Annotated in this window: 53 protein-coding genes (2 of these 53 cut by a window edge); 19 read left to right on the forward strand and 34 right to left on the reverse strand. The window is 69.1% G+C overall.

What is annotated here, in order from left to right:
• The 3 genes in view from BLV57_RS32355 to BLV57_RS32365 are tightly spaced (at most 6 nt apart) and all read right to left on the reverse strand, a layout consistent with a single transcriptional unit that may run on beyond the window.
• Positions 1-1152, reverse strand: the 5' portion of a protein-coding gene (locus BLV57_RS32355) for a transglutaminase TgpA family protein (protein ID WP_091295457.1). It extends 1041 nt beyond the left edge of the window; 1152 of the gene's 2193 nt are visible here — the first part of the coding sequence; it begins with the start codon at positions 1150-1152; the stop codon falls past the left edge of the window.
• A complete protein-coding gene (locus BLV57_RS32360) occupies positions 1149-2294 on the reverse strand; it encodes a DUF58 domain-containing protein (RefSeq protein WP_091295460.1) in 1146 nt (381 codons plus the stop codon). The genes BLV57_RS32355 and BLV57_RS32360 overlap by 4 nt, the downstream gene beginning before the upstream one ends.
• A 6-nt stretch (positions 2295-2300) precedes the next feature.
• Positions 2301-3278: an AAA family ATPase gene (locus BLV57_RS32365; RefSeq protein ID WP_245757614.1), complete on the reverse strand. Its 978-nt coding sequence runs from the start codon at positions 3276-3278 to the stop codon at positions 2301-2303.
• Positions 3279-3741: 463 nt separating this feature from the next.
• Here BLV57_RS32365 and BLV57_RS32370 point away from each other — a divergent pair, with 463 nt between their 5' ends.
• Positions 3742-6462 carry an nSTAND1 domain-containing NTPase gene (locus BLV57_RS32370; protein WP_143047197.1) on the forward strand — a complete coding sequence of 907 codons (2721 nt, stop codon included), beginning with the start codon at positions 3742-3744 and terminating at the stop codon, positions 6460-6462.
• Between the two features lie 210 nt (positions 6463-6672).
• Here the strand turns inward: BLV57_RS32370 and BLV57_RS32375 are convergent, their stop codons facing one another.
• The 7 genes from BLV57_RS32375 to BLV57_RS32405 form a co-directional block, all read right to left on the reverse strand.
• Positions 6673-8115, reverse strand: a complete 1443-nt coding sequence (locus BLV57_RS32375; RefSeq protein ID WP_091295464.1) for a glycoside hydrolase family 3 protein — start codon at positions 8113-8115, stop codon at positions 6673-6675.
• A gap of 3 nt (positions 8116-8118) precedes the next feature.
• Positions 8119-8949, reverse strand: coding sequence for a carbohydrate ABC transporter permease (locus tag BLV57_RS32380; RefSeq protein WP_091295466.1), 831 nt, complete (start codon positions 8947-8949; stop codon positions 8119-8121).
• Positions 8946-9932, reverse strand: a complete 987-nt coding sequence (locus BLV57_RS32385) for a carbohydrate ABC transporter permease (protein ID WP_091295469.1) — start codon at positions 9930-9932, stop codon at positions 8946-8948. The genes BLV57_RS32380 and BLV57_RS32385 overlap by 4 nt, the downstream gene beginning before the upstream one ends.
• A complete protein-coding gene (locus tag BLV57_RS32390; protein ID WP_091295472.1) occupies positions 9929-11224 on the reverse strand; it encodes a sugar ABC transporter substrate-binding protein in 1296 nt (431 codons plus the stop codon). Before BLV57_RS32390 ends, BLV57_RS32385 begins: the two co-directional genes overlap by 4 nt.
• A 313-nt stretch (positions 11225-11537) precedes the next feature.
• Positions 11538-13058 carry an amidohydrolase family protein gene (locus BLV57_RS32395; protein ID WP_218134924.1) on the reverse strand — a complete coding sequence of 507 codons (1521 nt, stop codon included), beginning with the start codon at positions 13056-13058 and terminating at the stop codon, positions 11538-11540.
• Positions 13059-13099: 41 nt separating this feature from the next.
• A complete protein-coding gene (locus BLV57_RS32400) occupies positions 13100-14992 on the reverse strand; it encodes a hypothetical protein (RefSeq protein ID WP_218134925.1) in 1893 nt (630 codons plus the stop codon).
• A gap of 149 nt (positions 14993-15141) precedes the next feature.
• The gene (locus BLV57_RS32405; RefSeq protein ID WP_091295479.1) at positions 15142-15924 is read right to left on the reverse strand and encodes a hypothetical protein; all 783 of its coding nucleotides are present in this window, start codon (positions 15922-15924) and stop codon (positions 15142-15144) included.
• 143 nt (positions 15925-16067) lie between these two features.
• Between BLV57_RS32405 and BLV57_RS32410 the strand changes: the two genes are divergently transcribed.
• The 3 genes from BLV57_RS32410 to BLV57_RS32420 all read left to right on the forward strand — a co-directional run bounded on the left by BLV57_RS32410 (position 16068) and on the right by BLV57_RS32420 (position 18075).
• The gene (locus BLV57_RS32410; protein WP_091295482.1) at positions 16068-16457 is read left to right on the forward strand and encodes a hypothetical protein; all 390 of its coding nucleotides are present in this window, start codon (positions 16068-16070) and stop codon (positions 16455-16457) included.
• A gap of 62 nt (positions 16458-16519) precedes the next feature.
• Complete coding sequence (locus BLV57_RS32415; protein WP_091295484.1) at positions 16520-17599, forward strand: NAD(P)H-dependent amine dehydrogenase family protein; 1080 nt, start codon at positions 16520-16522, stop codon at positions 17597-17599.
• Positions 17596-18075, forward strand: a complete 480-nt coding sequence (locus BLV57_RS32420; RefSeq protein WP_091295487.1) for a carboxymuconolactone decarboxylase family protein — start codon at positions 17596-17598, stop codon at positions 18073-18075. Before BLV57_RS32415 ends, BLV57_RS32420 begins: the two co-directional genes overlap by 4 nt.
• Before the next feature lie 678 nt (positions 18076-18753).
• Here the strand turns inward: BLV57_RS32420 and BLV57_RS32425 are convergent.
• Entirely contained in the window at positions 18754-20295 is a 1542-nt protein-coding gene (locus BLV57_RS32425; RefSeq protein WP_091295489.1) for a GMC oxidoreductase, read from the reverse strand.
• Positions 20296-20560: 265 nt separating this feature from the next.
• Here BLV57_RS32425 and BLV57_RS32430 point away from each other — a divergent pair, with 265 nt between their 5' ends.
• Positions 20561-20980 carry a VOC family protein gene (locus BLV57_RS32430; protein ID WP_091295491.1) on the forward strand — a complete coding sequence of 140 codons (420 nt, stop codon included), beginning with the start codon at positions 20561-20563 and terminating at the stop codon, positions 20978-20980.
• A 49-nt stretch (positions 20981-21029) separates the two neighbouring features.
• Here BLV57_RS32430 and msrA read toward each other — a convergent pair whose 3' ends face one another.
• Positions 21030-21551, reverse strand: coding sequence for a peptide-methionine (S)-S-oxide reductase MsrA (msrA, locus tag BLV57_RS32435; protein ID WP_091295493.1), 522 nt, complete (start codon positions 21549-21551; stop codon positions 21030-21032).
• A 158-nt stretch (positions 21552-21709) separates the two neighbouring features.
• Between msrA and BLV57_RS32440 the strand changes: the two genes are divergently transcribed.
• Positions 21710-22063, forward strand: a complete 354-nt coding sequence (locus BLV57_RS32440; protein WP_143047198.1) for a hypothetical protein — start codon at positions 21710-21712, stop codon at positions 22061-22063.
• On the opposite strand, the gene BLV57_RS32445 is transcribed toward BLV57_RS32440, so the two are convergent.
• Complete coding sequence (locus BLV57_RS32445) at positions 22053-23489, reverse strand: hypothetical protein (RefSeq protein ID WP_091295498.1); 1437 nt, start codon at positions 23487-23489, stop codon at positions 22053-22055. The two genes, BLV57_RS32440 and BLV57_RS32445, sit on opposite strands and share 11 nt — an antisense overlap.
• 44 nt (positions 23490-23533) lie before the next feature.
• The gene (locus BLV57_RS32450) at positions 23534-25798 is read right to left on the reverse strand and encodes a helix-turn-helix domain-containing protein (RefSeq protein ID WP_091295501.1); all 2265 of its coding nucleotides are present in this window, start codon (positions 25796-25798) and stop codon (positions 23534-23536) included.
• 163 nt (positions 25799-25961) lie between these two features.
• On the opposite strand from BLV57_RS32450, the gene BLV57_RS32455 reads away from it, so the two are divergent.
• A complete protein-coding gene (locus BLV57_RS32455) occupies positions 25962-27050 on the forward strand; it encodes an alpha/beta hydrolase (protein ID WP_091295503.1) in 1089 nt (362 codons plus the stop codon).
• Positions 27051-27119: 69 nt separating this feature from the next.
• Here BLV57_RS32455 and BLV57_RS32460 read toward each other — a convergent pair whose 3' ends face one another.
• From BLV57_RS32460 to BLV57_RS32475, 4 genes are read right to left on the reverse strand one after another with little or no spacing between them, the layout of a single operon-like run.
• Positions 27120-28343: a glycosyltransferase 87 family protein gene (locus BLV57_RS32460; RefSeq protein WP_091295506.1), complete on the reverse strand. Its 1224-nt coding sequence runs from the start codon at positions 28341-28343 to the stop codon at positions 27120-27122.
• A 57-nt stretch (positions 28344-28400) separates the two neighbouring features.
• Positions 28401-29825: a sensor histidine kinase gene (locus BLV57_RS32465; protein ID WP_091295509.1), complete on the reverse strand. Its 1425-nt coding sequence runs from the start codon at positions 29823-29825 to the stop codon at positions 28401-28403.
• Positions 29815-30492 (reverse strand): response regulator transcription factor, encoded by a 678-nt coding sequence (locus BLV57_RS32470; protein ID WP_091295512.1) that lies wholly within the window; start codon positions 30490-30492, stop codon positions 29815-29817. The genes BLV57_RS32465 and BLV57_RS32470 overlap by 11 nt, the downstream gene beginning before the upstream one ends.
• A gap of 50 nt (positions 30493-30542) precedes the next feature.
• Complete coding sequence (locus tag BLV57_RS32475) at positions 30543-31103, reverse strand: TetR/AcrR family transcriptional regulator (protein ID WP_091295514.1); 561 nt, start codon at positions 31101-31103, stop codon at positions 30543-30545.
• A 128-nt stretch (positions 31104-31231) separates the two neighbouring features.
• Here BLV57_RS32475 and BLV57_RS32480 point away from each other — a divergent pair, with 128 nt between their 5' ends.
• Positions 31232-31942: an alpha/beta fold hydrolase gene (locus BLV57_RS32480; protein WP_091295517.1), complete on the forward strand. Its 711-nt coding sequence runs from the start codon at positions 31232-31234 to the stop codon at positions 31940-31942.
• 52 nt (positions 31943-31994) lie between these two features.
• Here the strand turns inward: BLV57_RS32480 and BLV57_RS32485 are convergent, their stop codons facing one another.
• The 4 genes from BLV57_RS32485 to BLV57_RS32500 all read right to left on the reverse strand — a co-directional run bounded on the left by BLV57_RS32485 (position 31995) and on the right by BLV57_RS32500 (position 35258).
• A complete protein-coding gene (locus BLV57_RS32485) occupies positions 31995-32645 on the reverse strand; it encodes a cutinase family protein (protein WP_091295520.1) in 651 nt (216 codons plus the stop codon).
• A 47-nt stretch (positions 32646-32692) separates the two neighbouring features.
• Positions 32693-33064, reverse strand: a complete 372-nt coding sequence (locus tag BLV57_RS32490) for a VOC family protein (protein WP_091295523.1) — start codon at positions 33062-33064, stop codon at positions 32693-32695.
• 10 nt (positions 33065-33074) lie between these two features.
• Entirely contained in the window at positions 33075-33533 is a 459-nt protein-coding gene (locus BLV57_RS32495; protein ID WP_143047199.1) for a hypothetical protein, read from the reverse strand.
• A gap of 309 nt (positions 33534-33842) precedes the next feature.
• A complete protein-coding gene (locus BLV57_RS32500; protein WP_245757615.1) occupies positions 33843-35258 on the reverse strand; it encodes a carboxylesterase/lipase family protein in 1416 nt (471 codons plus the stop codon).
• 159 nt (positions 35259-35417) lie between these two features.
• On the opposite strand from BLV57_RS32500, the gene BLV57_RS32505 reads away from it, so the two are divergent.
• The gene (locus BLV57_RS32505; protein ID WP_091295530.1) at positions 35418-35699 is read left to right on the forward strand and encodes a hypothetical protein; all 282 of its coding nucleotides are present in this window, start codon (positions 35418-35420) and stop codon (positions 35697-35699) included.
• 51 nt (positions 35700-35750) lie between these two features.
• Here BLV57_RS32505 and BLV57_RS32510 read toward each other — a convergent pair whose 3' ends face one another.
• The 4 genes from BLV57_RS32510 to BLV57_RS32525 are packed head-to-tail and all read right to left on the reverse strand — an operon-like array spanning position 35751 to position 39684.
• Complete coding sequence (locus tag BLV57_RS32510; protein ID WP_091295533.1) at positions 35751-36560, reverse strand: chitosanase; 810 nt, start codon at positions 36558-36560, stop codon at positions 35751-35753.
• Between the two features lie 17 nt (positions 36561-36577).
• The gene (locus tag BLV57_RS32515; protein ID WP_091295534.1) at positions 36578-37555 is read right to left on the reverse strand and encodes a TolB family protein; all 978 of its coding nucleotides are present in this window, start codon (positions 37553-37555) and stop codon (positions 36578-36580) included.
• The gene (locus BLV57_RS32520; RefSeq protein ID WP_091295537.1) at positions 37552-38814 is read right to left on the reverse strand and encodes an MFS transporter; all 1263 of its coding nucleotides are present in this window, start codon (positions 38812-38814) and stop codon (positions 37552-37554) included. The genes BLV57_RS32515 and BLV57_RS32520 overlap by 4 nt, the downstream gene beginning before the upstream one ends.
• Positions 38815-38817: 3 nt before the next feature.
• Entirely contained in the window at positions 38818-39684 is an 867-nt protein-coding gene (locus tag BLV57_RS32525) for an alkaline phosphatase family protein (protein ID WP_091295539.1), read from the reverse strand.
• 294 nt (positions 39685-39978) lie between these two features.
• Between BLV57_RS32525 and BLV57_RS32530 the strand changes: the two genes are divergently transcribed.
• Complete coding sequence (locus BLV57_RS32530; RefSeq protein WP_091295542.1) at positions 39979-40482, forward strand: MerR family transcriptional regulator; 504 nt, start codon at positions 39979-39981, stop codon at positions 40480-40482.
• Between the two features lie 60 nt (positions 40483-40542).
• Here BLV57_RS32530 and BLV57_RS32535 read toward each other — a convergent pair whose 3' ends face one another.
• Complete coding sequence (locus tag BLV57_RS32535; RefSeq protein ID WP_091295543.1) at positions 40543-41280, reverse strand: SDR family oxidoreductase; 738 nt, start codon at positions 41278-41280, stop codon at positions 40543-40545.
• Positions 41281-41533: 253 nt separating this feature from the next.
• Here BLV57_RS32535 and BLV57_RS32540 point away from each other — a divergent pair, with 253 nt between their 5' ends.
• Complete coding sequence (locus BLV57_RS32540; RefSeq protein ID WP_218134926.1) at positions 41534-41977, forward strand: hypothetical protein; 444 nt, start codon at positions 41534-41536, stop codon at positions 41975-41977.
• Positions 41978-42025: 48 nt separating this feature from the next.
• Positions 42026-42829 (forward strand): sensor histidine kinase, encoded by an 804-nt coding sequence (locus BLV57_RS32545; protein WP_091295546.1) that lies wholly within the window; start codon positions 42026-42028, stop codon positions 42827-42829.
• Here BLV57_RS32545 and BLV57_RS32550 read toward each other — a convergent pair.
• On the reverse strand, positions 42804-43997 hold the full coding sequence (locus tag BLV57_RS32550; protein ID WP_091295548.1) for a serine hydrolase domain-containing protein: 1194 nt from the start codon (positions 43995-43997) through the stop codon (positions 42804-42806). The genes BLV57_RS32545 and BLV57_RS32550 overlap by 26 nt on opposite strands.
• 341 nt (positions 43998-44338) lie before the next feature.
• Between BLV57_RS32550 and BLV57_RS32555 the strand changes: the two genes are divergently transcribed.
• Positions 44339-44764, forward strand: a complete 426-nt coding sequence (locus BLV57_RS32555; RefSeq protein ID WP_091295550.1) for an RlpA-like double-psi beta-barrel domain-containing protein — start codon at positions 44339-44341, stop codon at positions 44762-44764.
• A gap of 69 nt (positions 44765-44833) precedes the next feature.
• Here BLV57_RS32555 and BLV57_RS32560 read toward each other — a convergent pair whose 3' ends face one another.
• The gene (locus BLV57_RS32560; protein ID WP_091296039.1) at positions 44834-45493 is read right to left on the reverse strand and encodes a 4'-phosphopantetheinyl transferase family protein; all 660 of its coding nucleotides are present in this window, start codon (positions 45491-45493) and stop codon (positions 44834-44836) included.
• 46 nt (positions 45494-45539) lie between these two features.
• Here BLV57_RS32560 and BLV57_RS32565 point away from each other — a divergent pair, with 46 nt between their 5' ends.
• A complete protein-coding gene (locus BLV57_RS32565) occupies positions 45540-46505 on the forward strand; it encodes an acyltransferase domain-containing protein (protein WP_176968905.1) in 966 nt (321 codons plus the stop codon).
• Here the strand turns inward: BLV57_RS32565 and BLV57_RS32570 are convergent.
• Positions 46502-46936, reverse strand: a complete 435-nt coding sequence (locus BLV57_RS32570) for an SCP2 sterol-binding domain-containing protein (protein ID WP_091295556.1) — start codon at positions 46934-46936, stop codon at positions 46502-46504. The two genes, BLV57_RS32565 and BLV57_RS32570, sit on opposite strands and share 4 nt — an antisense overlap.
• Complete coding sequence (locus tag BLV57_RS32575; RefSeq protein WP_176968906.1) at positions 46933-47898, reverse strand: TIGR03564 family F420-dependent LLM class oxidoreductase; 966 nt, start codon at positions 47896-47898, stop codon at positions 46933-46935. The genes BLV57_RS32570 and BLV57_RS32575 overlap by 4 nt, the downstream gene beginning before the upstream one ends.
• Positions 47899-48080: 182 nt before the next feature.
• Here BLV57_RS32575 and BLV57_RS32580 point away from each other — a divergent pair, with 182 nt between their 5' ends.
• Genes BLV57_RS32580 through BLV57_RS32595 form a run of 4 tightly spaced genes read left to right on the forward strand, consistent with a single transcriptional unit; the run spans position 48081 to position 51707 of the window.
• A complete protein-coding gene (locus tag BLV57_RS32580; protein WP_091295561.1) occupies positions 48081-49235 on the forward strand; it encodes a beta-ketoacyl-[acyl-carrier-protein] synthase family protein in 1155 nt (384 codons plus the stop codon).
• Positions 49232-49885 (forward strand): hypothetical protein, encoded by a 654-nt coding sequence (locus tag BLV57_RS32585; protein WP_091295564.1) that lies wholly within the window; start codon positions 49232-49234, stop codon positions 49883-49885. The genes BLV57_RS32580 and BLV57_RS32585 overlap by 4 nt, the downstream gene beginning before the upstream one ends.
• Positions 49882-50583, forward strand: coding sequence for a maleylpyruvate isomerase family mycothiol-dependent enzyme (locus tag BLV57_RS32590; protein WP_091295566.1), 702 nt, complete (start codon positions 49882-49884; stop codon positions 50581-50583). The genes BLV57_RS32585 and BLV57_RS32590 overlap by 4 nt, the downstream gene beginning before the upstream one ends.
• Positions 50580-51707, forward strand: coding sequence for a flavin-containing monooxygenase (locus BLV57_RS32595; protein ID WP_091295568.1), 1128 nt, complete (start codon positions 50580-50582; stop codon positions 51705-51707). The genes BLV57_RS32590 and BLV57_RS32595 overlap by 4 nt, the downstream gene beginning before the upstream one ends.
• 402 nt (positions 51708-52109) lie before the next feature.
• Here the strand turns inward: BLV57_RS32595 and BLV57_RS32600 are convergent, their stop codons facing one another.
• Genes BLV57_RS32600 through BLV57_RS32610 form a run of 3 tightly spaced genes read right to left on the reverse strand, consistent with a single transcriptional unit; the run spans position 52110 to position 55644 of the window.
• Positions 52110-52694, reverse strand: coding sequence for a hypothetical protein (locus BLV57_RS32600; protein ID WP_091295570.1), 585 nt, complete (start codon positions 52692-52694; stop codon positions 52110-52112).
• Between the two features lie 15 nt (positions 52695-52709).
• Positions 52710-54830: a pyruvate, phosphate dikinase gene (locus BLV57_RS32605; RefSeq protein WP_091295572.1), complete on the reverse strand. Its 2121-nt coding sequence runs from the start codon at positions 54828-54830 to the stop codon at positions 52710-52712.
• Position 54831: 1 nt separating this feature from the next.
• Positions 54832-55644 carry a MaoC family dehydratase gene (locus BLV57_RS32610; RefSeq protein WP_176968907.1) on the reverse strand — a complete coding sequence of 271 codons (813 nt, stop codon included), beginning with the start codon at positions 55642-55644 and terminating at the stop codon, positions 54832-54834.
• A gap of 252 nt (positions 55645-55896) precedes the next feature.
• On the opposite strand from BLV57_RS32610, the gene BLV57_RS32615 reads away from it, so the two are divergent.
• A protein-coding gene (locus BLV57_RS32615; RefSeq protein ID WP_091295578.1) for a phosphopantetheine-binding protein crosses the window boundary here: on the forward strand, positions 55897-56038 show its 5' end (the start). It continues 200 nt past the right edge of the window; the window shows 142 of its 342 coding nt (coding positions 1-142); it begins with the start codon at positions 55897-55899; its stop codon lies off the right edge, out of view.

A 56038-nucleotide genomic window follows, 5' to 3' on the forward strand; every position in this document is an offset into this window, starting at 1 on the left:
GTCGTCGCGGACGGGGAGCTTGCCGGTGACGTCGTAGGAGGCGCCGCGCAGGGGCATCGCCGTCGCCAGCACCCCCGAGGCGGTCGAGAAACCGATCGGGTTCCGGGTGTCCTGCGCCAGGCCGAGCCTGGTCGGCCAGCCGGGCTCCGGCAGGAACGGCCCGGGCAGCGCATCGATCGTGATGTGTGCGCTGACCTCCTCCGACCTGGTCTGCGCCGGGTCGGCGGCGAGCTGCTTGCCCGCGACCAGGAAGCGGTCGCTGGACGTCCAGAGCACGCCGTCGAAGGTGTCGAGCGCGGCGACCCTGATCCGGTCGAGGCGCGGGCCCGCCGTCTGCCGCACGGTGAACAGCTTGCGCGGGGGTTCTTCGCGGAGCTGGCCCTTGAGCTTGGCCAGCGGGGTGATGGAGTCGGCGATCCGGACCGGGGCCTGGCGCAGGTCGCGCGGGTCGAAGCGGTCCGCGCCGGTGGCCAGCGGCGACGACTGTCCACTGAGGACGGCCAGGGCCGCGATCGCCGCGATGGCCGGCAAGCCGAAGGCGAGCCTGCTCGTCATGGCCTGCTTGTGGCCGGACGTGTCGACGCCGGTCCAGTCGGCGCGCAGCAGCGTCAGCAGGAGCACGGCCGCCAGCAGCAACACCGTGGGCAGCAGCTGGAAACCGGGCTGTTTACCCGCGAGGACGAGCGCGGCGGCGAAGGCGACGACCGGCGGCGCGCCCGGCGCGAGCACCACGCGGGTGCGCAGCGCGAGCGAGGTCGCGAGGAACGCGGCGAGCCAGGTGAGCAGTACCGGCGTGCCGAGCAGGTCGCCGCGGACGTCGGCGGGCGGCGCGACGGTGAGCAGCCTGGCCCAGCCGCCGAAGACGCCTTGCAGCACGGCGGTCGCGGTGCCGCGGGTCGGGAGTCCACTTTGGAGTGTGCTGCCGAAAACACCGTAGACGGCCAGCAGCACGAAACTGCCCGCCGCGGCCACCACGGTCCAGCCAGCGCGCCAGTGCAGCAGCGCGGCGGTCGCGGCGACCACCACGCCGACCACGGTCGCCGCGCCGAGCGGGGCCAGGTAGCCCGCGGTGGCGAAGAGCCCGCCGTAGACCAGGCCGCTCGCGATCACGGCGGCGGCGCACAGGAACGCCTCGATGAGCCGCCGGTTCATAGCGGGATCAGCTGGTTCCACTTGGCCGCGAAATCGGCGCTGGTGCGCGCGTCGATCGCGAGCACGCCGTGCGCGGCGGCCAGCTCGCCCGGCTGGCCGAGCTGGATGAGGTTGACGGTCAAGAACCACCGCCGCAGCGCGGTGAGCGCGTCCAGATGCGTCGCGTCGGCGCGGCCGGTGACCACGCTGAGCGCCACCCCTTCGTCGGCGCTGACCAGGTCGGTCACCAGATCGGTGAGCGCGAGCAGGCCGCGGTCCCCGTCGCCCCGCTCGATCCCGGCGAGCCGGTCGAGCGCGCCGGTCACCCCGTCGTCCAGCCCCTCGGTGATCGGGTGCCCGGTGGTGCGCAGATCGAGCGTGTACCCGGCCTCGCCCGCCGCCTCGCACAGCGACGCGGCCACCCGGACGGCGTCCTCGAACGACTCGTCGGTGTAGGGCCCCTCGCTGGTGTCGAGCACGACCAGGTGGCGCGGCTCGTCGGGAATCACGTTGCGCCGCACCATGAGCGTGCCGGTGCGCGCCGAGGACGCCCAGTGGATGGCGCGCCAGTCGTCGTCGGGCTGGTAGTCGCGCAGGCTGTGGAACGAGACGCCGCCCTGCGGGGAGTTGCTCGACGTCGGGCCTTCGACGTCACGCGGGCCGCCCAGCGGCAGCGGGGCGATGACATGGGACCTCGGGTGCACGACGAGCGCCGTCGCCGGGCCCCGGCCGCGGCTGAGATGCAGCAGCCGCAACGGGTCCGCGTGCCCGACGCGCAGCGGCGGGATCTCGTGACGGCCGCGGCGCGCGGTCGGCACCGGGTACCTGGTCTCGAAGAACGCACCGGCCGCCAGGCTCGGCAGCGGCACCGAAACCCGGCTGCCCGCGATGTTCTCCGTGACCAGCAAGGGAAGGCTGCGGCGATGGGCGACGTTGGTCACCCGCAGCACGGCGACCGCCGGGTCACCCTCCCGCACCCGCGCGGGGCTGATCTGGCGCGTGGCGTCGAGCCGCGGCCTGGCCAGCATCCACAGCGCGGCGAGCAGCAGCGCCGCGAACCCGGCGGCGCCGAGCACCACCAGCTCCGGATAGTCGGCGGCCGTGCCCGCCGCCGTCAGCACCACGGCCGCACCGGCGACCGCGCCCCCCGTCCTCGTGATCACCCCGGGTCACCGAGGTTCCGGGGCACGGGGAACCGGCGTGCCGTCGAGAATCTCCTCCACGATGGACTTCGCGGTCCGCTTGGCGATCCGCGCCTCGGAGGTCAGCAGCAGCCGGTGGGTCAGCACCGGCACCGCGACGGCCTTGACGTCGTCGTCGGTGACGAACTCGCGGCCCATCGACGCGGCGTAGGACTGCGCGGCCGTGGCCAGCGCGATGCTGCCGCGCGGGCTGGCGCCGAGCTGGACGTCCGGGTGCTCGCGGGTGGCACGGGCGATCAGCGCGATGTAGTCCTGCAGCTGGGCGGAGACGTGCAGCTGCCGGACGGTCTTGATCATCGTGCGCAGGTCGTCCAGGTCCAGCACCGGGTCCAGCTGCTCCGGGCGCCGCCTGGCGATGCCGTCGGCGATGATGCTGACCTCCTCGGCCACCTCGTCCGGGTAGCCGATGGCGATGCGCATCAGGAACCGGTCGAGCTGGGCCTCGGGCAGCACGTAGGTGCCCTGGTGCTCGACCGGGTTCTGGGTCGCGATGCAGAGGAACGGCTCCGGCACCGGGCGCGGCTCGCCGTCGACCGTGACCTGGTGCTCGGCCATCACCTCGAGCAGCGCCGACTGCGTCTTCGGCGAGGCGCGGTTGATCTCGTCGCCGAGCAGGATGTTCGCGAAGACCGGGCCCTGGCGGAACTCGAACCCGCCCCTGGCCTGGTCGTAGATCTGCACCCCGGTCACGTCGGCCGGGAGCAGGTCGGGGGTGAACTGGACCCGTTTGACCGTCGCACCGGCGATGGACCGCGCGATCGCCTTCGCCAGGGAGGTCTTGGCCACCCCTGGCACGTCTTCGATCAGCAAGTGGCCCTCGGCGAAGAGACAGACGAGAGCGAGCCGGACCACGTCCGACTTGCCACGGATGAAGGTTTCGACGTTCGCGGCCAGTGCGTGGAAGTGTTTTTGGAACATGGCCGTGTCGGGCGCTGAGTCGGGCAAGTGCGTCCCTCCAGAACTCCGCCGCCGCTGCGTGGTGCAGACCGGCCGGCGCCAAGGATTCTGGATCGTAGCCTCTCACTCACTGCGACAGCGGCCGGTGAGGTCAGGGGCATGATCCCCAGTCTCGTCCCGCCATCGGGTGCGCACCAGGCGTCGCCCGTCTCCCCTGGCCTCGGGCGACGGGAGACGCGCGCCACAGCGAAGGAAAACCCCGTCACGGACATTCTTCGGCGCCGAATGCCCATATTACCGCCGGGGCGGGCCGGGGATCTGGGGTCCACCGGCCCGCCTTGGGGTTTTCCGTTCGTATAGGGCCTCCAGTGAAAAGGGCTTACATTCCCCAGGCGGCAGGCTGGGGGCTTGCCGCTGTCCCCTTTTGTAGCCTTCGCCCGTTGTCCGATGTCGCTCACTGGACAGCGGACATCAACTTCCGGACAATCGGGCGCCCTGGGGAAGGGGAATCGTGCCGAGGACGGAACAGCCACTGGTGCCCGATGGCACCAAACTCACCGAATTCGCCGCTGACCTGCGGAAACTGCGCGAGCAGGCGGGCCGCCCACCGTATCGGGAGCTGGCCAGGCTGGCGCATTACTCGTCGACGACGTTGTCCGACGCGGCCGCCGGGCGGAAACTGCCAAGCCTCGACGTGACGCTGGCCTTCGTGCGCGCGTGCGAAGGGGACGAGGAGGAATGGACCGAACGGTGGAATGCGGTCACCGCCGAGATGAACGCCCGTTCCGAGCCCGCGCGGATCGAAACGGGGCAACCGCCCTATGCCGGTTTGGCGCCATTCGGGCCGGATGATTCCGGCCGGTTCTTCGGCCGCGAACGCGTGATCGACCAGGTGTTGTCCCGGCTCGCGGAAAAACGTTTCATCGGCGTTTTCGGCGCGTCCGGCGCCGGGAAGTCGTCGGTGCTGCGCGCCGGGGTGGTGCCGAGGCTCGGGCAGGGCCCGGTGCTCGTGGTGACCCCCGGTTCGCTCCCGGCGGGCGGGCTCACCGAGCTCGTCGAGCGGGACCGGGCCGAGGTCGTCGTGGTCGACCAGTTCGAGGAGATCTTCACCGTCCGGCAGGACGAGCACGCGTTCATCGCGGAGCTGATCGGCCTCTCGCGGGACCGCTGCCGGATCGTCGCCGGGGTGCGCGCCGACTTCTTCGCGCACTGCAGCGCGCACGCCGACCTGGTCGAGGCGTGGCGCGACGCCCAGATCACCGTCGGCCCGATGACCGCGGCCGAGCTGCGCGCGGCCATCACCCGCCCGGCGATCGACGCGGGCTGCGTCGTCGAGGGCGCGCTGGTGACCCACCTGGTGATGAACGCGCACGGCCGCGCCGGCGTGCTGCCGCTGCTCTCGCACGTGCTGCTCGAAACCTGGCGCCGCCGTCACGGCAAGACGCTGACGCTGGCCGCCTTCCACGCGGCGGGCGGCATCGACGGCGCGCTCGCCAAGACGGCCGAGTCGCTGTTCACCACCTTCGACTCCCGCCAGCGCGAAGCCACGAAACAGCTGTTCCGCCGCCTGATAGCACCGGGTGAGGGCACCGAAGACACCAAACGCCGCGTCCCGCGCCACGAGTTGCCGCCCAGCATGGACGTGCTCGGCCCGCTCGCCGAAGCCAGGCTTGTCACGGTCGACGGCGACGGCGTCGAAATCACCCACGAAGCCCTCATCCGGGCGTGGCCGCGCCTGCGCGACTGGCTCGCCGAGGACCGCGACGGCCTGCGCCTGCACCGCAGGCTCAGCCTCGCCGCCGCGGACTGGGAGTCGCTCGACCGCGACCCCGGCGCCCTCTACCGGGGCGCGGGCCTCGAACTGGCCCGCGGCCTCTCCACGGCCACCCTGGCGCCACGCGAACGCGAGTTCCTCGACGCCAGCCTGGCCGCGGAGGCGGTCGAACGCGCGGCGGCGGAACGCGGCGCCCGCCGTCGCCGCCAGCTCATCGCGGTGCTCACCGTCCTTTTGGTACTGACCGCGGGCACGACCTTCTACGCGGTGCGCGCGGAGAACGAGATCAGCGGCCAGCGCAACGTCGCGCTCGCGGAGAAGGTCGCCGCCAACGCCGTAGCGCTCCGCCAGACGAACCCCGCGCTGGCCGCCCAGCTCAGCGTCGCGGCCTACCGCCTTTCACCGACCCGCGAGACCCGCGACGGACTCCTCGCCACGATGGCCGTCCCGCTGGAAGGCCATACCCAGGTCGTCGGGTCGGTCGCGTTCAGCCCGGACGGGCGCGTGCTCGCGACGGGCAGTTTCGACCACACGGCGGCGTTGTGGGACATCTCCGACAGCGCGCACCCACGCAAGCTCTCGGACCTCACCGGCCACGCGGACCTCGTCACGACGGTCGCCTTCAGCGCGGACGGGCGGTCGGTGGCGACCTCGGGCCGCGACAACACCATCCGGCTCTGGGATGTGAGCGACCCGCGGAAGCCCGCGCTGCTGAACGTCTTCAAAGGACACACCGACACCGTCTACATGGTGAAATTCAGCCCTGACGGCCGTTTCCTCGCGACCGGCAGCTACGACAAGACCGCGCGCCTGTGGGACGTCAAGGATCCGGCTCGCTCGACGGTCCTCACCGGACACACGCTGAGCGTCAAACCGGTCGCCTTCAGCCCGGACGGCCACGTGCTGGCGACCGGCAGCGACGACCGCACGATCCGACTGTGGGACGTGAGCGATCCGCTCCGGCCATCCTCGCTCACCGTCCTCAAAGGGCATACGGACTTGGTGGCATCGCTCGTCTTCAGCCCAGACGGCCGCACGCTCGCCACCGGCGCGAACGACCACACGGCGCGGCTGTGGGACGTGCGCGATCCCCGGCAGCCGCTGGAGCTGGCGACGCTGAGCGGGCACTCCGACATCGTGTCGTCGGTGGCGTTCAGCAACGACGGGCGACGGCTGTCGACGGCGAGTTTCGACCACACGGCGCGGATCTGGGACGTGAGCGACCTTCGCCACCCGGTCGACCTGACGACGCTGACCGGGCACGCGGGCGCGGTCAACTCGACGGCGTTCAGCCCGGACGGGCGGCTGGTCGCGACCGCCAGTGACGACCACACGGCGCAGCTGTGGGACACCGACCTGGCGCGGGTCGAAGCGAAGGCCTGCGCGACGCCGCCGATCAGCCGGGCGGACTGGGACCACCACCTGCCCGGCCTCACCTACAACCCACCCTGCGACTAGGGGGGTCACGCTGGCCCCGGTGACAAGGGCGGCCCTTGTCACCCAGAGCGTTGCAAGGGCGGCCCTTGTCACGTGCCCAGGGTGGATGAGTCCGAGCGAGTGGAAGGATTTCTGCACCCAACGGAGCAAACCTTCCACTCGCGCCGAGACTCGGGCGGTAGGTAGCCAGGTACCGGTCCGTTAGAACCGGCCGCAACACTCACGACCCCATTAGGCCAGGTACTCCGCGGCCGCGCGCAGGCTCACGTGGGAGCCGCTGAAGGTGTCGATGCGGGCGCCCGGGGTCGCCGGGCCGGGCACGCCGGTTTCGACGTGGATCAGGCCGGGCACGGAGGTGCGGAACACCTCGAGCATCGAGCGCACCGCGGGGTGCCGGTGCGCTTCGCGGGTCACCACGACCACGCTGGAAAACCCAGCCGCGGCGGCGAGCACCGAGTCGACGTCCCCGGGTGACACGGTCAGCGCCCGCGTCCCCGGCACCAGCGAGGTCAGCAAAGCGCCGAGCCCCCAAGGCATCGGCCCGGCGGCGATGTTCGGCTCCGTCTGGACGTCCACGACCAGCGGCGCACCATCCAGCCGGGGTGAGCCTTGGACTCGCAACGCCTTGCGCGCCGCCTCCAGGCCCAGCCGGTAGTCGACCGGGGTGATCTCCGCGGGAGAAGGCGCCGAGGACAACGCCGCCGTCCGCGCGGAAGCCTCCTCGAGTCGCTCCAAGGGAAGCACGCCCGAGGACACCGCGGCCACGATCGTCGCCGTGATCCGGTCCAGCACCTCGGCGTCGAAGGCCGCGCCGCCGATGCACAGCGCGTCGGCGCCCGCGGCCAGTGAGCGCACCGCGGCCTGGCCGAGGCCGTCCTGCCGCCCGTACTCCCCCGACACCGCGCCCATCTCCAGCGCGTCCGTGATGACCGCGCCGGTGAAGCCCAGCTCCTCCTTCAGCACCGAGGTCAGCGCGCGGGGGTTCAGGGTCGCCGGGAGGTCGCCCCACGCGGGGACGACCAGGTGGCCGGTCATGATCGACCGGACCCCGGCCCGGATGGCCGCGCGGAACGGGACCAGCTCGATCTCGCGCAATTCCTCCTCGGCGCGCGGGAGCACCGGCAGCGCCACGTGAGAGTCCTCGGTGGCCGCGCCGTGGCCGGGGAAGTGCTTGGCGCAGGCCGCGACGCCGTACTTCTGCAGCCCGGTCACGTACGCCGCGACGTGCACCGAGGCGCGTACCGGGTCCGAGCCGAAGGCGCGGACGCCGATGACCGGGTCCTCGGCCGCGAGGGTCAGGTCCGCGCAGGGCGCGAGGTTGACCGTCACGCCGCACGCGGCCAGGCGCTCGCCGAGCGCGGCCGCTACCGAGGTGGTCAGCTCGGGGTCGTCCGCGGCGCCGAGCGCGAGCGGGCCCGGCACGAACGAGCCGGTGGCGACGTCGAGCCTGGTGACGTCGCCGCCCTCCTCGTCGATGCCGATGACCACGTCGGGGCGCTCCGAGCGCAGGCCCGCGGTGAGCGCGGCGACCTGCTCGTCGTCGACCACGTTGCGGCCGAACAGGATCACCCCGCCGAGTCCCTCGCCGAGGCGGCGGCGGAGCCAGTCCGGGGCCGTGGTGCCCGCGAAACCGGGCAGCAGAACGGATTCAGCGAGCTTCTCTGGTGACGACAACCGCTATCCCTTCACCGCGCCGGCGGTCATGCCGGACACCAGCTTGCGTTGCACGATCAGGAAGAAGATCAGCGCGGGCACCGCGTAGATGGCCGACGCGGCCATGATGCCGCCCCAGTCAACGGAGAACGCGGTCTTGAACGACGAGAGCCACACCGGCAGCGTCTGCTTGTTCTTGTCCCGCATGAACACCAGCGCGAACAGGAACTCGTTCCACGCGGTGATGAAGCTGAACACCGACGTCGTGACGAGCCCGGGCCCGAGCAGCGGCAGCGTGACCCGGCGGAACGCGCCCGCCTGGCTGCAGCCGTCGATCATCGCGGCCTCTTCGAGGTCGTACGGGATGCCGTTGACGAAGCCGTACAGCATCCAGATGGTGAACGGCAGCGTGGTCACGAAGTAGATCAGCAGCAGCGACGGCAGCGTGTTGAGCAGCCCGGCGTCCCGCATCAGCAGGTACATCGGGATGAACAGCGCCTCGACCGGCGCCAGCTGCGCGACCAGCACCAGCAGCAGGAAACCCTTGCGGCCGCGGAACCGGAACCGCGACAGCGGCACCGCGGCGAGCACACCGGCGACCAGCGCGCAGAGCACCGCGCCGACCGTGACGATCAGGCTGTTGGTCAGGTACGTCAGGAAACCCGGCTTGGTCAGCGCCGACGTGAAGTTCTCGAGCGTCGCGGAAAACGGGATCAGGTCGTACTTCGGCGACAGGACCTCGCCGGGCGTCTTCAGCGACGTGGTGAACATCCAGTACGTCGGGAAGAAGAACAACAAAGCCACGAGCAGGCCTACGACGGACAGCCCGATCCGGGCCGGGAGTGACTTTTTCACGAGATGTCGCCCTCCTTCGTGCGCACCAGCAGCTGGATGTACCGGGCGGTCAGCGCGACCAGCACCAGCAGCATCAGCACGGCGATCGCCGCGGCGGCGCCGAAGTGGCTGCCCGCGACGCCCTTGAGGTACAGGTAGACCGGCAGCGTGGTGCTCCCGCCGTCGGGGCCGCCCTGGCGGATGGCCCACACCTGGGCGAACACCTTGAAGTCCCAGAGGACCGAGAGGAAGGTGACCATGGTCAGGATCGGCCGGATCGCGGGCCAGGTGACCGCCCAGAAGGCCTGCCACGGGCTCGCGCCGTCCATCGACGCCGCCTCGTACTGCTCCTGCGGCACCCCGATCAGGCCCGCGTAGAGCGTGAACGCCACGAACGGCACCGCCTGCCAGAGGATCAGCAGGCCGATCACCGTCAGCGTGCTCGGCCCGGTCGAGAACCACGAGTAGCCGATGAAGTCGTGGAACCCGAGCTTGTCGAGCGTCTTGTTGAGAATCCCGTACTGCTGGTCGAAGATCCACTGGAAGACCGTGGTCGTCGCGATCACCGGCACCGCCCAGGCGAGCACGAGCGTCACCTGCAGGATGATCCGCACGACCGGCCCGAGGTGACGCATCAGCAGCGCCACGAACAAGGCGGCCAGGATGGTGGCGATCACCAGCGCGGCGGTGAACACCAGCGTCCGGACGGTGACCTCCCAGAACTCGGGGTCGGCCAGCGTGGTGGCGAAGTTCTCGAAGCCGATCCAGATCATCTGGCCGCGGACCAGCTCGCCCAGGTCGAGCTTGCGCAGGCTGATGGCGAACAGCTGGATCGTCGGCCAGCCCAGCAGCACCACGATGGCGATCAGCGCGGGCAGGATCAGCAGGTACGGCACGGTCTTCGGCGCGAAACGACCCTTGCGCGACGACACCGGGCGCTCGGCACGCGCCGGTGCCGGCGGGGTCGCCCCCGCCGGCACCGGCACTTCCTTGGTCGAGGTCATCCGCCGATGATCTTGTCGAGTGCGGCGTTCGCGTCAGCGGTGGCCTGGTCCAGCGTCTTCTTGCCGGTCAGGTACGCGGTCAGCATGTCCTTCAGCGGGTTCTGGCCGGACTCGACCTCGCCCCACTTCGGGCTGGCGGGCACGGCGCGGCCGTTCTTCGAGGCCTTGGCCATCACGGCGGCCAGCGGGTCGGAGTCGAGGCCGCTGGTGTCGGTGGAGGCGCCGGGCACGTAACCGGCCTTGACGAGCTCACCCTGGTACTTCGCGGAGCACATGAGCTTGATGTAGTCCTTGGCCAGCTGCTGGTTCTTGCTGTTCAGCGGGATCATCAGGTTCGAGCCACCGAGGAACACCGGCGCGGTCTGGCCCGCGGTCTTGCTCGGGATCGGGAACGCGCCCGACTTCTCCTTCAGGCTCGGGTCGGTCTTGGCGGCCGTGGCGACCTCGTAGGGCGCGCCGATGAACATCGCGACCTTGCCCGCGCCGTAAATGGTGGCCTGCTGCGGGGTGGCCTCGTCGTTGTCCTTGGGCGCCTTGGTGCCGGAGGCCTCGACGAGCTGCTTGTAGAACTCGATGCCCGCCTTGGAGCCGGCGCTGTCCAGCGTCGACTTGAACTTCTTGCCGTCGGCCTTGGCGACGTCACCGCCGTCGTCCCACAGGAACGAGAGCAGCGCGTACCAGTACTGGCCGGGCAGGTACAGCGGCTGGAAGTCGGGGTCGCTGCCGAACTTGGCCTTGAGCTTGGTGATGGCGTCGAGCCACTCCGCGCGCGAGGCCGGCGGCGTGGTGATGCCCGCCTGCTCGAACAGGTCCTTGCGGTAGATCACCTCACGGTTGGCGGCGTAGAACGGCACACCGTAGGTCTTGCCGTCGTACTCGCCGGAGGCCTTGAGGCCCGCGAGCCACTGGGCGCCGTTGAAGTCCGCGACGGAGCCGGAGAGATCCGCCGCCACGCCCTGCGCGGCGAAGAACGGCGTCTGGGTGTTGCCGACCTCGATCACGTCGGGCGGGCTGTCACTGGCCAGCGCGGCGGTGAGCTTCTCCTGGATGCCCTTCCACTGCTGGATCTCGTACTTGACCTTGACCCCGGGGTGCGCGTCTTCGAAATCCTTGTGCAGTGCGGCGCTCATGGAATCGGGCGCGGTGCCGGTCATCAGCCAGACCGTGATCGTCCCGTCCTTGGGCGGCGCGCTCGACTGATTGCCCGCGTCACTGCCGCCTGATCCGGCACAGCCCGCGGCCGCGAGCGTGGTGGCGGCGATACCCGCCGCAAGCTTGAGCCAGCGCTTCACTCGTTGCCGTCCTTTCGATGCCCGGCTACCGGCCGGGCGGCCAAAAATGGTGTAGACCAATGCGGCGAGAGTGGTACGTACCACAGCAACTGTCAAGGCTGTTGCCCGTACGTTGCAAAGACGACAACTTTTCTCACTGTGCGCCACCGCGCGCTCACGGTGTGGCCACAAGATCGGGAGAGACCGACGAAGTGCCGCGAGATACCGGTCAGCGGCAACATGATTGGGGCAAAGTCCCTTAACCAAAGAGGGTCGTGAGTGGCGTGGCCGGTTCTAACCGGCCACGCCACTCACGACCCTTGACGTGCTCGGCTCAGCCTTCGAATGCCCGGAAGGCCGCCTCCTGTGCCCATTCGGCCGCGGCCTTGGGACTGTCATGGAGCAGCTGCTTGCAGCGCTGGCTCGGGTTCGCGCCACCGAGCACCGAACCCGCGCAGGCCGCGACCGGGCGGAAGTCGTCCGGTCCGCGCCACAGGCTGGCGCCCTGGATGAAGCCGTGGTCGAGCGAGGCCCGCGAGATCTGCTTGAGCTGCCGGTAGGTCTGGTGCTGCTCGGTCACCGCGCGCACGTAGTCGGCGGTGATGTCGCTGCGCGAGACGCCCGGGTCGTCCGTGGCCAGCCCGATCGGGACGCCGAACCGCTGATACCAGCGCATCGGGTGCTCGGGGCCGGACACCTCGAGGATCTGGGCGTTGCTGGTCAACGGCGTCTCGACGAGCACGTGACGGTCCGCCATCTCGCGTGCCAGCTGGGCGGCGTTCGTCTCGTGCCGCACGTCGACACCGTGGCCGATGCGTTCGGCGCCCGCGATCTCGACGGCCTCCCTGATGTGGAACAGGATGTCGGCGGGCGGGACCAGGTCCGGGGTCAGCTCGCCCGCGTGCAGGGTGATGCGGGTCTTCGGGTAAAGCTGGTGCAGGAAGCCGACCATGGTCATGTGCAGGTGGTAGTCACGCAACGCGATCGGGTCGTCCTCCGGCTGCACCAGGTTGACGCCGACGTAGCGGCCGTCGACCTGGCCGAGTTCGAAGCCGAGCAGCAGATTGGCGAACACGATCTCGGGGTTGGTCGCGCGCCCGACCTGGTAGTCGTAGCGGATCGGGAAGACGCAGGCCCGCGAAGCCGACGGGGTGCCACACTTCAGCGCCGCGTTGAACTGGGCGTAGTCGGCGTCGGTGTCCGCCTTCGAGGCGGCGACGACCTTGGCCATCGCGCCGCCGTCCAGCATTTTCTGCCGCATGACGGCGAAATCGGCGTTGAAGCCGACGCTCGCGGCGAGCGCGCGCACCGCGGCGCCCTGACGCGAGATCAGCGTCTCCAGGTAGAACTGGTTCTGCCGCTGCGCGATTTCGGCGACCTCGGCGAGCATGTCACCCTTGTGGCGGTCGGTGGCCGCGCCGAACTTGCCGAAAGTCGCGAAGAAATGATCGTGCCCGGATTCCGGGCCGTGCAGATCGAAGCCTTCCATCGACCAGGCACGCAGCACGGCCGAATAAAATCCCTTGTCCGTATTCGTGTCCGCGGCGGGCCGTTGCGTGGCCGTGCACGGCGGATAAGACGCGGCCAGGGTCGTTTTGTCGATACAGAGACCGTCCGAGACGGCGTAGCGGATCAGCGATTCGGTCGATACCGCGCCGGACAGGTGATTGTGCAGGTCACCGCCCTTCGGGAAAGCACGCAGGAACCGGGCGAGGCCGTCGGGGCTCTGCCGCAGCGTGTCGAGCCTGGCGGAAATCCGGTCTTCGGAAGACAACGGCGACGCGGTCGCCGGAACCGCCATGACCAGGCTCGCCACCACCGTCGCCGCGGCCAGCATCGCTCTTCGGGTCAGCACATTTCCTCCCCTGATAACTGGAAAAGCCACGGCTTTCCTTCCTAGCGGCTCACGCTTTCCCTGTGATCCGCCGAAAGAGCGGCGCCCGTAAGGTCGGCGGCAGGCCGATAGCAGCACCGCATCCCGGTGTGGACCGCGTCGCGCACCAGCGTGCCGAGCGCCGGGTTCACCGCGGCGACCCGGTCCAGCGCCCGGCGGATCGCCTTGCCGACCGCGATCCTGGCCCGCTCGGGCTCACCGGCGAACCGCCGCGCCCGGCCCGCGAGCCCGGTCGACGCCCGCAGCTCGTTCGCCAGCCACTCCAGCTCGGCACGCGACCGCGAGGCCCGTTCGAAATCGCCAGCCGAGTCCGCTTCCTCGATGTCGCCGCGCAGCTCCTCCAGCCGCCGCCGGTACTGGCGCAGCGCGACCTCGTCCAGTACCTCCTGCCCCGCCGCGTGATCCGGCCGCCCGGCCAGTTCCACCGCCGCGATCTCGACGTCCGGGTTGGCGATCAGCGTTGCCAGATAACGGATCCCGACCGAATCGTCCACTTCGGCCGACTGGCCTGCCAGCTCGACGCGCCAGCTCCGTCCACTTCGGACACACGTGGCCCGCGCGGCGGGCTCGCCGGGCAGCACCATCCCGAACGCCTCCGCCTCATGGGCGGCGACGGCCAGCTCGGTCCGCGCCTCGGCCACCTCACCCTTGGCCATCAGCGCCCGGCCGAGCCGGAACCGGGACAGGACCGAGGCCGGCCAATGCCCGAGCGCGGCGTTCTGGTCGAGCGCGGCCCGGAAATGCCCGATGGCACGGCCGGTGTCGCCGAACGTCACCGCCGCGACCCCGAGCGCTTGGTGCGCCGAGCCGACGCACACGATCGCGCGCCCGCCCATGACCGGCAACCAGGCGTAGGGCGCCAGCAGCTCGTACACCCGCGCGGCGATCTCGGAGTCCCCCAGCAGGAACGCGGCTTCGGCCACCCCGTTCATCCCGATCAGCCACGAGCTCGACCGCGGCTGGGCCGCGAAGTCGTCGCCGCGGAACCTCGCCAGCGCCCCGCGTGCCGTCCGCAGGTCACCCGCGGTCGCCGCCGCGACGGCCAACGTGGGCAGGAAACCGTTGTCGGTCTCGCTCAGCTTGGGCGAGTTCGCGAGCTCCGTGAGCGGGCCTGCCAGCTCGGCGATCCGGCCCTGATACCACCGGATCGCCGCCAGCTGGGCGCCCAGCCAGCCGACCTCGTCGGCGTTGCCCGCGGCCTTGCCGTACTCGGCGCATTCGTAGGCGAGCCGCTCCGCCTCGTCCAGCCGTCCCGTCCGGATGCCGAGCATCACCCGCATCCCCGCGACGGCGAACCAGACGGCCGTGTTGCGCCGCGCGGCCGTCGAGCCGGAAACCTCCGAGAACGACCGCTCCGCGTGCGGATCGCCGAGCAGGAACAGGTCGATGGTCCGCCAGAGCAGGCCCATCAGCGCGTCGCTCGGCCGGTCGGTGCGCGCACCCGCCCGCATCAGCTCTTCGGCGAGCCCCAGCCGCGCCCGCGCCTGGTCGGGGCCGAGCAGGCAGTTGTGCGCCAGGCTCAGCGCCTCCGCGTACGCGACCGGGTCTGGCCCGTGCCTGGCCTGCTCGAGCAGCGGCAGGATCGTCCTATGCCGCCCGGCCCGGTAGTCGGATTCGGCCGCCAGCCGGATCCGCAGCCGCAGCGCCTCCGGCCGGTGCCCCGCCACCGCCAGCGCGGCCCGCTGGCACGACTCGACCTTGGCCGCGGCTTCGACCGGCCGGTGCTCGTGCACCCACAGCCCGCCCAGCCCCAGCGCGGCCGCCGCCATCAGCCGCCCGTCACCCGCCTCGTCCGCGAGCGCGTACGCCCGCGAGAACCAGGACCTCGCGGCCGTCAGATCACCTTCGACGTGCAGTGCGTATTCACCGGCATCGAGCAAAGGACGAGCCTCCACACCGTCCACCTCCCCACGAGACTGACGTGTGTTGTGCACTCACTCGTCAGGAGCGGGGAAGGTTCAGCAGCGGCTCGCTTCTCACTCGAATGGACTAGCGGAAATCGTTTCCCGGCCCCGCCGGAGCGAGGCCGGGAAACGAGCCGGCGCTAGTGGATTTGCCGCAGCGCGGCCACTCCGATCGGGTAGCTGGTGCCTGCGGCCGCGGCGTTGATCGCGTCGGTGAAGTCGATCGGCGGCGACGGCTTCCTCCGGTTCACGATGACCGAATCGAAGCCCTGGTGCCCGTTGTAGGCCGTGCAGATCAGCTCCACCTCGACGAACTGCGGGGTGGCGTCCGGCCACAGCCAGTGCGCGATACAGGAGGGCTTCAGCCTCGCGACGAGGTTGGTGTTGGCATTGCGCAGCGTCGCGGTCAGCTCGGGGTTGGTCAGCCCCGAGTAGGCCCGCGCGATCAGCGCGATCGGGCCGACGGTGTTCAGCGCGAAGCCGATCTCGTCGACCGCGGCCTCGCCCAGCAGCGGGATCCGGTTGTCGGCCTTGGACACGCACGCCGAGGCCTCACGGGCGAAGGCCTGCTTCTGGTCCAGTGTCAGCCTGGTGATGTCGGCGAAGTCGCCCACCGCCGGCCGCGCGCAGTCCTTCACCTCCGCGGCCGCGAGCGCGTCGATGTGCGCGAGGATCTGGCTCTTGGCCGCGTTGATCGCGTCGATGATCTGGGCGGTCGCCTGCTCCAGCGTCAGCTGGTTGGCGAAGAACTTGTTGTACAGGTCGTAGGCCGTCTGCAGGGCGTCCTTCACGTCGCCGGGGGTCACCGCGTTCGCGGGCTGCGCGCCGGGCACGAGTACCGCCACCGCGGTCACGCACACCGCCGCCGCGGTTCTCAGCCGCGTGCCGAACGAGAGGTCCCGGTCGCGTCCGAACAGCTTCATGTCCGTTCCTCCTTGGTTTCGCCTCACCTCACTGGGGCGTTCCATCGGCGTTCCACGGGCGTTCCAGTGCGGATTGCGGCAGGCTGGTGGCGATGTGGGATGCTCCCCATGCTTGAGGGCAGGCCATACGAGAGGTGACGGGTGTGACCAGCTGGACCGACGTGATCAACTTTGTCCGTACGCGGTACGAGGTGCTGGAGGAGACCGGCGACTGGCTGCGGTTCCGGCTCGACACCGAGGAAAGCCGCACCCAGCAGGTGTCCGTGCACCACGTGACCGGGGACGGCGCGGCGTGGCTGGAGATCTCCTCCCCGGTCGGCTACGCGGACAAGATCGACGCACGCCGCCTGCTCGAGCTGGCAGGCAAGTCGCTCGTCGGCGGCGCGGGTGTCGTCGACGGGGTCGCGCTGCTCAAGCACACGGTCCCGCTGGCCGACCTGAGCGTGCGCGACGAGTTCGAGCGGCCGCTGCACCTCGTGGTCAACCAGGCCGACGCGTTCGAGCGGGAGCTGACGGACTCGGACGAGTTCTAGCCGTTGCGCTGAGCGGAACGGTTTTCTAGGCGCGCCGTCGCGCCGTCATTAGCCTCCACCACATGATTGCCACAGTCGTGTGGGGCACCGGCAATGTCGGCAGGGCCGCCATTCGCGCGGTCGACGCGAACCCGGCGTTGAAACTGGTGGCCGTGCTCGTGCACGACCCCGCGAAAGTAGGCCGCGACGCGGGCGAGCTGGCGGGTCTCGAGCACGAACTCGGCGTCGACGCGACCGACGACGCCGAGACCGTGCTCGCCGCGAGTCCCGGCGCCGTCGTCTACGCGGCGTCCGGCGACATCCGCCCGATGGAAGCGCTCGCCGACATCACGGCCGCGATCAAGGCGGGCGCGGTCGTCGTCACGCCTTCGCTGTACCCGCTCTACGACCAGCGCAACGCGCCCGCCGAACTCCGTGAGCCGGTGCTCGCCGCGATCGAGGCGGGCGGCGGCTCGCTGTTCGTGTCCGGCGTGGATCCCGGCTGGGGCAACGATGTGCTGCCGCTGCTCGTCAGCGGGCTGGGCACGACCGTCGACGCCATCCGCTGCCAGGAGATCTTCGACTACTCCACGTACGAGCAGCCGGATTCCGTCCGGTACCTGGTCGGCATGGGCCAGCCGATGGACTACGCGCCGCCGATGCTCGCGCCGATGGTGCCGACCATGGTGTGGGGCGGGCAGATCCGCCTGCTGGCCCGCGCGCTCGGCGCCGAGCTCGACGAGATCATCGAGACCGTCGACCGCCGCCCGCTCGAAACCACGGTCGGCACCAGGACCATGGGCGAGTTCGAGGCGGGCACCCAGGGCGCGGTCCGCTTCGAGGTGATCGGCATCGTCGGCGGCGAACCGCGCATCGTCATCGAACACGTCACGCGCATCCACCCGTCGTGCGCGCCGGACTGGCCGATGCCGCCGAACTCCTCGGGCGCGCACCGCGTGATCATCGAAGGCCGCCCCCGCATCGAGGTCACCATCGAAGCGACCGACGAGGGCGAAAACCGCTCCGCCGGCGGCAACGCGACCGCGGTCGGCAGGCTCGTCAACGCCATCGACTGGCTGGTGGCGGCGGAACCCGGACTCTACGACGCACTCGACGTCCCACTGCGGCCCGCGATCGGCAAACTCGGAAAGGTGGCCCGATGAACATCGACATCCCCGAAGGCAAGGACCCGATCGCCTACGTCTGGGGCGAGATGGTCCCCGGCATCGGCGTCGCCGCGTCCAACTTCTCGCTGGCGGTGTACTCGCACACGACACTCGGCCTGCGCGAGTTCGAAGCGGCCCGGCTGCGCATCGCCCAGATCAACGGCTGCGTGTTCTGCCTGGACTGGCGCACGGAACGCGACGGCGTCAAGGTCGAGGACGAGTTCCCGTCGGCGGTTTTGGAGTGGCGCACGACCGACGCTTTCGACGACCGGACCCGCCTGGCGGCGGAGTACGCCGAGCGGTACGCGCTGGATCACCACGGGCTCGACGAGGAGTTCTGGGGCCGGATGACCGCGCACTACAGCCAGCTGGAGATCGTCGAGCTGAGCATGAGCATCGGGTCGTGGCTCGCCTTCGGCCGCCTCAACCACGTGCTCGGCTTGGACACCGTCTGCGTGATCCCCAAGATCTAAGGGATCGTACGCGCTGCGGGCCCTGGGTGCGCTGTGAAGTGAGGGTGCCGCTCGGTGCTTGGTAAGCACTCGGGGGCACCCGCGCTGCGCGGTCAAGGCCCCCCGCCCACGGCCCTGGGAGACCTGGGTCGTGAACGAGGGGTTCCCCTGCTGCACCCAACGGAGCAGGGGCTCCCCTCGCTCCACCCTGACAAGGCTCGCGCGAGTGGTAACGCTGCTCCGTTAGACGCAGCAGAGTTACCACTCGCGCCGACACCCACCCTGATCCGAGCTTGATCGCGCAGCGAGGGGACCCCCGAGTGCTTACCAAGCACTCAAGGGCCCCCTTGCTTCACTGCGCAACCACCTCGAACTCGGCCAAGGAAATCCATGCCCGCCCGGACCTGGAGACCCGGGGGTCGTGCGCGTTGGGGGCGGTTAGAACCGCCCGCAACGCGCACGACACACCCCACGCAGGCCCCTTGCGCGAGCCCGTTTAGTGAGGGCCTCCCTCACTCAAGCAGCTTGGCGAGGGAGGCCCTGACCCGCATATCTGGGTGAGGGAGGCCCTGACCTCGTATAGCTTGGTGAGGCAGGCCCTCACCAAGCCGAGCCGGGTGAGGGAGGCCCTCACCCAAGCCGCCCAGACGCGCCACATTGGGCTCGCCGCCAAAGGACCGGCCGCGGCGCGCACGAGGCCTAGAGGTCGGTGGCGATGATCTTCTCGATGTTGCGCTCGGCCAGTGCGGTGATGGTGACGAACGGGTTGACGCTCGTGTTGCCAGGGATGAGCGAGCCGTCGATCGCGTACAGGCCCGGGTAGCCGTGCAGGCGGCCGTAGTTGTCGGTGGCCTTGCCGAGCACCGCGCCGCCGAGTGGGTGGTACGTCAGGTGGTCGCCCCAGATCTTGTACACCCCGAACAGATCGGTGCGGTAGATCGTGCCCTCCTTGGCGTTGATCTTGTCGAAGATCGACTTGGCCATGTCGATCGACGGCTGCTTCCACGCGGTCTGCCAGTTGAGGTCGACTTTCCCCGCCGCGCCGTTCCACGTGAACTCCGCGCGGTTCGGGTTCTTCGTGATCGAGAGGTAGAACGAAGCGTAGGTCTCGATGCCCGTCGGCAAGGGAGCCACCTCGGCGAAGGCGCCGCCCGCCGCCCAGTTGTCGATGCCACCGCAGGGAATCGACGCCTGGAGCGCGCCGGTCGCGTCCCACAAATGGTTGGCGCGGCCGCACATGACGTTGCCGTTGTCGCCCCAGCCTTTGCCGACCTCGTTGCTGAGGTTGGGCAGCGCGCCGGTCGCCTTGAGCTTGACCAGGAGCTTGCTGGTGCCGACACTGCCCGCCGCGAAGAACACCTTGTCGGCGGTCACGGTCTTGGTGGCGATGGTGTCGCCCGCGGTGCTGAGCTGGTCCATGGTGACCGTGTAGCCGCCGCCGGACGCCGGCGCCACGGAGGTGACCTTGTGCAGCGGCGTGATGGTGACGCGGCCGGTCGCCTTGATCTGCGCGAGGTAGGTCTTCTGCAGGGATTTCTTGCCGTAGTTGTTGCCGTACAGGATTTCCCCGGCCAATGCGGACTTCGGGACGGTGCCAGCGGCCTCCTTCTTCATGTAGTCCCAGTCGTACACGTCGGGCACGAAGACGAACGGGAAACCGGATCGCTGCGCGTGTTTGCGGCCGACGCGCGCGTACTGGTAGCAGTCGGTGGTGTCGAACCAGGCGGGGTCGATGGTGGCGACGCCGAGACCGGCGTTGGCGCGCGGGTAGTAGGTGTTGTACATCTCGTCGGCGTTGACCGTCGGGAGCACGGCGCCGAAGTTCTCCCGTTTCGGCGTGACGGCCATACCGCCGTTCACGAGCGAACCGCCGCCGACGCCACGGCCCTGGTACACGATGATGCCGCCGAACTCTTCGGCGTCGAGGATGCCGGTGTAGCGCGGGATGTCCTTGTCGATCGGGAAGCCGAGGAAGTTGCTCAGCGGTTGCTTGGTCCGGGTCCGCAGCCAGAAGGACCGCTGGTCCGGCGTGGTCGTATTGGCGAAGATCTTGCCGTCGGGGCCGGGGGTGTCCCAGGCCATCCCCATCTCGACCATCTGCACGTCGACCCCGGCCTGCGCGAGGCGCAGCGCGGCCACCGAGCCGCCGTAGCCGGTGCCGATCACCAGCGCCGGGACCCGGGCTCCTGGGGTGAGTGGCGGGGCCGCGGCAGCACGGCCACCGGCGATCGCGGCGCCCAATATAGAACTTGTTCCTACGATGAACGTGCGGCGCGAGACGTCTCCGAAACCCTTATAACTCCTGCTCTTGTCGCCCATGTGACGTTCCTCACTGTTGGCAGATAAGAACAAGTTATACTTGCAGGAGTAAGTCAAGTCACTACGTACTTGTGAGTAACTTTCAGGTTGATCGCAAGCGCTAGATTTCTCCGAAAAGTGCTCAATTGGTGAGCACTTTGGGCGGCAAGGTGGTCCTCAACAGACACCGATCGAAAGGACGCCCCCGATGTTGCGAGGACTCACCACATTCACCGTTTTCGCCGACGACGTGACGGCCGCCGCGGCCTGGTACACGGAGTTCTTCGGCGTCGAGCCGTACTTCGTCCGCCCGCTCGACGGCCCGCCCGCGTACGTCGAGTTCCGCATCGGCGACTACCAGGCCGAGTTCGGCATCGTCGACAGCCGCTTTTCCCCGCACGGCAAGGCGGATCGCCCCGGCGGCGCGGTGACCTACTGGGCCGTCGACGACATCCAGGCCACTTTGGACCGTCTACTCGAACTCGGCGCCACGGTGCACGACAAGATCGTCGAACGGGGTCCCGGCTTCGTGACCGCGTCGGTCGTCGACCCGTTCGGCAACATACTGGGGATCATGGTCAACCAGCACTACCTGGACATCCTCGCCACCACAGCAAAAAGGTCGTGAGTGTTCCGGCCGGTTAGAACCGGCCGGAACACTCACGACCCAGGAAAACTCAGCCCGCTGAAGAGGTCTTCCGTGCCGGAAGCTTCCAGTCCGGGCGGATGAAGTGGCAGGTGTACCCGTTCGGGTAGCGCTCCAGGTAGTCCTGGTGCTCCGGCTCGGCCTCCCAGAACGGCCCGGCGGGCTCGACCTCGGTGACGGCCTTGCCAGGCCAGAGCCCGGACGCGTCGACGTCGGCGATGGTGTCCTCGGCGACGCGCTTCTGCTCTTCGCTGGTGTAGTAGATGGCCGACCGGTAGCTCAGGCCGAGATCGTTGCCCTGACGGTTCTTGGTCGTCGGGTCATGGATCTGGAAGAAGAACTCCAGCAGCGCGCGGTAGGTGATGCGCTCGGGGTCGAACAGGATCTCGATGGCCTCGGCGTGCGTGCCGTGGTTGCGGTACGTGGCGTTGGGCACGTCACCGCCGGTGTAGCCCACCCGGGTGGCGAGCACGCCGTCGTACTTGCGGATCAGGTCCTGCATGCCCCAAAAACAGCCGCCCGCGAGCACGGCCTTCTCGCTGGTCACAGTCATGTCCTCACTCTCCTCGCAGAGGTTCAACGTCCATCTGTCTCCGGCGATTCCCGGCGGCTCTACGCCACCTTACGTACCGCGAAGAGACGACACCGGGCGGACGCCGCGCCCCCGGCCGCGCGGACATGCTGAGCGCCTACCCGATCGAAGGAGAAATCATGAACGCTCGAGTGCTCACCATGATCGGCCTGCTGACCGGCGCCGTCGGCATCGCGATGCTGTGGGCGTCGGGGGTCGTCTTCCCGTTCTACCCGCCGCCGGGGATCCTGATCCTGAGCGCGGGCACGATCTTCATCGCGCTCGTCAAGTGGCGCTGGGCGCCGCTCATCGGCACCGCGCTCGGGTTGTTCATCATCATCGGCTTCCTGCTCAGCCCGACCGGGATCCCCAACCTGACCGGCGACTACGGCATCGCCACCTCGATCGGCACCGTCATCCAGCTCGCCGGCGTGCTGGTCGCGACCATCGCGGGCGTGGCCGCGGTCGCTCCCGCGCGCCGGGTCACGGGCTGACGACCGCCGCGAAGGCCGCCCTGATGTCGGCGTCGGCCGGGGTCACGTACATCTCCGACGGCGGCCCGATGTCGACGGACAGCCCGTAGCGCGAGTAGTGGATGGTCTGGGGACAGCTCGTGCCGCCGATCTCCGGGCGGGTGTCGGCCACGAGCTTGCCGGTCCGCAGCTCATAGGCGCGGATCGGGATCACGATCTTCTTGAACGTCACGTTCGTGGGAAAACCGCGGATACTCCCCTGGCTCGTGTACGGGCAGGTCCGGACCGGCGTGCCGTACTCGGCCTTGCCGACGCACACGATCAGCGCCGCGTCTTCGGGCCCCGACGCCCGCCACTCGGCGGGCAGGTTGCCCGTGTACGCGGTGTCGCCGTACATGAGCGTGCGATTCGGTCCCTTCGCGTACGACGGCGCACCGCTGTATTGCGCGGGTTTCTTGCAGTAGCTGGGTTCTGAAGTGCCATACGCACCGGCCAGCAGGTCACGGACATTCGCGAGTTCGATCGCCAGGGTGGCTTTCCGGGCGCCTTCTTCGGCCTTGGCCGTGAGGTCGCGGTCCCGGCCGCGGTAGTGGTCGAGGTACTGCTGATACCGCGCCCGCGCGGGTTCCAGTGAGCCGGCGGCCACGAGCTGGTCCCCGCAGCCGACGAGCGTGACGGGCTCGGTCCGGCCGATCGCCTCGACGGACCGGTCCAGGTCGTTGTTGGAGAACGGGCGGGCGCGAAGCCAGTCGGTGACTTTGGCGCTCTCGCAAGGATTCTTGGCAGGCAAGCCCGCGAGGAAGCCGTCGAGTGTCTTGCCGACCATCTTTTCGTGCCCTGGCAGGTCTTTGAGCACAGCGCTCAACGACTCGAATCCGGCCTGCAGGGCGACAGGTTCGCCGCTCAGTCCGGTCGCGAGCAGCCCGGCGGCGTTCGACAGCCGGTGGCACGCTTCGGCGGTGCGCTCGCCGCGCAGCGTGAGCGGGCCGTCGGCGATGCGGTGGCCGAGCCACAGCCGGTCGATCGCGGCCAGCGCGGGTGCGCAGTCGCCGCTTTCGCGGGCCTCGGTGACCGTGTCCTCGATCGTCGCGGCGCCGAACCTGAGCAGTCCCGCGGCCAGGAGAACCGGGACCGTGACGAGCAACGCGACCCTGCGCTGCCATCCCACCCGCGAGCCGTGCTTGGTCGCCAGCGACCAGCCGTGCACGATCGAAAGAAGCCACCAAACGAGAGCGGTGATCTCCACCCAGACCTCGCGAACCGAGGCGAGCATGATCACGAGCGTGAGCGTGATCAGCCAAGTGAGAACAGCGAGTCCACGCCGTTTGAGAAGCAGATAGCCGACGCCGAGCAGTGAAGCGTTGCCGATAGCGACGGCCAGCGGATCGCGAGGCGCGGGCTCCGGTTCAGCCAGGAAGCCCGGCCGGTACTCGGGTGCGAGGTCCATGCCTGCCAATTGTCAGTACCGCGGCCGGGACCCCTCCCCGATCGTCAAGCCGGGTGAGTGCGGCTCAGGTGATCCTGGAGCCGCGCGTGGCGGAACTGGTAGACGGCGCCCGCCTGCCGCAGGACCCCGCGCTGGTAGGCGTCTTCGAGGAACGCGAGCATCGCCCACGGCAGCTTGCCGGTCAGCGGCAGCCAGACCCGCGCCAGTATCACCCACTGTCCCCACGCGGTGAACGCGAACGCGTACGCGAAGCCCGCCCCGAGCCCGCCGACCGCGCCGGTGAGCAGGCCGCCGCTGAGCGTCCAGACCAGTTCACCCAGCACCCCCTGCAGCAGGCCGACCACGACCCAGCCCATCACCATGATCGCGACGATGAGCAGCGGCACGAGCAGCAGCACCTGACGGAGGACGGTCGTGCGGTTCGCCGCGACGAGGCCGGCCGGGCTGGTGACCGCGTTCAGGTCGAGCGGCGCCTCGAGGACGGTCGCGAGCCCGAAGACCGGGCCGGCCGCCAGCCCGAAGATGAGGCCGGTGGTGATCATGTTGATGCCCGCCGCCTCCACCACCCAGCCGAGTTCTTCCGGGAAGCCGAACATGAGCAGGCGCGCCAGCATGGTCACCGGGCCGTATCCCAGGCCGACCACGAAACCACCCAGGATCCCGGCACCCATCCGGACAACGAATCTCCTGGCCAGCCCGCCACCCCGATCGCCTCGGCCGAACAGCCGCACGCGCATCCGGGACGGCTCGAACACCGTCCCGCCGACGACCACCATCAGCCCGTAGACCAGGCCGAAGCCGAGGCCGACCACCGGGCCGACCAGCAGGCCGTCGATGAGGCCCGCGCGCAGCCCGAGCCCGGCGCCGAAGTTGATCACGTCGAACGGGAGGAAGAACAGCCAGTCGAACACCGCCGTCGTGATCGAGGCGACCAGCACCACGATGAGGATGCGCGACGAGCGGCTCAGCGCGGTGCCGAGCTGCCACCACGCCAGGTCACGCGTCTCGAGTTTGTCGAGGTGCCGCGCGAGATACCCCAGCCAGCGCTGCGCGCGGTCCGCTTCCCAGCCCTGGCGCGGCTGCGCGGCGCCGGGCTGCTGCCGGTAGACGGTCGGCACGAAGCTGCCGAGCAGATGGTCTTCGAGCGACTCGCGATCGGGGAACCGGGTCGTGTCCAGCAGCACGGCCGGGTCCTGGCCGGGCGTGTCGCTGTAGACGGTCCTGGCCAGCACCACCATCAGCGGAGTGGTCAGCACGGCCGCGAGGTCGGCGGCGCGGCCGTCACGGAGCTCGGCGAGCACGGGATCCCAGACCGTTCCGCCCTCGGCGTTGCGGCGGGTGGTGCGGGGCAGGTAGTTGGCCAGGTCGTCGGGGGTCAGGTCGATCAGCTCGATGCCGGCGGCGCCGGTCAGCACGTCGGTGGCCGCGATCGCGCCCGTGTACTCGCCAGGCCTGCTGGTCAGCAGCAGCGGCAGCGTCGTCGCGTTGAGCGCCTCCAGCGCGGGGCCGTGCAGACCGGCGGCGAGCTCGTCGAAACCGTCCAGCACCGGGAGGATGTGGCCAGCCTCGACGAGCGCGGCGGCCAGCGACGGATGACCGGGAGCGCTCTTGGTGAGGCCCGGGTAGTCGCGGAGCAGCTGGGCGGTCAGCCAGTCGCGCAAGGTGCCTGCCGTCGGATCCCAGGAGCCGAGGCTGAAGATCACCGGGACCGGCTCGCCTGCCACGCGCGTGCGCAGGTAGTCGAGCACGAACCGCAGCGTCAGCACGGTCTTGCCCGAGCCGGCCCGGCCGAGCACCACCAGCCGCCGCGACGGGATCCGCCGGTAGGTGCCGTCGATGTCGTCCAGCGAGCCGGTCAGGTTCAGCGGGACGGCCGCGGCACCCGCCGGGGCACGGCCGATGTTGTCGTCGTGATCGGTGAGCAGCGCGGACACCGGCTGCCATCGCACCGGCAGCGGGAACGGGTCGTGGATGCGGCGCTGCTCCTCCTCGCGCTGCCAGCGGCCACCGACCACCCTGGCGAGTTCGTCGGCCGCGTCGGTCAGCGCGTCGCGCGGCCGTGGCTCCGGCGCGGGCTCTTCCGGTTCCTCTTCACCGGCTTCGGAGAGCAGCTTGCGGCGTTCGGCCGGAGAGATGTCGAGTGCTTCGGCGAGCAGCTTCACGGTGCCCAGCCGGGGGTCGGTCGGGTCGCCGGTCTCGAGCCTGCGGATGGTCCGCACGCCGACGGTGGACCGTTCGGACAGCTGCTCCTGCGTCATCCCCGCCTGCCGCCGCAACCGCCGCAGCAGCGTGCCGAACTCGCTCGCCAAATGCCCTCGCCCCTCGCCATCGGCGTGATTTTCTACCGTGATCGACCATAGCGGGGATACCGGCCGTAAATGGCCGGTTCCCGACCTGGTCTCCTGACCAGTGCGAACGCCAGCATCAACGGCGTCAACCTTGTGACCTACCTGCGAAAAGAGTGGGAATTCGATGAAGACGCGTTTCCGGGGCTCAAGCGCCGCGGCCGCCGTGGTGGCCGGTCTGGCCCTCGCTTCGGCCGTGACCGCGCCCGCCGCCGTCGCCGATCCGGCGGCCCCGCCGCACTTCGAGAACGGCTTCGGGCTGACCGTGGTCCAGCAGCCTGCCTGGGTGGAGGAGAGCGAGGGCCGCCGCACGTTCACCTTCAGCGTGAGCTCCGATCAGGTGCCGACGCCCACCCTGCTGCCCGGCCAGATCGCCGGCCAGCACCTGATCATGGTCACCCTGCCCGATGGCTACGACAACGCGGCCGCGACCCGGTACCCCGTGCTGCTGAACCTGCACGGCAACCCCGACCGGCCGAACACGGTGCCGAACCTGCAGATCACCGAGCGCTCGACCAAGAACACCCCGCTGATCACGGTCGCGCCCAACGGCGTCCGCAGCTGGTACTCGAACTGGGTCAACCCCGGCGCCGTCGGGCCGCAGAACTGGGAGAACTTCCACCTCGGCCAGGTCATCCCGCTGATCGACGCCAACCTCAAGACGATCGGCACCAAAGAGGGCCGGGCGGTCGTCGGGCACTCGATGGGCGGCTTCGGCGCGTTCCACTACGCCGAGCACCGGCCGGACCTGTTCAGCTACGTCGGCGCGCTGTCCGGCGGTCTCGACCTGCTGAGCCAGGAGGTGCGCGCCGCGGTGATCGGCACCTCGGTCGACTCGAGCGCCGGCGTCCCGACCGTCGGAGCCGACGCGATCTTCGGCCCGCCGATCTGGCCGTTCGACGGGATCTGGAACGCGCAGAGCCCGGCCCAGCACGTGGCGTCGCTGCGTGGCATGGGCGTCGCGATGTACACGGGCAACGGCGGCAACCTGCTGGACAACCCGATCCAGGCCGTCTTCGAGAACCGGGCCAGGGAGACCAACCTGGTGACAGCGGCCAACCTCAACGCCGCGGGCATCCCGTACTACTTCGCCGACTACGGCGACGGCAGCACCTGGGCGCCCGGCTGCAACGGCAAGCACGCGCAGCAGCCGTGCCTGCAGGCCGACATGGACCACTTCGTCCCGCTCATCCTGCAGCGGCTCCAGCACCCGTGACCGTGCGCCTGCCGGGCGGTGAGGGGGCCGCCCGGCAGGCCCGAAAGGAAAACCATGGCCGAGTACCGGTCACACCCGAAGTCCGGCGGTGGTGGCGGTGGCTGCCTGGTGATCGTGGGGATCCTGTTCGTGCTCCTGCTGCTCGTGTCGACCTGCCGCGAGCTGCCGAGAACCGAACAGCTGCCAGGCCAGGAAGGCCAGGACGAGAATCAGGTACACGTTGCCGATCACGTGCTGCCAAGCCGACCAGGCGAGTTCACGATCGCCGCCGCCCGGCAGCATCATGAACGGCCCGGCGACGAACACCACGGCGACCGTGACCGTCAGCCACCGTGGCGCGGACTTCGCGAACACCAGCAGCGCGGGCGCGATCCACACCCAGTGGTGTGACCAGGAGATCGGCGAGATCACCAGCGCGGCGGCCGCGGTGACCATGACCGCCATCGGCGGCTCGGCGCGGCGGATGACGAGCACGGCGGCGATGATCACGAGCCCCGCGAGCACCCACCACAGCAGCCCGTCCGGCGGCAGGTGCAGCCTGCGCAGCGCCGCCGCGATCGTCTGATTGGTGTGCAGTGGTGAAGCGGCGAGCCCACCGGCGCCGGTCAGCTGACCGCTGAACCAGTACTTCAGCGAAGCGCCGGGCGCCATGACGAAGGCGAACGCGCTGGCGGCGGCGCCGGTGGCGACGACCGTCATCGCGGCCCGGAAATCCTTGCGCAGCAAGAAGAACAGCAGGAACGCGGCGGGCGTGACCTTGATGGCCGCGGCTATCCCGACCAGCATCCCCCGCGGCCATGGCGGCTTCTCGGCGAGACAGTCGACGACCACCAGCGCCATCACCAGCATGTTGATCTGCCCGAACGACAAGGTGCTCCGGACCGGCTCCAGCGCGAGTGACGGCGCGGTCAAGACCAGTGCGGCCAGCGAGGCCCTCCGGGGTGCGACCGTCCACAAGCGACGGATGACCACGCGCAGCGCCGCCCAGAGCGACGCCATGGTCAGCACGGTCAGCAGCACCGAGGCCACCGCCAGCGGCGGGATCGCCAGCGGCAGCAGCACCAGCGCGCCGAACGGCGGATAGATGAACGGCAAGGAGACCCCGGCACGGGTGGCGGGCAGCGGTCCGTACAGGTCGTGGCCCGCGACCAGCGCCTGCGAGCCGAACCGGTAGACCTCCAGGTCGATCGGCCCGAAACTGCAGACAGCGGCCAGTACCGCGATCCCGGCCACGACCGCACTCACGATCAGCAGCAGCTCGCCTCGCCGCCGCGCGAAGATCATCGATGTCATGCGGCGCAGCTTCAGCCAGTGACGCTGAAGCCTCGCTTAAGGAAGCTGAAGCCGTCTTCAGCTTTCCGCGCGCGGCAGCCGGACGGTCACCACGGACCCCGCGATGGACACGGTGCCCTCGTGCGCGTGCGCGATCTCGGCCACGATGGCGAGCCCGAGCCCGGAGCCGCCTTCGTCGCGGTCGCGGCCGTCGTCGAGCCGCACGAACCGGTCGAAGACGCGCTCGGCGTCGGCCTCGGGAATTCCCGCGCCGTCGTCGGCCACGGTCAGCACGCACTCGTCATCCACAATGGACACGGCGACGCGCACACTCGACTTCGCATGGCGTTCCGCGTTGTCGACGAGGTTGCGCAGCAGCCGCGTGAGCCGGACCCGGTTGCCCGGAACCACCGCCGCACTGTCCACTTCGGACGTGATGGTGACGCCGTCCCTCGGCTCACGGCCGGTGAGGCAGGCTTCGACCACCTCGGCCAGCGGCACCGGGGCGAACTTGCCGGTTTCGGCGCCTTCGAGCTTGCTGAGCAGCAGCAGGTCGGCGACCAGCTCTTCCATCCTGGTGACGTCGAGCAGCACGTTCTCGCAGGATCGCCGCCATTCGATCTGCTCGGGATAGGTGAGCAGCACTTCGAGCTGGTTGCGCATGGTGGTGAGCGGGGTGCGCAGTTCGTGGGAGGCGTCGGCGGTGAACTGGACCTGCCTGGTCACCGCGGTGTCCAGCCTGGCCAGCATGGTGTTCATGGTGGCGGCCAGCCGCGGGATCTCGTCGCGGCCAGGGGGCTCGGCCACCCGGCGGCCGAGGTCGTGCGCGCTGATCTCGGCGACCTCCGCGCGCAGCGCCTCGACCGGCCGCAGCGATCTGCGCACGGCGAACCAGGCGATGACGCCGATCAGCAGTGACACCAGTGGAACCGCGATCAGCAGCCAGGTCTTGGTGGTCTCGGCCCCCCACTGCGCGGCCGGGTCGGGCGTGGCCGCCGCATACACCATGTAGCGTTGGTCCTCGGAGCGGCCGGTGGCGGTGTACAGCGGAATCGGCTGCGACTCGTCCACCCGATCCGGGTGGTCTCGCATGACATACGCGTACAGCTCGGGCAGGCAATTCATCACCTGATCCCGCACGTTGCCGTCGATCAGGTACAGCTCGAAGGTGACGAAGTGGACTCCGCCATACTTCCCGCCCGCGAGCAGCGGCTGCCCTTCCCAGGGCACCGGGCAGCTCGCCAGTCGCTTTCCCTCACGATCGACGATCTCGTAGATCATGTCGGAGATCCTGCTGTTGATCTTGTCCACCGGGGTGCCCGAGTTCAGCAGCTCCTGGATCCGGTAGACCCGCTGCTTGGCCGTCTGGATGGCGTTCGTTTCGAGCCGATCCTGCGCCTGCAGTACGAAGAAGACCCCAGTCGCGCCGAGCGCGATCATCGACGACAACGCGGCCGCCGCCGCGACCCGGAACCGCGTCGACCGCCACAGGTCACGCAGCATGCGGCACCACCAGATAGCCGGCGCCGCGCACGGTCCTGATGGTCTCGGTGCCGAACGGGGTGTCGATCTTCCGCCGCAGCGCGCTCATGTGCACCTCCACCACATTGGCCGTCGCGGTCGACGCGAAGTCCCACAGGTTCTCGAGCAGCTCGCCCTTCGTCACCACTTCGCCAGGCCGCTTCAGCAGATAGGCGAGCAGCGCGAACTCCTTGGCGGTCAACGGGATCTCGGTCTCGCCGCGACGGCACCGGTGGGTGCCGGGGTCGAGTTCGAGATCGCCCAGCCGCAGCGGACCGGCCTGGGTGGACCCGCCGCGCCGGATCAGCGCCCGCAGCCGGGAAAGCAGCACCGGGTAGGAGAACGGCTTGGGCAGGAAGTCGTCGGCGCCGGTGTCGAGCGCCTCGATCTCGTCGTGCTCGCCGTCCTTGGCGGTGAGCATCAGGATCGGCGTGGTGTCCCCGGTGGCGCGCAGGCGCTGGCAGACGCGGTAGCCGTTGAGCCCTGGCAGCATGATGTCGAGGATCATCGCGGAGTACGGATGCTCCCCGGCGAGCCACAGCGCGTCGCGGCCGTTGTTCGCGACGTCGACGGCGTACCCCTCCGCCGTGAGGCCCGCCCGCAAGGACTCGGCGAGCCGCCGTTCATCCTCAACCACCAGTACGCGCATCCGGGTACGGTCTCACATCATGACCGCGCCGAACTGGATCACCACGCCCCTCATCGCGGCGATCCCGCGAACTCGGTGACCGCGCGGCGCAGGGTCGCGCGGACCGTCTCGGCGTCGTCGAGGTCGCCGCCGCTGAGCGCGCCGTCGCGCAGGAGGACCAGCACGCGGGCGGCGTGCTGGGGATCGGGGTGGCCGAGCGTGGCCGACAGGTCGCGGAGCACGCCGGAGAACCAGGCGCGGTGCTCGTCGATGACCTGGCGGACCCGGTGCGCCGGGTCCGGATACTCGGCGGCGGCGTTGAGGAACTGGCAGCCGCGGAAATCTTCGCCAGTGGTCGCGTCGCCGACGACGGCCATGGTGTCGACGAGCGCCTCCAGCGCGGGTTTGTGCTGCCGCGCGGCGGCGACGGCCGTGCGGATGTGCTCGCTCGTGAGCGTCAGGTAGGCGGCGACGAGATCGTCCTTGCTCGGGTAGTGCCGGTAGAAGGTCGCCCTGGTCACGGCCGCTTCCGAGGTCAGGCGGTCGACGCCGACAGCGTGGATGCCCTCCGTGTAGAACAGGCGCGCCGCGGTTTCGAGCAGGCGCTCCCTGGGGTGAACCTCGGTCCTCATGTCCGCACCTTAGAGAAAGAACGTTCGTTCCACAAGGTCTTGCTCATCACGTTGCCACAAGCCTCCCCGCACCCCAGGATAGTTACCAGAAAGACCGTTCGTTCTCCCGCAAGACCCAAGGAGTCACCATGACCGCCACCAAGCCCACCATCGTCCTGGTCCACGGCGCGTTCGCCGACTCGTCCAGCTGGACCGGCGTGGTCGCCAAGCTGCGCGAGCAGGGCTACCCGGTGATCGCCGCCGCCAACCCGCTGCGAGGTGTCGAGTCCGACGCGGCCTACGTCGCGGACGTCGTCAACGGCGTGGACGGCCCGGTCGTGCTGGCAGGCCACTCCTACGGCGGCGCGCTGATCAGCCGCGCGGCCGCCGAGACGCCGAACGTGCGGGCGCTGGTCTACATCGCGGCGTTCCAGCCGGACAACGGCGAGAGCGTGTTCGAGCTGTCCGGCCGGTTCCCCGGCGGCAAGCTCGGGCCGGACACCACGAATGTCCTTGTCACACAGGGCAAGCCCGAGCTGTCGATCAAGCCGGAGAACTTCGCGGAGGTGTTCGCCGCCGACGTGCCCGCCGAGACGGCCGCGATCATGGCGGTCACCCAGCGGCCCGTCGCCGAGCAGGCGCTGGGCGCGGCGTTCGACGGCGTCCCAGCGTGGACGAAGCTGCCGTCCTGGGCGCTGATCGCCAACCACGACAACGCGATTCCCGCCGCGGCGCAGGAATTCATGGCCAAGCGCGCCTCGTCGCAGATCACCAGGATCGACGCCTCGCACGCCGTCTCGGTGTCACAGCCGGGCGCCGTCGCCGACGTGATCATCGCCGCCGCCACGCAGACCGCCTAGCTTTCGCACAGAAAAGATGCCCTCGAGAAGGCCGAGGGCATCTTTTTCGTGCCTACCAGGGCTGCCAGGCGCCGTTGTACCACTGCTCGTGAGCGCTGTCGTTGTGGTGATCGACGTTGAAGTCGTTGGGATAGTTGTTGACGTGGTTGTGCGGGTAGGTCCAAATGCCCGCGGACTCGTCGCAGACGTAGTCCCAGTGGCAGATCGACTTCACCGGCACATTGCCGAAGAACCGGTCGGCACCGGCGAGCGGAGCGCCGACGACCCCGCCGAAGGGCACGCTGCCGCCGTTGGCGCCGGGCGGGGCCTGGCGCTTGGGGTCGGAGACGAGGATGGCGTTGACGTTGTCGAACGTCTGCCAGTTCTCGGTGACCCAGATGTGCACGACCGCGGCGCCGAGCGAGTAGCCAGCCACCTTCGCGTGCTGCCACGGGCAGGCGGCGCGCTGGTCGCGGAGCAGCCGGTTCAGCTCGTTGACGCCAGCGCGGGCGCTGGCGCCGTTGGGGATGGCCGTCGGGTAGCCGACGTGCTGCTGGATGTTGCCGGTGAACCCGTCGTTGTTCCACGAGCTGCCGGTGCCGCCGACGACGATCGTGTAGGTGCCGTCGCACGAAGCCGCCTGCGCCGCCGGCGCCTGCGCGAGCGAGATCCCCGCCGCCATCAGCAGCCCGGCCAGCAGTACTGAAGTCCGTTTCTTCTTCATGGCGGCGACGCTATTGAGTGCCGATGAAATCCCGATGACACCGGCGGTCAGCCGCGCTCCCCCGCGCTGCGCTCGACGCAGAACTCGTTGCCCTCCGGGTCGAGCAGGGTGACCCAGCCGCGCCCGTCGGGCTTGCGGTGGTCCTCGTGCAGCGTGGCGCCCAGCCCGAGCACGCGCTCGACTTCGGCGTCGCGCGTGCGCTCGGTCGGCATCCAGTCGAAGTGGACGCGGTTCTTCACCGTCTTGCCCTCCGGCACGCGGATGAACAGGAAGCCGGGCGCCGGCGCGGGAGCCTCGATGAGGACCTCCGGATCGCCGGGAACGTCCTCATCGGACATCGGCCAGCCGGTCACCGCGCTCCAGAAGCCCGCGAGCTCGTACGGATCGGCGCAGTCGATGGTCACGTGGCGAAGGATCATGATCCGCAGCCTAAAGCGGCCGGAGGGTGAAGAGGTTGTCGGCCGGGTCGACGGTGGCCTTCAGCCGGACGCCGGCCCGGAACTCGGGCTGGTTCGCGGCCCGGCACCACGCGTCGAACGACGGCACCTCCGGACCGGCGATCCGCAGCCTCAGCACCGCCATTTCCGTTGAGTCGTCAAGGGAATCTTCCACCTCGACCTCGAGGATCTCGGCGACGGCCTGGCGTCCCGCCGCGAGCAACCGCGCGGTGTCGTCCCTCTCTTCGTCCGCGTCCCACCAGCTCGAGAAGCCGAGGAACACCGAGAAGAGCACACCCCCGATCACGAGCGCCGCCTGCCACCACGTCAGGTCGAGCTCACCGAAGACGAACAGCGCGGGCACGATCAGCACGGGCAGCCAGAAGCACACGGCCAGCACGCGATGCATGAACCGCGAGCCGCGGCCACCGATCGACGCCTGCCTGCTCATGCGGTGATGATGACCGGCGGCGCGGTGCCGCGGCGAGGGCAATATTGCCGCTCCGCCACCGAAACCCGATCCGTAACGTCACGGCTGATAAGGCTCGCGCGAGTGGTACCTCTGCTCCGTTAGACGCAGCAGAGGTACCACTCGCGCCGACACCCACCCTGATCCGAGCTTGATCGCGCAGCGAGGGGGACCCCGGAGTGCTTACCACGCACTCAAAAGGCCCCTCGCTTCACAGCGCAACCACATCGAACCCGGCCAAGGAAATCCACCACCGGCCAGCCCCGGAACACGCCCTATTCGACCTGCCCCTCAATAAAGCAGAGGGAGCGGCTCGAAGCTGTGGTCCTGCCACAGCAGCCGGGACGTCTCTTCCGGGTAGGTGGCGATGGTCGACGGTGTGTCGAAGATCCGCGTAAGCCGTTTCTCGGGTTCGTAAGCGGGCCAACCGGGATCGCCGTGCGTAGCGAACGCGATCCACGCCGCACGCATGTCCGCGGACACCGCTTCGGCGGCGGCCACGTCCTCGATCAGCATGGCGGGCTGCCCGCTTCGCAGGTTTCCGAAGACGAGCGGGACGTCTAAGCCATGACAAGCGCCGAGAAGCCCAGACCACGTCAGCTCGTACAGGTAGGTGCGTCCCGTGTTGGCGAGGTGGAGCGTCGGCATGCGGAACAACCAGTCCGAGTTGACCAGCTCTCGCAACTCTTCCGGGCCCGCTCCAGGGAAACTCTCGCGGTACCTCCGTGGGTCCGGCGCCAGGAACTCCAGCTCGGCCGACCCGTCCTCGATCACGCTGAAGAGCCGCTGCTCATCGCGCGTATGCCCGGCGATGATCTCGACATCCCGAGTCTTTCGCCACGGCGTGGTCGGCAGGACGTCCCCGTCGACAACGGGCGCGAACGGGATCGACCGATGCGCGGCCTGCCCCCAGCTCCCCGCCCACTGCTTGATCTTGGCGGTCACCGCGTCCCCGGCGGACGGCAGCGTTTTGGGGTCCACAGTGGACAAATCGTCGACCGTAGGCCGCAGCCCGAGTTCGCCCGCAAACGCCCCGGCGATGTCGGCGGCCAGCTCAGGCGCGAAGAACGTCCCCGGCACACTCTGCGCGATCGCCCGCCGGAACAGCCCCTCCGCCCGCGGCATCACCAGCAGCGAGGCGACCGACCCACCACCCGCCGACTGCCCGAACACCGTCACCCGGTCCGGATCACCCCCGAAGGCCCGGATGTTGTCACGCACCCATTCCAGGGCGGCCACCTGATCCAGCAGCCCCCGGTTGGCAGGCGCCCCTTCGAGCTGAGCGAACCCCTCGATCCCGACGCGGTAGTTGAACGTCACCACGACGACGCCGTCGCTCGCCAGCCTGACGCCGTCGTATTCGGGGAGGCCGGACGTGCCGATCCCGTAGGCGCCGCCCTGGATCCAGACCATGACCGGCAGCCTGGCGTCCGGCCCCGGTTCGGGAGACCAGACGTTGACGGTCAGCCAGTCATCCCCCGCTTCGGCCAGCGCGTCCATGCCGAACGCCCCGGCCTGCGGTGGCGGCGCGCCGAACTCGGCGGCCTCCCGCACGCCGTCCCAGGGTTTGGCCTTCTCGGGTGGCCCGAAGCGGAGTTCGCCGACCGGCGGCTCGGCGAACGGGATGCCACGGAAGACCGCGACACCCGACTCGCGGGTGCCACGCAGTTTCCCGGCCACGACACGGACTTCGGGTCTGTCGCTCACCGCGCGAATCATCCTCGCCCGATCCCGTGGCACGCCACCGAATTATCGGGGTCGTGAGTGTTTAGGCCGGTTAGAACCGGCCGTACCACTCACGACCCCTGCGCGTGCGTCGGTAAAAGTCACGACCCTGGTGGCGTGGTGGGTCGTTACGGTCGCCGGATGGAAGGCGAGATCACGACCAGGGTCGGCCAGCACCTGTACACCTTCGACGGCCGCGTGTTCGAGATCTTCGGCACCACCCCGGTCCGCTTCCACGTGGAGCACATGTACCTCCAGGTCACCGACCCCGACCGCAAGGGCAGGCGGACCGTCACGTTCCACCACGGCACGCCGGAAGCGCCGGGGTCGTCGCATTCCTGGACGTACTCGGCCGCCGAGCTGGCCGGTCTGCCGGAGTTGCTTCCGTTCCTGGAGGCCGTGCGGGCCGCGATCCGGCGCTGACGAACACGGGACTCGCCGGGTTCGGCGCGCCCGGCGAGCCCCGTTCGCCGGTCAGTCGTGGGGGTTGGTGATGGTGATGTCGTAGCCCGCGCCGATGGTCAGCGGCGCGCGCAGGTCCTGCTTGCCGGTGTCGGACAGCTTTTGGAGCGCCTCGGAGCGGTCGACCGCCTGCGGCCAGTCGTTCTCACGGCCGGGGGTGCAGGGCTTCTTCATGTGCTTGACGCGGATCTCGTTGTAGGTCTTGAGCCACGCCTTTTCGTTCTTGCCGGACGCGGGGGTGCCGCCTGCGGCCGCCGTGGTCTCCTTGACGATCTTGGGCATGCCGTCGCAGTCGCCAGCGCCGGGACCCATCATCAGTGCGGTGTCGAAGAGGTTCTCGATGCCCAGGTTGGTCTTGATGCCGATCTTGCTCGCCATGGTCAGCGCCGGGGTCAGGTACATGTCATGGCCGACCTTGATCTGCAACTGCTGGAACGACTTGTCCTTGGCCGCGGTCTTCCAGTCGCCAGGGAACTTGCTGCCCAGCTCCTTGACGCTGTCGCTGCCGGAGTCGGCGAGCTTGCGCAGCGTCGGGGTGTACTTCTCGAGCACGTTGCCCGGCTTGGCCTTGTTGTACTTCTCGACCAGCTCCAGCATGTCGCCGGTGGCGGTACAGAACCCGATCCAGCCCGCGGTCCAGCCGCAGCCGTCCTTGTCGTTCTCGATGTTGCCGTACTGCGGCGCGTTGGCGCCCTGCTCGAACACCGCGGTGATGTCGTCCATCATGAAGACGGTGGTCTTGTCGGGCGCGGCCGAAGCCGCTCCGGTCAGCACGAGTCCAGCCGCCAAAGCCAGTGAGACGGGCGCCAGGTATCGCTTCATTGCTACCTCCGGGAATTCTAAAGTGCCGAGGGGGATTCCGCCTCGGGGATGAGCAGGCGCGGTGCGCCGGTTCCGTCCGACGGCACGGACCAGACATCGGAATGGCCGCCGCCGCGCGGGATCGCGTAGCCGATGGTCGCCGCGTCGAGCCAGGCGGGCTGGTCGTCGACGCTGCGGGTTTCGGCGAGTGGGGTGATGGTGCCGGACGCGAGGTCGAGCACGGAGATCCGCCACCCCTTGGCAGGATCGCCGTCGACGGCCGCCTTGTAGGCGACGCGCTTTCCGTCCGGGGAAAGGGAAGGGCATTCGACGTTGTCGCGGAGCGTGCGGATCGTGCGCGTCGCGAGGTCGCCTTCGACCAGGTACCGGTGGGTGCCGGTGGACATGGTCGCGTAGAACCGGTTCTGCTCCGAGGTGAAGGTGACACCCCAGAAATTGAGGTCGGCCGCCTGGTACGGCTTGCCGTCCACCGTCACGGCGAAGTCTTCGAGGGTGCCTTCGAGCAGATCGGACGTGTTGTCCAGGATCCCGGCGCGGGTGGAGAACCGGCCGCCGTTGTACGAGTCGCCGGTGACGAAGACGGTCCAGCCGAACCGTTTCCCGTCGGCGGACACCCTGGCCCGGTTGGGCAGCCCCACCAGCGGGATCTCCTTGGTGACCGCGAGTTGCTTGTCGAGCACGACGAGCTGGTACGTGCTCAGTCCGCCCTCCTCGCGCAGGCAGATCCCGGTCCCGCTCGAGGCGTACACCCTGGCGCAGGTCAACGCCGACACCGACCGCGCGCCGCCGGGATCGTTCGTGGCGACGGTGGCGACGCGCCCGGCTTCGCCGTCGGCCGTGCTGCGGAACACCAGGCGCCCGCCGTCGAGCGTCACCACGCCGGTGGCGGCGGTGGCCTGGCCGCGCGAGCCGCTCAGTCCGATGTAGACGATGGCGGTCACGGCGAGCGCGAGTACGCCCGCGACGGCGATCCAGATCCGGGTGCGCGTGGTCATGCCGTCACCTCCTTGCGTCGCGGGGCGAGCAGCAGGAAGGTGATCACGATCGCGGCGCCCACGGTGCACGCGGCGACGGTGATCGCGGTGCCCGCTCCCCACACCTGCCACGCCAGTCCGAAAAGGACGGACGAGACGAAGTAAGAAAGCGCTTGCCCGGACTGCACGATCGAAATCCCCGTGGTGCGCAAGGCTTCCGGCAGCAGCGGCCCGGCCAGCGCCATCAGGATGCCGTCGGTCGCCGCGTAGAACGCGCCGTAACAGCCGAGCGTGAACACGAAGAGCGGCCAGCCCGAGATCGGGCTGAGCAGCAGCACGTACACGGTGGCGAGCAGGCCGTACCCGCAGAGCATCACCGGCAGGCGGCCCACCCGGTCGGCCAGCGCGCCGAGCGGCGCGGCGAGCAGCAGATAGGCCAGGTTGGTGCCCACCGCGAGCAGCGGGAACCAGCCGGTGGCGATGTCTTCCTTACGCTGCAACAACAGGTAGACGAAGCCGTCGCCGATGGTCGTCATGCCGAGCACGCAAGCGGCCAGCAGCAGGCGCCGTACCCCGGGACCACGCAGCAACGCCACCACCGCGCGGGGCGAGACCGTGCCGGCGGGCGGACGCGGGCCCCGGCGGTCACGCACGAACAGGCACAGCAGCAGCACGCCGATCGCGGCGATGCAGAAACTCGTGACGAAGATGGCGTCGAAGCCGCCCACGCCGGTGGACGAGCCGACCGCGGCGAGCACACCCACCGCGACCAGCGGCCCGGCGAACGCGCCGACGCTGTCCATCGCGCGATGGACCCCGAAGGCGCGCCCGAGCATGTCCTCCGGCGCGGACAGCGTGATCAGCGCGTCGCGCGGCGCGGTGCGCAGGCCCTTGCCGGTGCGGTCGGCCGTCAGCACCACGCCGATCGCCGCGGCGGACGAGCCCGCGGCCAGCAGGCCGAGCTTGGCCACCGCGGAGAGCCCGTAGCCGAACCCGGCGACCGCCTTGCGCCGTCTGACCCGGTCCGCGACGTACCCGCCGATCAAGCGCAGGAACGCCGTGGCACCGGTGTAGAGCCCGTCGACCAGACCGTAGGCGGCGGGGCTGAGGTGCAGGCCCAGCACGAGATACACGGGCAGGATGGCGGTCACCATCTCCGACGAGATGTCGGTGACGAGACTGACCGTCCCCAGCGCCAGCACGTTCCCGCTCATGGCGCCGAGCGAGCGCCGCGAAAGCCCGCCGGGGTTGTCCTTGCGGCCTATGGTCGACAGGTACATGGGCTACTGCCAGACGCTCAGGATCGGCGACTTGCCGGCCGCGTTCCCGATGCCGGGCAGGCCGAACGAGGCTTCGATCGTGCGCAGCACCGAGTAGTGGTTGATGGTGTCGCCGTAGCTGCCCGGCTTGACGTGCGCGCCGGTGAACGTGGTGAAGATCTGGTTCACCGAGGTGTTGCTGTCCTCGTCGAAGGTGACGATCAGCAGGCTGTTGTGCGTCTTCGCCCACTGCGCGTACGCGTCGAGCTTGTTCTTCAGCCAGCTGTCGCCGGTGTCGATCCCGCAGTCGTGCATGTCGTTGCACATGTCCGGGGTCACGAAGGCGACGTGCGGCAGCTTCGTGAAGTCGCTCGGGAACGACGAGAAGCGCTTGTTGCTCGACGACGGCACGTTGCTGAAGTCGACCCAGCTGTTGTGCTTGCGCTTGTAGGTGCCGCTGCTGCAGCCGGTGTACCCGTCGGACGGCATCGCCTCGGAGTAGCCGGTGAACTTCTTGCCGGCGGCGATCAGCTGCGCGCCGAGGTTGGGCTTGCTGCCGAGGTTGGCCGGGCAGCTGTCGCTGTCGACGCCCTGGGTCGAGCCGGAGAACAACGCGATGTAGTTCGGCTGGCTCGGGTGCGTGATCGCGAACGAATTGGTGAACTTCGCGCTCTGCGAGGCGAGTTTGTTGAAGTACGGCGCGCTGGAACTGCCATTGATGGACGAGTACTTCTTGTTCTCGAACATCACCAGCACGATGTGGTCGAACGCGGGAACCGTCGAGGCGACGGCCTCGATCGCGGGACCGGTCGTGTCCTCATGCGACACCACGACGGCGGTGGCCACACTGGCCGCGACCACCGACGCGGCCGCGATCCGCTTCCAGAACATGGAACCTCCAGGGCTGTGCCGAGACATCGGATGTCTCGGGGGCATTTAATCCCCAACAGTGGCATTTAATACACCAAGATCCACCGAACGGCGTAATTCGGCCCCTACGAAAGTAGGTGAGACCGGCGTTTTTGGGAATCGCTTGCATAGATCCGTGCATACGTTCGAACTGGTGCATACTTGAATTACCACGGCCGACCGGCAGTTCCCTCCACCTGCGGTTCTGCCGGTGGTTCTGCCTGGTGTCCCGATCAGCGCCATGTTTCCATCGAGCGCGGTCAAGGGAGATATCACATGGTATCGGCGAACGGCTATACGATCGAAGAACTGTCCTCGGCCATTGGCATGTCGGTACGCAATATTCGCGCGCATCAGACACGAGGACTACTGCCCGCGCCCGCGAAAAGCGGCAGGTTCGCGCTTTACGGACCCGTGCACATGCGACGGCTCGAGCAGATCGCGTCGCTGCAGAAGCAGGGCTTCAACCTGGTTTCCATCGCCGCGATGCTCGGCGCGGGCCAGGAGTCCCCGGAGTCCGGCGCGGCATCGCCCGAGGTGATGCGCGCGGCGATCGACATGGCGGCGGCGGGCATCCCGCTACCCACCGCGCTGCGTTTTTTGGCGCAGGCCATGGACAGCGTCACCCCCGTGGCACAGGCCATGGCCGACGCGCACGCCGAACGGGTCCCCGTCCCGTACGCAGAGGAAGACTTCGCGGAGCTTCTTGTAAGCGCTTTCAGGGTCGCGATCGCGAACCGCGCCGAGCACCGGACCAGGCCGCGAGCGGCCGCGGGCTGACGTCCGGGGATGTCTCCGCGGCGGCCCTGCCGTCGCGGAGACATCGGATCACCCTGACGGTCAGTTCAGCCAGTCGGCCAGCCGGACCTGCCCGATCAGCGCACCCGTGCCGGGCAGCAGCGTCCGCTCACCCAGCTTCTCGCCGAAGTAGCGGGCCTCCCGGTCGGTCACGACCTCACGCGCGTCGTTCTTCGCCGCGAGCACGGTGCGGATCCAGCCGTCGAGGCCGAACACCTCGGGCCCGGCGATCTCGACGACCCCGTCGAGCGGGTCCCCGACCGCGGTCCGCCCGACGACCGCGGCGACGTCGGCGGCCGCGACCGGCTGCACCCCGCCGTCCGGCAGCCGCACGACGCCGCCGGCGGTCGCGCTGTCCGCGATCCCGGCGGCGAACTCGAAGAACTGCGTGGCGTGCACCAGCGAGTAGCGCAGCCCCGACTCCCGGATCAGCTTCTCCTGCGCCACCTTGGCCCGCATGTATCCCGAGTCAGCCGCCCGCTCGGCCCCGACGACCGACAGCGCGACGTAGTGCCCGACGCCGGCGGCGTCGGCGGCCGCGGTCAGGTTGCCGGTGGAGGTCGTGAAGAAGGCCAGCACGTCGTCATCGGCGAACGACGGCGAGTTCGACACGTCGACCAGCACGTCCGCGCCCTGCAGCACCTCCTTGAGCCCCTGCCCGGTGATCGTGTCGACGCCGGTCGAGGGGGCGGCGGGCACCGCGTCGTGCCCGTGTTCGGTGAGCCGGGCGACGACAGTCGACCCGATCAGCCCGGTCCCGCCGATCACGACGACCTTCATGAGTGGCTCCTTACGTCCTGCGTCCGGCCGCTCCGGAACGCCTGCGAACAGCTAGGACAAGGCACCGCCCTGATCTGTGACACGCCCCGGGGGTCGTGAGTGTTCAGACCGGTTAGAACCGGCCGCATCACTCACGACCCCCAGGGGCGCGTTAGGCCGATCGAGTGAAGCGCGAGATTTCCGGCGGCGGGTGTCGATCGGGGGCGGTGGCCGTTCGACGCAGGGGTAAGAAGCCGAACTGAAGGAGAAACCAATGACTGCCACCATCGCCGCCCCCACCCAGGTCAAGACCTCCACCCAGGTCAAGACCCCCGTCCGCGTGGTCACGGCCACCGTCCGGAGCCTCGTCGGGCTGCTGTTCACCGTGACCGGCGCGAACGGGTTCCTGAACTTCATGCCCGGTGACGCGAGCGGGCTGCCCGAGGGCGCGCTGAAGTTCACCGTCGCCCTGTTCGAGACCGGGTACATGCTGCCGCTGGTCGCCGGGGTCCAGCTCGTGGCCGGGATCCTGTTCCTGCTGAACCGGTTCGTGCCGCTGGCGCTGGCGGTGCTGGCGCCGATCGTGGTGGGGATCTTCGCGTTCCACGTCTTCCTGGAGCCGTCGGGGCTGGTGCTCGCCGGGGCGATCGCGGCGGCCGAGGTCTACCTGGCGTGGGCTCACCGGGACGCGTTCCGGGGGATGCTGCGGGCGAAATAGCGGCTGAGGCATCGACGCAGGGGCACTGGCCGCGTACTTTCTGCTTGTATGTGGCACTACGCGCTGTGGGGGCTGGCCGGGGCGGCGGTCGGCGCGGCCGTGCCGATCGTCGTGGTGAAGCGCCGTCGGGAGCCGGAACCCGACAAGACCGGTCCCGACAAGACCCAGGTGTCGCAGGCGCTGCTGACGTTCTCGACCGAGATGTCGCAGCGGATCGGGCCGCTGATCGACCGGCAGCTGGCGATCATCGACCGGCTGGAACAGACCGAAGAGGACCCTGACCGGCTGGCCAAGCTGTTCGAATTGGACCAGATGGCGACCCTGATGCGGCGGAACCAGGAGCGCCTGCTGCTGCTCGCGGGCGCTCCTTATCCGCGGCAGGTCGATCGGCCGGCCCCGCTCGAGGACGTGCTGGGTGCGGCCGTGTCGGCCGTCGAGGAGTACACCCGGGTGGAGGTGCACCAGGTGATCGGGTTCGCCGTGGTGGGCGACGCCGTGTTCGACCTGGTCCACCTGATCACCGAGCTGCTCGCCAACGCGACCTCGTTCTCGCCGCCGGACACGAAGGTCATCCTGCGGGTGAAGGCCACCGACGAGGGCGATCTGAAGGTCGAGATCGCCGACGCCGGGCTCGGGCTGGACGAGCCGGAGCTCGGCAAGGCCAACAGCAGGCTGGTGACCCCGCACGAGATCGACCTCGGGGCGGGCACCCATCTCGGGCTGGACGTGGTGGCGCTGGTGAGCAGGCGGCAGGGCATCACCGTCAGCCTGCGCGGCAACGACGATGACGGCCTGACCGCCGAGTTCACCGTTCCGGCCGCGCTGCTCAAGGATGAGCGGGCGGAGGGGTGACCGCGGCCGCCGCGATCTGCTGGACGATCCGCGGCTGGCCGTCGGGTGACTTGACGGTGGCGTTGACCGAGTAGGCCACCTTCCGCCTCAGGTCCCGGGTCGCGAAGACGCCGCTCGAGTAGCCGTAGCGGCTGCCGGTCTTGCCCCAGACCGTGAGGTCCTTGGTCAGCTTGAGGCTCATCAGGCCCTGGCTGTAGGTCGCCATCCCCTTGCCGTCGAACATGGGCACCTGGGGCACGGTGAACAGCCTCGGCATCATCTCCGCGCCGAGCAGGCGGCCGTCGAACAACCCGGTGATGAACGCGTCCAGGTCGGCCGCGGTGGAGATGATGGCGCCGGCGGCGCCGGGGATCGACTGGTTCATCTCGGTCACGTCGGCGAACTTCGACCCGTCCCGTGTGACGATGTCCGTGTGGATGCCGGTGAGGTCGACCCCGTCGACGTTGAGGTAGCCGCGAGCCGCAGGGTTCGGCAGGCGGGGATCGTCGTTCGGGTAGTAGGTGTGGCACAGGCCCAGCGGCTCGGTGATCCGCTCACGCAGATTCCGGGCGTAGGACCGGCCGGTGACCTTCTCGACGAGCATCCCGGCGGTGACGTACGCGGTGTTGGTGTACTTCTGCGCGGTGCCCGGCTGGAAGTCGATCGGGTGCCTCAACGCCGTTTCCACCACCTGGCGCGGACTCCAGTGGTCGTACCGGTGCCGGAGAATCCACTGTGGATCGTAAAGCTCCGGGATGTCCACCGAAGGCAGGCCGGAGGTGTGGTCGAGCAAGGTGTACACCGGGATCCGTGGGTAGTCCGCCGGGAGCAGTCCGGGCAGGTAGCGCTGCACGGGCTCGTCGAGGTCGATCCGGTGCTCCTGCGCGAGCTGCAACACCATCACGGCGGTGTAGACCTTGGTGGTGCTGCCTATGCGGAAGTAGCCGTCCGGCCGGACCGGAGCGTCGCTGCGGAGATCTGAGACACCGGAGGTGCCGGACCACTGTCCCTTCTCCCCGGTGATCCGGACCAGCGCGCCGGTCGTGTCGATGTCGGGCAGGCCGGCGATCGCGGCGCGCAGCGCGGTTTCGTTGATGGGCGGGATCTCGGGGACGTCATCCGCGAGCGCGGGCAGTGCGGTGAGCGTGAGCGCGGCGGCGGTGGCCAGTGCGGTGAGTGCTGTTCTCATGTCACGAGGATGTCCACTCGCGACAGCACGGACATCAGGGATCGGCCCGGTGTCGAAAGATCAGGGACGTCAGGGAATTGGCGGATCCGCCAGCTTGACGCTCGGTCGGCCGACCGGTAAGCGACCAACCGTCTACGAGGCCGGGCCTGGCTGGACAATACGTTTCGCGATTCGCAACGAGCGGCTTTGCCTGTCGCCCGTATGGCGGCTTATAACACTGTTGTTGTGAAGGTTATTCTTCTTTTCGGCGACCTCGAGGGCGGCCGGGCGGTATGCCCTGCCGCGGCCATCGCCACCATTTCGGTATTCCCCTTTTCCATTCCCTTTGAAAGGTTTCTTCAATGCGCGTCAGTTACGCGATCTTCGCCGTGTCCGCGGCCATGCTCGCACTCGCCCCGTCGGCCATGGCGGCGCCCTACTCCGGCAACCTGGGCACGGCGACCTACCAGGGCGTCGCCAAGTACACCAGCGACTACTCGGCCAGCTGGGACGACGTGGCCTGCGAAAAGTCGGCCAACCTACCGAGCCTGCCCAAGGGGAACATCGCCGCGCTGAACCTGGCCCAGTACGGCAGCGAGCACTCGAGCAGCGTCAACTGCGGCGTCGTCGTGCAGGTGACCGGCCCCAAGGGAACGGTCAAGGTGCAGATCGTCGACGCGGTCGGCGGGCAGAGAAAAGGCGACCTGGTACTGAGCAAGGACGCTTTCGCCAAGATCGGAACGCTCGGCAACGGTATTGAAAAGATCACCTGGAGCGTCGCGCCCTGACTTTGAGAGGGTGATTCCGGCCAGTCCGCCGCCCGGGCCGGAATCACCCCCGGAATTCAGGTAAAGCTCCTAACCAAATCGAATATCGCGGACGGCGGCGATGACCACTTCGCCCGCCACCGTGAAAGCCCCGGCGAAACCGGTGATCCCGCGAGGACCAGGCACCAGCAGCCGGGCCGTGAACGTGCGCTCGGCCGGGTCGATGGTCACGTCGGCCTCGTGGAAGTCCAGCCACTGACCGGTGAGCGGAAACCATGCTTTGTAGACGGCCTCCTTCACGCAGAAGACGAGCCGGTCCCAGTGCATGCCGTCCGGCAGCCGGGCGAGCCGGTCGCGCTCGGCTCGGGTCGCGATCATCGGGAGCAGTCCTTCGGTCAGCGGCCGGTGCGGCTCGGCGTCGATGCCGAGCGCGGGCACGGTCCCGGCACGCGCGACGACCGCCGCGCTGTAGCCGTCGCAGTGGGTGATGCTGCCGATGATCCCGTTCGGCCACAACGGTTCGCCGGACGGGCCACGCAGGATCGGGGCGGGCGGATGCCCCAGCGCGGCCAAGGCGCGGCGGGCGCAGGTGCGTGCCGTAGTGAAGGTGCGCAGCCTGCGGGCGCCGACGTCTTGGACGAGGACACGTTCCGCCGGGTGCAGCGCGATGCCGGGATCCTCACCCCAGATCTCCGCCGCCGAAGCCGCGGCGGGAATGAGCCGCCCGATGGCCGGGGATTCGGAGAGCATTTCCGAATGCTACCCGAAATACCACCGCGTCTGGCAGACTGGAATCATGCCTCGGAAAATCGCGATCTTGTTCCCCGGCCAGGGCGCTCAGCATCACTCGATGGGCACCGGACTGTACGGCACTGAGCCCGTTTTCACGGCGGCCATGGACGCATTTTTCGACGCACCAGGCCATGCCGGTGCCACGCTGCGTGAAGAATGGCTGGCGCCGGAACAAAGCGCGCTCTTCGACGATGTCTCACGGGCCCAGCCGCTGCTGTTCGCGCTCGGGTGCGCGCTCGCCGCGATGGTCCGCGCGCACGGCGTCGAGCCGGACGCACTGCTCGGGCACAGCGTCGGCGAACTGTCCGCGGCGTGCACGGCGGACGTGTTTTCCCTTGCGGATTCGGGGAAAGTCATGCGAGCGCGGATCGACGCCGTCGCCAAGACCGTGCCGGGTGGCATGCTCGCGGTCGCCACTGATCCGGAGCGGATCGCGCCCTACCTGACGCCGGCCGTCGTCATCGGCGCGGTGAACACTCCTCGCCAGCTCCTGCTTTCCGGACCGGCCGCCGAACTCGCCGAAGTGGCGGCACGCCTTTCCGAAAATGGTTTCGCCTGTCAGCCAGCGCGGTCGGAACAGGCGTTTCACAGCCCGGCATGCGCATTGGCCGCGAAAGAATTCGCCGAAGGTTTCCGGGATGTCACTCTTTCCGCGCCGAAAGTCCGGATCCAGTCGACCGGGACCGGTTCACCGGTGACCGATCAGGAAGCGCTGGACCCGGATTTCTGGGCACGGCAATTGGCCCATCCGGTGCTGTTCTGGTCGGCTTTGGACAACCTGCTGACCGAGGGTGACGACTACCTGCTGCTGGAGGCGGGACCCGGCGGAAGCTGCAGCGCGATGGCCCGGCGTCACCCGGCGCTGAAGTCCAAGCGGAGCACGCTGCTGCCGCTGCTTCCCAACGCCGGTGGCGATCCGGCCGCCGCGCTCGATCTCGTGCGGGCGGCCATCACCGTCGCGCACGCTTAGGGACGGGCGAACCAGCTTTCGAACTTGGTCGCGGCCATCATCTCGCCGGACACCTTGATCTTGCGGGTGAGGAACGCGCGCACCGGCGCCATGGTGCCCACCAGCACCTGCAGGAACACCGCGAGATCCATGGTCATCACGACCGTGGGCGACTCGGTGTCCCCCTTGCCAGCCTCACACCGGCCGTCGGCCACCACGGCGAAGTACCGGCGCTCGATCCCGTCACCGGCGGACAGGATGTACTGGAAGCTCACGCGCTGGTCGCCGGCGCGTTCGGGGAGGAAAGCGCCGGGCAGGTTGGCGAACACGAGGTCGAGCAGCCCGTCGACCCCGTCCTCGCGCGCCGCCGCGTAGCTGTGGATCGACTCGGCCGTCTGCCCTTCGATGGCCGCCCGGATCTCGTGGAACGCCACCGCGCTCGCCTGGTTCACTGGTTTTCCCTTCCACCGCTGGTCAACTCCGGCAACAGGGCATGGGCCCGTGCCTGTTCCTCCTCGCTGCCGATCACGAGGGCATTGAGGTCGGTGACGCCGATCTCGGCGAGCCGCTTCACGGCGCCCGCGATCTCGTCCTCGGTGCCGACGAGCGAGATGTCCCCGCCGTGGTCGGCGTCCTCCCGGTCGAGCATCGCCTTGTAGTTGGGGAGCGACCGGTAGATGAGGAACATCCGTGCCGCCAGCTCCCTGGCCGTCTCGGCGTCTTCGGTCACGCAGACCGGCAGGCTCGCCACCACGCGGGGGCGGGTGCGCCCGGCACGCTCGGCGGCCGCGGTCAGCCGGGGCACGGTGTGCTCGTCCAGCGTGCGCGGTCCGGTCATCCAGGTGATCACTCCATCGGTCAGCTCACCCGCGACGTCGAGCATCTTCGGCCCCAAAGCGGCGACGAGGATCGGGATCTTGCGCTCCGCAATGGACAGTGAGCCGCGCGCGGTCACCGTCTCTCCTTCGAAATGCACTTCGCCGGTTTCGAAGATCGAGTTCAGCACGGTTACATATTCGGCCATCCGCTTGGCCGTGCGATCGTAGGAATATCCCCATTGGTCTTCCACGACATGCCGGTGTGAGACGCCGATGCCAAGCGTGACCGTGCCGCCGTAACCCGCCTGGCAGGTGAGCGCCTGCTCGGCCATCACCATGGGGTGGCGTGAATACGTTGGCAGCACGCAGGTTCCGAGCTCGATACCGTCCACTTGGGTGCCCGCGACGGCGAGCGCCGTCAGGCTGTCGTAGCCGAACAGCTTGTGCCTGCGGTCCCGGCCGCTGCGCTTGCGCGGGCCGCCGCCGGGGCTTTGCGGGAGCCACGCGGCGGAATAGCCGGACCGGCTCGCGTGCCCGATCTTCGCGAGCAGTTCGGCGTAGTCACGACCGCCGTCGATATTGAGTCCGATTCGCACCAGCAGAACATAGACGGGGCAGCGGAAATTGCCGAGCGGCAAGTGCGGAGTTGGCCGCCGGTCTCGATATCTGCGGTTGTAGCACCGGTTACCGGCAAGTGCGGAACTGGGTTTGAGCCACCGCGCTCACTCGGCCGACAATGCGCGAAAGCCGATAGGCCAAACGCACACAGGAGCGCCAAGTGGGAGAAGCGGTATGGGTGACCGGCCTGGGCGCGGTCACGCCCGCCGGCTGGACGGCGGCGGAGAGCTGGGCGACCGTCGCGGCCGGGAAGAGCTGCGTGCGGGAGGTGAAGCGGTTCACCACCTTCGAGTCGTCGAGCCGGATTGCCGGCATGGTGCCGGGTAGCGAGGCGACGCTGCCGGAGCACTCGCTTTCCCTGGAATACGGGCTGAACGCGGCGAAGCAGGCGATCGCCGATTCCGGGCTGGAGTCCCGTGTGGACACGGTGATCGTGGCCAACCACGGTGAACGCAGACTGCCCAGCGAAGCGGGCTCCGGACGGGTCATCGGTGTGCGCGACATCGCCGCCGGGATCGCGGAAGCCGCGCGCACCAACGACTACAGCTCCCCTTATGGCGCCTGCGCGGGCAGTGCGCAGGCCATCGGCAGCGCCGCGAAGCTCATCCGCGCCGGGCGCGCGCGTACCGTGCTGGCGGGCGGCTGCGACGCGCTGGTCACGCCATTCGACTTCTTCTCGTTCTCCAGCCTGTACGTGATGTCCTCGCGCGACTGCCCGCCGGAAGAAGCGTCGTGCCCGTTCGACATCCGGCGCGACGGCTTCGTATTGGCGGAAGGCGCCGGGTTCCTCATGCTCGAAGCCGAGTCGCACGCGCGGGCGCGCGGCGCCGAGCCGATCGCCGTGCTCGAAGGATTCGGCTTGCGGCAGAACGCTTATCACATGTTCGCGCCGCCACCGGACGGTCTCGGCCCGGAGCAGGCCATGCGTGAGGCGCTGCGCGACGCGAAGCTGAACGCCGAGGACATCAGCTACCTCAACGCGCACGGCACCAGCACCAAGGACAACGACTCGTCCGAGTCGATGGCGATCCGCGCGGTGTTCGGGCCGCACGCCGACCGGCTGCCGGTGAGTTCGAACAAGAGCCAGATCGGTCACACGATGGGCGCCTGCGGCGCGATCGAGGCGGTGCTGAGCATCGAATCGCTGCGCGCGGGTGTCATCCCGCCGACGTCGAACTTGCGTGAGCCGGATCCGGCATGTGATCTCGACTACGTGCCGCTGACCGCGCGGGAGCGCAAGCTCGATCACGTGCTCAGCAACAGTTTCGGCTTCGGCGGGCACAGCGCGTCGCTGATCTTCGGGCGGGCGGCATGACCATCCAGCTGATCGCGAGCCGGTCGACGGACTCCGGCGAACTCCGCGACGAGGTCAAGAAACTGGCTTCCCGCAAGGTGCTCCGGTTCCTGGACGCCGCGTCGTACTCGCCGTACCTGGCCGCCGCGCGCGTCTACCTGGAGAACCCGGTGTGCGCGCCCGAGCACGTGGCGCTGTACACCGTGAGCGGCTGGGACGGTGACATGCCGGATCAGCCGTTCGTTCCCGATGGGACGGCCGAGGACGACGCGCGGCTGTCCAAGCACATCCTCGAGGACGCGAACCCGGTCGTCTGGCTGCGGATGCTGTCCAACAACGCGCTGTGCCAGGTGTCGATCGCGGAAGGCTTCCGCGGTCCGAACGCGCACTTCGTCGGTGACGCGCACGCGCTCGGCCACGCTTTCGCGGTCGCGGCAGAGGATCTGCGCTCAGGCGCCGCGAAGCTCGCGCTGGTGGTCGCGTTCGACACCGCGGACGAAGACAGCGAGAAGCCGTCCGGGAGGGCGCCGACGCAAGCGGCGGCGGTGTCGCTGGCGGCGGGCGGAACGGACGTGCTGCCCGCGCTGTTCGCACGGAGCGACGTCGCGGCGGCACGTAACGAGAGTGCGTTGTCGGCCATGCTCTCGTGCCTGGAAGCAGGTGCCCGATGAGGCGTCGCCAAGAAGCCCCGCCGCTGGTGCTGAGCCGCGACACGGTCATGGCCGGGATCGCCGAGTACTGCGCGAATTTCGCGGAGCTGCTGCGGTCGCTGGACGACAAGGCGTGGACCACGCCCAGCCGCTGCGAAGGCTGGGAGGTCCGCGACGTCGCGGGCCATGTGACCGGGCTGTTCACCGACGTCGCGCTCGGGCGGATGGCGGGCCAGGGCCTGCCGGAGGTGACCGCGCGGCAGGCGGCCGAGCGGCGCGACAAGACCCCGGCCGCGCTCGCGAAGGAGCTGGAGCGCGCGGGCAGGCTGTGCGGCCAGGTGATCGGCGGCTTCGACGACGCCGCGTGGCTGGCCCGCGCGCCCGGCGGCTTCCCCGGCCCGCTGCGGCGCGCGGTGCTGGTCCTCTGGTACGAGCTCTACGTGCACGGCGACGACATCCGGCACGCGGCCGGGCTGCCGTCCGACCGCGGCACCGGACTGCGCGCGAGCGTCGTCCACGTCGCCGAGACACTCGGGCTGTGGGGCTGGGGCCCGGCGACGCTGCGCCTCGGTGACCTCGAAGAACTGCCCGTCCGAGGTGGCGGCGACGAGGTGTCCGGTGATCCGCTGGAGTTCCTGCTCGCGGCGACCGGTCGGGTCGACCCGAGGCCGCTGGGGCTCGACGAGAACGTCAACATCTACCGCCAGGTGAGCGCATGAACGAGCAAGTGTCCACGGTCGTGATCGGCGGCGGCGTCGCCGGGCTCGCGCTCACCCGCTGCCTGGTCGGCCGTGGTGTCGAAGTGCTGACGCTGGACGAGAACGAGCAGATCGGCCACTCGTGGCGTACCCGCTACGACAGCCTCAAGCTCAACTCGGTGCGCTGGCTCTCGCACATGCCCGGGCTTTCGCTGCCCAAACGATACGGCCGGTGGGTGCGGCGCGACGACCTCGTCGAGTACGTGGAGGCCTACGCGAAGCCGTTGAAACCGTTGCTGCGCAACGGGGTTCGCGTGCTGAAGGTCGAGCGCGGGTCACGCTGGCTGGTCACGACGAGCGAGGGGGCCATCGAGGCCCGGCACGTCGTGTTCGCGACCGGGCTGTATCGGGAGCCTGCCATTCCGTCGTGGCCGGGCGAGTTCCACGGGCGGCTGATCCACGCGGCGCACTACACGCGTCCCGCCGACTTCGAGGGTGAGCGGGTGGTCGTGGTCGGGCCGGGAGTGTCCGGTGTGGACATCGGCTCGGACCTGCTGCAGCGCACCCGCGGTTCGCTGACGGTCGCGATGCGGTCGGCGCCGAACTTCCTCCCGCGCGAGCTGTGGAACATCCCGTTGCAGGGCCTTTCGGTGACCAACCGCTACGCGCCGATCGCGGTGCAGGACCTGGGCGGGAAGCTCATCCAGCGGGTGGCCTCCGGTGACCTGGCCGACACCCCGTTCGGCAGGCCGACCGAGGGCATGTTCAGCAGGCTGCGCCGCACGGGCGTCAACCCGGCCGTCGACGACGGCGTCTTCGTGCCCGCCGTCCGCGCCGGGCTGATCGAGGTGATCGACGAGGTGGTCGCGCTCGACTCCGACGGCGTGGTCACGAAGTCCGGCAAGCACGTGCCCGCCGACACGGTCATCGCGGCCACCGGGTACCGCACGGGGCTGGCGGAGATCATCGGCGAGCCGGGCGTGCTCGACGCCCGCGACATCCCGCCGCAGTACGGCGCCGCGAACAAGCGGTGGGCCGCGGCGGGGCTGCACTTCGTCGGCTTCGCGTCGCCGCTGACCGGGCACCTGCGCGAAATCGGCCTGCGCGCCAAGCACACGGCCAAGGCCATCGCCGCCAACCCGTAGAAGGGGGTCGTGAGTGTTTTGGCCGGTTCTTGGGGGAAGGCCACTATGGCGTGTTCCGGGGACTTGCCGGTGTGGATTTCCTTGGTGGAGTTCGAGGTGACTGCGCAGTGAAGCGAGAGGGCCCTTGAGTGCGTAGTAAGCACTCGGGGGCACCCTCGCTGCGTGATCAAGCTCGGATCAGGGGACTGTGCCAGCGCGAGTGGTACCTCTGCTGCGTCTAACGGAGCAGAGGTACCACTCGCTCACGCCTTCAGACTGGAGTGAGGGGATCCCCCGCTGCATTGAACGCAACAGGGGATCCCCTCACTCACAACCCCGGCCTGCGCGCCAGGCACACGGCCAAGGGGTCGTGAGTGTTTTGGCCGGTTAGAACCGGCCGGAACACTCACGACCCCTTTGGTGTCAGTCTGTTTCGAGGCGCTCACGGTCCAGGAGCAGGAGCAGGTCCTCGTGGAGTTCGAGCCAGATGTCGTGGTAGGACTCGGCCATCGGGCGCAGCAGGGCGTCCTTGTCACCGGCGAGGACGCGGTCGTAGGCCGCGGTGAAGCGAGGGCCGTAGGTCGCGAGCCGGGGAATCGACGACGCGAGGGCCGTGAGCAACTCCAGGTTCGAGTGGTGCACCGCGTCCAAAGTGGCGCGGAAGCCGTCGAGGGCGCCGAGCTGCCAGTCGGTGCAGAGCTGCTTGAAACGGTCGTTGAGCACCAGGAACTCGGTGTCGTAGCGCTCGGCCGCGGCTGAGGCGTCCACAGTGGACTTCTCGGCGAGCAGCGCGGCCTCGGCCTGCGAGCGGCCCTCCGGGGTGAGCATCCAGCCGCTGATCCGGCCGGTGCGCTGGAGTACCAGGCCGAGGCCCGCGTTCTTCTCCAGCAGTGACTGGACGGTTTCCTCGTCGAGGCCGGTCGCCGAGGCGAGGCCGGGCGGGGTGGCCCTGCCTTTGAGACGCAGGCTGTGCAGCACCACGCTGTCGAGTTGTTCGGTCGTCGTCATGGGATCCCTCGGTTTCTAGGAGGCCGCGACGGCTTCGGAGCGCCACCGCAGCAGGCATTCGATTTGCGTGGAGTGCCGGCTTTCGCCCGCCACGGCCGCCTCGCCCTCGTGGACGGTGCCCCGGGTGCCGTCGACCGTGACCAGCTTGCCGACCAGGTTCTCGATCACGCCGTCACCGCAGCCGACGACGCAGGGCAGGCCGATCTGCCTGCCGACCACCGCCGCGTGCGAGGTGCTGCCGCCGCGCTCGGTGATGACCGCGGCCGCGACCAGGAAGCCGTGGATGTCGTGCGGACTGGTGGTCGGCCTGGCGAGCACGACCGGCTTGCCCGCTTCGGCGAGGTCGGCGGCTTCGTCGGCGCTGTCGACGACGTAGCCGGTCGCGATTCCCTGGGACACGCCCAAACCGCGCGCGACCTCGCCGCCGAGGCCCGAGCCGCCCGACACCGCGGGCTCCCAGTCGGCGGGCACCCGGGACAACGCCTCCTGGATGTCGATCAGTCCTTCGTGGACAAGGTCGACCGCCCAATGCGCGGCCGCGAGGCCGGACGCCGACGAATCGCGGACCTGCAACAGGTACAGCACACCGGATTCCACCGTGAACTCGATCTCCAGCACGCTGCGGCGCGATCGTTCCAGGCGCTTGCCGATGGTGACGAGCTGGCGGTAGACCTCGGGCTGCTGGTCGTTCAACGCGGTCAGCGGCTCCGGCGTGCGCTTGCCGGACACGAGTTCCTCGCCCTGCGCGCGGGCCAGCCATTCGCCGAACGGCACCGGCTCGCCGGTGATCGGGTTGCGGGTCATGTACACGCCGGTGCCCGACCGCGCATCGCGGTTGCCGAACACCATCGCCTGCACGGTGACGCCGGTGCCGAGGCCGTCCGGGATGCCGTTGGCCTCACGGTAGACCTGCGCGCGGTCGCTGTGCCACGACTCGAACACCCGGCTGACGGCGACCTTGAGCTGCGCCAACGCTTCCTCGCGGTCGGCGGGCAGTTCTTCTTGTGAATCAACGAGTTCGGTGAGCAGTGACTCCTCGGCGCCGGACGTGCGCAGCCAGTCGACCGCCGCCGGGGTGAGGCCGACGTTGAGCAGCGTGTCCATCATGCCGGGCATGCTGACCGGCGCGCCGGAGCGGACCGAAACGAGCAGCGGCGGGGTCGCGCCGAAGCGGGCGCCGGTGCGGCGTTCGAGTGCCTCGAGATGTTCGAGCACCTCGGCCCACAGCGCGTCGGAGACCTGGTTGCCCGACGCGTAGAACTGGTGGCAGGCCGCGGTGGTGAGGGTGAACGCCGGCGGCACGGGGATGCCGAGCTCGCCCATCTGCTGCAGGCCCCAGCCCTTGCCGCCGAGCAGGCCGCGGTCGGCGGCGACCGACCCGTCCAGCATCACGACCAGCGGCGAGCCGTCCTGCGTGTTGTCCGACATGCGGCGTGCGCTCCAAAGCTCGGGGAAGAACCAGTTTTCGAGTGTCTTCTTCAGGTAGGTGAAGCCGCTGCTGCCGCCGGTGCCCGGGGAGAAGCCGATCGCGCGCATCACCATCAGGCAGTGCCGGTATCGCCACTGGCTGAACAGCAGGTCGTATTCGACGAGGTCGTCGGCGAGCGCGCGCAGCTCCGTGGGCGGACCGCCCGCTTCGTACAGTCCGCGCACGGTCTGCCCGGCACGCTCGACGAGTTCCAGGAACGCCTCGCGCAGAGAGACCCTGGTGGTGCGTTCGGTGATCCGCGCGTCGGCCGAGCCGACGGCGTGTGCGATCCGCATGACGCCGTCCGTGGTCGCGCCGGAAGCCAGTTCCAGCTCACGGAATTGGCCGGACTGCATGCCGCTCGCGCCGCCGAGGTCACCCCGGAAGGCGGCGAACTCCGTGGACGGCATGGTGTCGAGCACGTCCATGTGCGCCATCCACAGCGCGACGATGCGGTGCAGCCTGAGCAGGCCGTTCCTGGCCGCGGTCACCCTGTCCTCGGCGAGATGCCCGGTGATCTGGTCGATCTCGTGCAGTGCCTCGGCGAACCACAGCTCCAGCGCCTGATGCGTGACGATGAACAGGTACTCGTCCGGGACCGAGGTGCGTGGCTTGACGTGCTCCAGCAGGCTGTCGACGTCGAGATAGCTGCCGTACTCGGTCGCCATGTCAGTCGTTGCCCGTCATACGGAACCAGGTGCTCTTCAGCACCGCGCGGCCGTCCAGCTTGGCGCCGACCAGATACGTTCCGCTCGCGCCGCCTTGGTGCGCGGTGAATTCGACGGCGTCGCCGGGCAGCACGGGCCGGGTGAACCTCGCGCGCAGATACGAAAGCCTGCCTTCGGGGCGCGTGCGCAGTTTGTTCGCGAGCGCACTGATCCCGGTCGCGAGTGTGCACATCCCGTGCACGATCCTGCGCGGATGACCCGCCTGCCGTGCCAGATCGTCATCGAGGTGCAACGGATTGTGGTCATCCGCCGCGTCCGCATAGCGCTGAGGCAGTTCTTCGCCGAAATGCTTTTCAAGCCGGACGACCAGGTCCTTTTTGGTCGGCTGGGTATAGCGCCTGCGGTCGGGCGCGAGGCCGCTGGCGCCTTGGACGGCGAGCGTGCTCTCCATGACCACGATGTCACGCCCGTCCTGATCGGACAGTGCACACCGGATGATCGCGGCGTCACCGAATCCGAAGCCGACGACGTCGCGGACGACGGCGTGGCCGGTCAGCTCCTCGCCGATCCGCATCGGACGGTGGAACAACATCCGTTGCTCCGCATGCAAAACCAGCTGATCGGCCGTGCCGAGCTCGGGCGCCTGGTAGATCCGGCGCCACAGCCCGGCCACGAGCTTCACCGCGAAGAACGGCGGCGCGACACCCTCGGGTGACTCGTCGCCGACGCAGCTCGCGTACGCCGCGCTCTCCGCCGCGTCGACGATCAGTCCCGGCTGGTGGTACTTCCTGCCGACGAGTGCTTGACGGTTCACCTGTTGTCCTCCCAAGACAATGCCTGCCCGGTGCGCCAGGTTACCCACTCGGCTTTACAACGGAAGGCGCAAGTGCGGAACTGGCCATCACCGATTTCCGCTATCTGCGGTTGTAGTGCCGACTGCGCCCAAGTGCGGAGGTAGGAGTTGAGAACCCGCTGGCCCACAGTGTTTAGTAGCCACCGCGTGCCCCTCGTTCGCACCGCATGTCTGTCTTGAAACAAGCAGAGCTGAAAACTGAGGAGAATCACGATGTCCTTGAACCGCGAAGAGATTTTCGAGCGCCTGCGCATTCAAATGTCGAAGCACCTCGAAATCGACGTGGAAACGATCGAAATGGAATCGCGGCTCGTCGACGACCTGGACGCGGACTCGCTCGACCTGCTCGAGCTGA

The sequence above is a fragment of the Amycolatopsis xylanica genome (assembly GCF_900107045.1).
Classification (GTDB): domain Bacteria; phylum Actinomycetota; class Actinomycetes; order Mycobacteriales; family Pseudonocardiaceae; genus Amycolatopsis; species Amycolatopsis xylanica.

What these genes read in the sequence shown, in the direction of transcription:
- BLV57_RS32590 (WP_091295566.1), top strand. Translation starts at nt 49,882, where the DNA reads ATGAGGCGTCGCCAAGAAGCCCCGCCGCTGGTGCTGAGCCGCGACACG.
- BLV57_RS32475 (WP_091295514.1), bottom strand. Translation starts at nt 31,103, where the DNA reads ATGAGGACCGAGGTTCACCCCAGGGAGCGCCTGCTCGAAACCGCGGCG.
- BLV57_RS32430 (WP_091295491.1), top strand. Translation starts at nt 20,561, where the DNA reads ATGTTGCGAGGACTCACCACATTCACCGTTTTCGCCGACGACGTGACG.
- BLV57_RS32595 (WP_091295568.1), top strand. Translation starts at nt 50,580, where the DNA reads ATGAACGAGCAAGTGTCCACGGTCGTGATCGGCGGCGGCGTCGCCGGG.
- BLV57_RS32480 (WP_091295517.1), top strand. Translation starts at nt 31,232, where the DNA reads ATGACCGCCACCAAGCCCACCATCGTCCTGGTCCACGGCGCGTTCGCC.
- BLV57_RS32505 (WP_091295530.1), top strand. Translation starts at nt 35,418, where the DNA reads ATGGAAGGCGAGATCACGACCAGGGTCGGCCAGCACCTGTACACCTTC.
- BLV57_RS32600 (WP_091295570.1), bottom strand. Translation starts at nt 52,694, where the DNA reads ATGACGACGACCGAACAACTCGACAGCGTGGTGCTGCACAGCCTGCGT.
- BLV57_RS32485 (WP_091295520.1), bottom strand. Translation starts at nt 32,645, where the DNA reads ATGAAGAAGAAACGGACTTCAGTACTGCTGGCCGGGCTGCTGATGGCG.
- BLV57_RS32520 (WP_091295537.1), bottom strand. Translation starts at nt 38,814, where the DNA reads ATGTACCTGTCGACCATAGGCCGCAAGGACAACCCCGGCGGGCTTTCG.
- BLV57_RS32385 (WP_091295469.1), bottom strand. Translation starts at nt 9,932, where the DNA reads ATGACCTCGACCAAGGAAGTGCCGGTGCCGGCGGGGGCGACCCCGCCG.
- BLV57_RS32540 (WP_218134926.1), top strand. Translation starts at nt 41,534, where the DNA reads ATGACTGCCACCATCGCCGCCCCCACCCAGGTCAAGACCTCCACCCAG.
- BLV57_RS32565 (WP_176968905.1), top strand. Translation starts at nt 45,540, where the DNA reads ATGCCTCGGAAAATCGCGATCTTGTTCCCCGGCCAGGGCGCTCAGCAT.
- BLV57_RS32515 (WP_091295534.1), bottom strand. Translation starts at nt 37,555, where the DNA reads ATGACCACGCGCACCCGGATCTGGATCGCCGTCGCGGGCGTACTCGCG.
- BLV57_RS32465 (WP_091295509.1), bottom strand. Translation starts at nt 29,825, where the DNA reads ATGCTGCGTGACCTGTGGCGGTCGACGCGGTTCCGGGTCGCGGCGGCG.
- BLV57_RS32545 (WP_091295546.1), top strand. Translation starts at nt 42,026, where the DNA reads ATGTGGCACTACGCGCTGTGGGGGCTGGCCGGGGCGGCGGTCGGCGCG.
- BLV57_RS32415 (WP_091295484.1), top strand. Translation starts at nt 16,520, where the DNA reads ATGATTGCCACAGTCGTGTGGGGCACCGGCAATGTCGGCAGGGCCGCC.
- BLV57_RS32420 (WP_091295487.1), top strand. Translation starts at nt 17,596, where the DNA reads ATGAACATCGACATCCCCGAAGGCAAGGACCCGATCGCCTACGTCTGG.
- BLV57_RS32605 (WP_091295572.1), bottom strand. Translation starts at nt 54,830, where the DNA reads ATGGCGACCGAGTACGGCAGCTATCTCGACGTCGACAGCCTGCTGGAG.
- BLV57_RS32560 (WP_091296039.1), bottom strand. Translation starts at nt 45,493, where the DNA reads ATGCTCTCCGAATCCCCGGCCATCGGGCGGCTCATTCCCGCCGCGGCT.
- BLV57_RS32535 (WP_091295543.1), bottom strand. Translation starts at nt 41,280, where the DNA reads ATGAAGGTCGTCGTGATCGGCGGGACCGGGCTGATCGGGTCGACTGTC.
- BLV57_RS32525 (WP_091295539.1), bottom strand. Translation starts at nt 39,684, where the DNA reads ATGTTCTGGAAGCGGATCGCGGCCGCGTCGGTGGTCGCGGCCAGTGTG.
- BLV57_RS32470 (WP_091295512.1), bottom strand. Translation starts at nt 30,492, where the DNA reads ATGCGCGTACTGGTGGTTGAGGATGAACGGCGGCTCGCCGAGTCCTTG.
- BLV57_RS32445 (WP_091295498.1), bottom strand. Translation starts at nt 23,489, where the DNA reads ATGGACCTCGCACCCGAGTACCGGCCGGGCTTCCTGGCTGAACCGGAG.
- BLV57_RS32490 (WP_091295523.1), bottom strand. Translation starts at nt 33,064, where the DNA reads ATGATCCTTCGCCACGTGACCATCGACTGCGCCGATCCGTACGAGCTC.
- BLV57_RS32585 (WP_091295564.1), top strand. Translation starts at nt 49,232, where the DNA reads ATGACCATCCAGCTGATCGCGAGCCGGTCGACGGACTCCGGCGAACTC.
- msrA (WP_091295493.1), bottom strand. Translation starts at nt 21,551, where the DNA reads ATGACTGTGACCAGCGAGAAGGCCGTGCTCGCGGGCGGCTGTTTTTGG.
- BLV57_RS32405 (WP_091295479.1), bottom strand. Translation starts at nt 15,924, where the DNA reads ATGAAGCTGTTCGGACGCGACCGGGACCTCTCGTTCGGCACGCGGCTG.
- BLV57_RS32510 (WP_091295533.1), bottom strand. Translation starts at nt 36,560, where the DNA reads ATGAAGCGATACCTGGCGCCCGTCTCACTGGCTTTGGCGGCTGGACTC.
- BLV57_RS32530 (WP_091295542.1), top strand. Translation starts at nt 39,979, where the DNA reads ATGGTATCGGCGAACGGCTATACGATCGAAGAACTGTCCTCGGCCATT.
- BLV57_RS32460 (WP_091295506.1), bottom strand. Translation starts at nt 28,343, where the DNA reads ATGACATCGATGATCTTCGCGCGGCGGCGAGGCGAGCTGCTGCTGATC.
- BLV57_RS32555 (WP_091295550.1), top strand. Translation starts at nt 44,339, where the DNA reads ATGCGCGTCAGTTACGCGATCTTCGCCGTGTCCGCGGCCATGCTCGCA.
- BLV57_RS32550 (WP_091295548.1), bottom strand. Translation starts at nt 43,997, where the DNA reads ATGAGAACAGCACTCACCGCACTGGCCACCGCCGCCGCGCTCACGCTC.
- BLV57_RS32440 (WP_143047198.1), top strand. Translation starts at nt 21,710, where the DNA reads ATGAACGCTCGAGTGCTCACCATGATCGGCCTGCTGACCGGCGCCGTC.
- BLV57_RS32455 (WP_091295503.1), top strand. Translation starts at nt 25,962, where the DNA reads ATGAAGACGCGTTTCCGGGGCTCAAGCGCCGCGGCCGCCGTGGTGGCC.
- BLV57_RS32495 (WP_143047199.1), bottom strand. Translation starts at nt 33,533, where the DNA reads ATGAGCAGGCAGGCGTCGATCGGTGGCCGCGGCTCGCGGTTCATGCAT.